Source organism: Actinoplanes siamensis (assembly GCF_016862395.1).
Lineage (GTDB): Bacteria > Actinomycetota > Actinomycetes > Mycobacteriales > Micromonosporaceae > Actinoplanes > Actinoplanes siamensis.
In genome coordinates, this window is record NZ_BOMW01000015.1 from 57672 (window position 1) to 114485 (window position 56814).

General features: G+C 73.4%; 47 protein-coding genes (2 of these 47 running past the window's edge). 32 read left to right on the plus strand and 15 right to left on the minus strand.

Going from position 1 to position 56814, the window contains the following annotated elements:
- The 4 genes from Asi03nite_RS07625 to Asi03nite_RS07640 all read left to right on the plus strand — a co-directional run.
- Window positions 1-2340 carry the 3' portion of a DUF3320 domain-containing protein gene (locus Asi03nite_RS07625; protein ID WP_203677714.1) on the plus strand. The gene continues 2904 nt to the left of window position 1, outside the view, so 2340 of the gene's 5244 nt are visible here — the last part of the coding sequence; the start codon falls outside the window, past its left edge; the stop codon is at window positions 2338-2340.
- 328 nt (window positions 2341-2668) lie between these two features.
- Window positions 2669-3886 (plus strand): acyl-CoA dehydrogenase family protein, encoded by a 1218-nt coding sequence (locus Asi03nite_RS07630; protein WP_203677715.1) that lies wholly within the window; start codon window positions 2669-2671, stop codon window positions 3884-3886.
- Between the two features lie 5 nt (window positions 3887-3891).
- Entirely contained in the window at window positions 3892-5430 is a 1539-nt protein-coding gene (locus tag Asi03nite_RS07635) for an AMP-binding protein (RefSeq protein WP_203677716.1), read from the plus strand.
- A 29-nt stretch (window positions 5431-5459) separates the two neighbouring features.
- On the plus strand, window positions 5460-6269 hold the full coding sequence (locus tag Asi03nite_RS07640; RefSeq protein WP_203677717.1) for an SDR family oxidoreductase: 810 nt from the start codon (window positions 5460-5462) through the stop codon (window positions 6267-6269).
- A 38-nt stretch (window positions 6270-6307) separates the two neighbouring features.
- Here the strand turns inward: Asi03nite_RS07640 and Asi03nite_RS07645 are convergent, their stop codons facing one another.
- A complete protein-coding gene (locus Asi03nite_RS07645; protein ID WP_203677718.1) occupies window positions 6308-7585 on the minus strand; it encodes an acetyl-CoA C-acetyltransferase in 1278 nt (425 codons plus the stop codon).
- A gap of 55 nt (window positions 7586-7640) precedes the next feature.
- On the opposite strand from Asi03nite_RS07645, the gene Asi03nite_RS07650 reads away from it, so the two are divergent.
- Complete coding sequence (locus tag Asi03nite_RS07650) at window positions 7641-8981, plus strand: 3-oxoacyl-ACP reductase (RefSeq protein WP_203677719.1); 1341 nt, start codon at window positions 7641-7643, stop codon at window positions 8979-8981.
- A gap of 1 nt (window position 8982) precedes the next feature.
- The gene (locus Asi03nite_RS07655) at window positions 8983-9819 is read left to right on the plus strand and encodes a MaoC/PaaZ C-terminal domain-containing protein (protein WP_203677720.1); all 837 of its coding nucleotides are present in this window, start codon (window positions 8983-8985) and stop codon (window positions 9817-9819) included.
- A 173-nt stretch (window positions 9820-9992) separates the two neighbouring features.
- Here Asi03nite_RS07655 and Asi03nite_RS07660 read toward each other — a convergent pair whose 3' ends face one another.
- Window positions 9993-10964, minus strand: coding sequence for an acetylxylan esterase (locus Asi03nite_RS07660; protein ID WP_203677721.1), 972 nt, complete (start codon window positions 10962-10964; stop codon window positions 9993-9995).
- Window positions 10965-11048: 84 nt separating this feature from the next.
- Between Asi03nite_RS07660 and recD2 the strand changes: the two genes are divergently transcribed.
- On the plus strand, window positions 11049-13238 hold the full coding sequence (gene recD2, locus Asi03nite_RS07665) for an SF1B family DNA helicase RecD2 (protein ID WP_203677722.1): 2190 nt from the start codon (window positions 11049-11051) through the stop codon (window positions 13236-13238).
- A gap of 212 nt (window positions 13239-13450) precedes the next feature.
- A complete protein-coding gene (locus Asi03nite_RS07670) occupies window positions 13451-14086 on the plus strand; it encodes a DUF4360 domain-containing protein (protein ID WP_203677723.1) in 636 nt (211 codons plus the stop codon).
- Window positions 14087-14092: 6 nt separating this feature from the next.
- Here the strand turns inward: Asi03nite_RS07670 and Asi03nite_RS07675 are convergent, their stop codons facing one another.
- From Asi03nite_RS07675 to dhaK, 5 genes are all read right to left on the minus strand, one after another.
- Entirely contained in the window at window positions 14093-15415 is a 1323-nt protein-coding gene (locus Asi03nite_RS07675) for a YibE/F family protein (RefSeq protein WP_203677724.1), read from the minus strand.
- A 140-nt stretch (window positions 15416-15555) separates the two neighbouring features.
- On the minus strand, window positions 15556-16236 hold the full coding sequence (locus tag Asi03nite_RS07680; RefSeq protein ID WP_203677725.1) for an acetoacetate decarboxylase family protein: 681 nt from the start codon (window positions 16234-16236) through the stop codon (window positions 15556-15558).
- A gap of 23 nt (window positions 16237-16259) precedes the next feature.
- Complete coding sequence (locus tag Asi03nite_RS07685) at window positions 16260-17828, minus strand: methyl-accepting chemotaxis protein (RefSeq protein WP_203677726.1); 1569 nt, start codon at window positions 17826-17828, stop codon at window positions 16260-16262.
- A gap of 34 nt (window positions 17829-17862) precedes the next feature.
- The gene (gene dhaL, locus Asi03nite_RS07690) at window positions 17863-18507 is read right to left on the minus strand and encodes a dihydroxyacetone kinase subunit DhaL (protein ID WP_203677727.1); all 645 of its coding nucleotides are present in this window, start codon (window positions 18505-18507) and stop codon (window positions 17863-17865) included.
- 3 nt (window positions 18508-18510) lie between these two features.
- Window positions 18511-19503, minus strand: coding sequence for a dihydroxyacetone kinase subunit DhaK (gene dhaK / locus Asi03nite_RS07695; protein WP_203677728.1), 993 nt, complete (start codon window positions 19501-19503; stop codon window positions 18511-18513).
- Between the two features lie 70 nt (window positions 19504-19573).
- On the opposite strand from dhaK, the gene dhaM reads away from it, so the two are divergent.
- Genes dhaM through Asi03nite_RS07720 form a run of 5 tightly spaced genes read left to right on the plus strand, consistent with a single transcriptional unit; the run spans window position 19574 to window position 23152 of the window.
- Window positions 19574-19957, plus strand: coding sequence for a dihydroxyacetone kinase phosphoryl donor subunit DhaM (gene dhaM, locus Asi03nite_RS07700; protein ID WP_203677729.1), 384 nt, complete (start codon window positions 19574-19576; stop codon window positions 19955-19957).
- Entirely contained in the window at window positions 19941-20201 is a 261-nt protein-coding gene (locus tag Asi03nite_RS07705; protein WP_203677730.1) for an HPr family phosphocarrier protein, read from the plus strand. Before dhaM ends, Asi03nite_RS07705 begins: the two co-directional genes overlap by 17 nt.
- A gap of 43 nt (window positions 20202-20244) precedes the next feature.
- Window positions 20245-20574: a PadR family transcriptional regulator gene (locus Asi03nite_RS07710; RefSeq protein WP_203677731.1), complete on the plus strand. Its 330-nt coding sequence runs from the start codon at window positions 20245-20247 to the stop codon at window positions 20572-20574.
- Complete coding sequence (locus Asi03nite_RS07715) at window positions 20571-22541, plus strand: hypothetical protein (protein WP_203677732.1); 1971 nt, start codon at window positions 20571-20573, stop codon at window positions 22539-22541. Before Asi03nite_RS07710 ends, Asi03nite_RS07715 begins: the two co-directional genes overlap by 4 nt.
- Complete coding sequence (locus tag Asi03nite_RS07720) at window positions 22508-23152, plus strand: hypothetical protein (RefSeq protein ID WP_203677733.1); 645 nt, start codon at window positions 22508-22510, stop codon at window positions 23150-23152. The genes Asi03nite_RS07715 and Asi03nite_RS07720 overlap by 34 nt, the downstream gene beginning before the upstream one ends.
- 61 nt (window positions 23153-23213) lie before the next feature.
- Here the strand turns inward: Asi03nite_RS07720 and Asi03nite_RS07725 are convergent, their stop codons facing one another.
- Together Asi03nite_RS07725 and Asi03nite_RS07730 are read right to left on the minus strand one after the other, a co-directional pair.
- Window positions 23214-23486, minus strand: a complete 273-nt coding sequence (locus tag Asi03nite_RS07725; protein WP_203677734.1) for a YggT family protein — start codon at window positions 23484-23486, stop codon at window positions 23214-23216.
- Between the two features lie 84 nt (window positions 23487-23570).
- Complete coding sequence (locus Asi03nite_RS07730) at window positions 23571-24395, minus strand: aldo/keto reductase (RefSeq protein WP_203677735.1); 825 nt, start codon at window positions 24393-24395, stop codon at window positions 23571-23573.
- A gap of 924 nt (window positions 24396-25319) precedes the next feature.
- Here Asi03nite_RS07730 and Asi03nite_RS07735 point away from each other — a divergent pair.
- Entirely contained in the window at window positions 25320-26300 is a 981-nt protein-coding gene (locus tag Asi03nite_RS07735) for a DUF2804 domain-containing protein (protein WP_203677736.1), read from the plus strand.
- A 68-nt stretch (window positions 26301-26368) separates the two neighbouring features.
- Here the strand turns inward: Asi03nite_RS07735 and Asi03nite_RS07740 are convergent, their stop codons facing one another.
- Window positions 26369-26959 (minus strand): HAD family hydrolase, encoded by a 591-nt coding sequence (locus tag Asi03nite_RS07740; protein WP_203677737.1) that lies wholly within the window; start codon window positions 26957-26959, stop codon window positions 26369-26371.
- 45 nt (window positions 26960-27004) lie between these two features.
- Between Asi03nite_RS07740 and Asi03nite_RS07745 the strand changes: the two genes are divergently transcribed.
- Window positions 27005-27463: a WapI family immunity protein gene (locus Asi03nite_RS07745; RefSeq protein WP_203677738.1), complete on the plus strand. Its 459-nt coding sequence runs from the start codon at window positions 27005-27007 to the stop codon at window positions 27461-27463.
- Between the two features lies 1 nt (window position 27464).
- Window positions 27465-28088, plus strand: coding sequence for a maleylpyruvate isomerase N-terminal domain-containing protein (locus Asi03nite_RS07750; RefSeq protein ID WP_203677739.1), 624 nt, complete (start codon window positions 27465-27467; stop codon window positions 28086-28088).
- A 4-nt stretch (window positions 28089-28092) separates the two neighbouring features.
- Here the strand turns inward: Asi03nite_RS07750 and Asi03nite_RS07755 are convergent, their stop codons facing one another.
- Window positions 28093-31443 (minus strand): bifunctional proline dehydrogenase/L-glutamate gamma-semialdehyde dehydrogenase, encoded by a 3351-nt coding sequence (locus Asi03nite_RS07755; protein ID WP_203677740.1) that lies wholly within the window; start codon window positions 31441-31443, stop codon window positions 28093-28095.
- A gap of 103 nt (window positions 31444-31546) precedes the next feature.
- On the opposite strand from Asi03nite_RS07755, the gene Asi03nite_RS07760 reads away from it, so the two are divergent.
- Complete coding sequence (locus tag Asi03nite_RS07760; RefSeq protein ID WP_203677741.1) at window positions 31547-32443, plus strand: LysR family transcriptional regulator; 897 nt, start codon at window positions 31547-31549, stop codon at window positions 32441-32443.
- A gap of 82 nt (window positions 32444-32525) precedes the next feature.
- Here Asi03nite_RS07760 and Asi03nite_RS07765 read toward each other — a convergent pair whose 3' ends face one another.
- Complete coding sequence (locus tag Asi03nite_RS07765) at window positions 32526-33965, minus strand: alpha/beta hydrolase family protein (protein WP_203677742.1); 1440 nt, start codon at window positions 33963-33965, stop codon at window positions 32526-32528.
- On the opposite strand from Asi03nite_RS07765, the gene Asi03nite_RS07770 reads away from it, so the two are divergent.
- From Asi03nite_RS07770 to Asi03nite_RS07800, 7 genes are all read left to right on the plus strand, one after another.
- A complete protein-coding gene (locus Asi03nite_RS07770; RefSeq protein WP_203677743.1) occupies window positions 33958-34143 on the plus strand; it encodes a hypothetical protein in 186 nt (61 codons plus the stop codon). The genes Asi03nite_RS07765 and Asi03nite_RS07770 overlap by 8 nt on opposite strands.
- Window positions 34144-34209: 66 nt before the next feature.
- Window positions 34210-35292 carry a putative PEP-binding protein gene (locus Asi03nite_RS07775; protein ID WP_203677744.1) on the plus strand — a complete coding sequence of 361 codons (1083 nt, stop codon included), beginning with the start codon at window positions 34210-34212 and terminating at the stop codon, window positions 35290-35292.
- Window positions 35293-35565: 273 nt separating this feature from the next.
- Window positions 35566-36261, plus strand: coding sequence for a dienelactone hydrolase family protein (locus Asi03nite_RS07780; RefSeq protein ID WP_203677745.1), 696 nt, complete (start codon window positions 35566-35568; stop codon window positions 36259-36261).
- 6 nt (window positions 36262-36267) lie between these two features.
- Entirely contained in the window at window positions 36268-36906 is a 639-nt protein-coding gene (locus tag Asi03nite_RS07785) for a phosphoribosyltransferase (RefSeq protein ID WP_203677746.1), read from the plus strand.
- A gap of 68 nt (window positions 36907-36974) precedes the next feature.
- A complete protein-coding gene (locus Asi03nite_RS07790) occupies window positions 36975-37697 on the plus strand; it encodes an ABC transporter ATP-binding protein (protein ID WP_203677747.1) in 723 nt (240 codons plus the stop codon).
- Window positions 37694-38422 (plus strand): ABC transporter permease, encoded by a 729-nt coding sequence (locus tag Asi03nite_RS07795; RefSeq protein ID WP_203677748.1) that lies wholly within the window; start codon window positions 37694-37696, stop codon window positions 38420-38422. Before Asi03nite_RS07790 ends, Asi03nite_RS07795 begins: the two co-directional genes overlap by 4 nt.
- A gap of 43 nt (window positions 38423-38465) precedes the next feature.
- A complete protein-coding gene (locus Asi03nite_RS07800) occupies window positions 38466-39095 on the plus strand; it encodes a TetR/AcrR family transcriptional regulator (RefSeq protein ID WP_203677749.1) in 630 nt (209 codons plus the stop codon).
- Here the strand turns inward: Asi03nite_RS07800 and Asi03nite_RS07805 are convergent.
- Complete coding sequence (locus tag Asi03nite_RS07805) at window positions 39068-40249, minus strand: methyl-accepting chemotaxis protein (protein WP_373872095.1); 1182 nt, start codon at window positions 40247-40249, stop codon at window positions 39068-39070. The genes Asi03nite_RS07800 and Asi03nite_RS07805 overlap by 28 nt on opposite strands.
- A 499-nt stretch (window positions 40250-40748) precedes the next feature.
- Between Asi03nite_RS07805 and Asi03nite_RS07810 the strand changes: the two genes are divergently transcribed.
- On the plus strand, window positions 40749-40937 hold the full coding sequence (locus Asi03nite_RS07810; protein WP_203677751.1) for a hypothetical protein: 189 nt from the start codon (window positions 40749-40751) through the stop codon (window positions 40935-40937).
- Window positions 40938-40976: 39 nt separating this feature from the next.
- On the opposite strand, the gene Asi03nite_RS07815 is transcribed toward Asi03nite_RS07810, so the two are convergent.
- Both Asi03nite_RS07815 and Asi03nite_RS07820 read right to left on the minus strand, forming a co-directional pair.
- Window positions 40977-41732, minus strand: coding sequence for an NADPH-dependent F420 reductase (locus Asi03nite_RS07815; protein WP_203677752.1), 756 nt, complete (start codon window positions 41730-41732; stop codon window positions 40977-40979).
- Between the two features lie 4 nt (window positions 41733-41736).
- Window positions 41737-42375 (minus strand): TetR/AcrR family transcriptional regulator, encoded by a 639-nt coding sequence (locus Asi03nite_RS07820; protein WP_203677753.1) that lies wholly within the window; start codon window positions 42373-42375, stop codon window positions 41737-41739.
- A gap of 90 nt (window positions 42376-42465) precedes the next feature.
- On the opposite strand from Asi03nite_RS07820, the gene Asi03nite_RS07825 reads away from it, so the two are divergent.
- From Asi03nite_RS07825 to Asi03nite_RS07855, 7 genes are all read left to right on the plus strand, one after another.
- Window positions 42466-43467 (plus strand): NADP-dependent oxidoreductase, encoded by a 1002-nt coding sequence (locus Asi03nite_RS07825; protein ID WP_203677754.1) that lies wholly within the window; start codon window positions 42466-42468, stop codon window positions 43465-43467.
- A gap of 159 nt (window positions 43468-43626) precedes the next feature.
- Complete coding sequence (locus Asi03nite_RS07830; RefSeq protein WP_203677755.1) at window positions 43627-45309, plus strand: hypothetical protein; 1683 nt, start codon at window positions 43627-43629, stop codon at window positions 45307-45309.
- Window positions 45310-45781: 472 nt separating this feature from the next.
- Window positions 45782-52753, plus strand: a complete 6972-nt coding sequence (locus tag Asi03nite_RS07835) for a DUF3320 domain-containing protein (protein WP_239102521.1) — start codon at window positions 45782-45784, stop codon at window positions 52751-52753.
- Between the two features lie 389 nt (window positions 52754-53142).
- Window positions 53143-54480 carry a GlnX family signal transduction membrane protein gene (locus Asi03nite_RS07840; RefSeq protein WP_239102522.1) on the plus strand — a complete coding sequence of 446 codons (1338 nt, stop codon included), beginning with the start codon at window positions 53143-53145 and terminating at the stop codon, window positions 54478-54480.
- Between the two features lie 10 nt (window positions 54481-54490).
- The gene (gene pstS / locus Asi03nite_RS07845; RefSeq protein WP_203677757.1) at window positions 54491-55537 is read left to right on the plus strand and encodes a phosphate ABC transporter substrate-binding protein PstS; all 1047 of its coding nucleotides are present in this window, start codon (window positions 54491-54493) and stop codon (window positions 55535-55537) included.
- 229 nt (window positions 55538-55766) lie between these two features.
- Window positions 55767-56483, plus strand: a complete 717-nt coding sequence (araD, locus tag Asi03nite_RS07850; RefSeq protein ID WP_203677758.1) for an L-ribulose-5-phosphate 4-epimerase AraD — start codon at window positions 55767-55769, stop codon at window positions 56481-56483.
- Between the two features lie 60 nt (window positions 56484-56543).
- Window positions 56544-56814, plus strand: partial view of a hypothetical protein gene (locus tag Asi03nite_RS07855; RefSeq protein WP_203677759.1) — the 5' portion only. 71 nt of this gene lie beyond the right edge of the window; only the first 271 of its 342 coding nucleotides appear in the window; the start codon lies at window positions 56544-56546; its stop codon lies off the right edge, out of view.

A 56814-nucleotide genomic window follows, 5' to 3' on the forward strand; every position in this document is an offset into this window, starting at 1 on the left:
GCGTTCGGGCCGGCCCGGCAGGTGCGGCTCGGCACCACGCTGGACCGTACCGAGACCGCCCGGGACCTGCTGCGCGACCTGCGCGACGACGACACCGGGCAGCGTGAGTGGTTCGACAACCTGGCCGCCCGCGAGGTGCTCGCCGAACACGGCGTGGACAACGCCGTCGACTACTGCGCCGACCACGGCATCGAGGTGGGCAAACTCGGCCAGGTGATCGAGCGGACCGTCTACCGGGCCTGGGCCGGGGCGGTCATCGCCGGCGACGACCGGCTGGAGCCGCTGGCCGCGGTCGAGCGCAACGAGCTGGTCGAGGAGTTCCGCCGGCTCGACGCCGACCTGGCCCAGGACGCCGCCAGGACGATCATCGAGGCGCTCAACGCGCGGCGGCCCGCGGTCACCGACGACGGGGCGCCGGCGCTGATCCGCGCCGAAGGGGTCAAGCAGGACGGCCACCTGGCGGTCCGGGAGCTGTTGGCCCGCACCTGGGACGCGGCCGTCGCGCTGAAGCCCTGCGTCGTCGCGCCGCCCGCCGCGGTCAGCCGGTACCTGCCGGCCGGCCGGCACTTCGACGTGGTGATCATCGACGAGGCGTCGCGGATGACGGCGGCCGCCGCGGTCGCCTGCGCCTACCGCGGCGAGTCCCTGATCGTGATCGGCGACGACGCGCAGCTGCCCCCGGCCGGCGGCCACCCATCGGTGCTCGTGGTCGCAAACGACTGCGCCGCGTTCACCCGGCTGGCGCTCACCCGGCACTACCGCAGCCGCCACGAGTCGCTGATCGGCTTCGCCAACCACACCTTCTACCAGGACCGGCTGGTCACGTTCCCGAGCGCGCAGCGGGCCGGCGCGGACCTCGGGCTGGAGTTGCTGCCGCCGGTCGACGCGCCGGTCGAGGCCGCGCTGGTCGCCGAGCGGGTCGCCCATCACTTCACCACCCGGCCGACCCTGTCCCTGGGCGTGGTCACGCTGACCGCGGGGCAGGCCGACGCGGTCGCGGACGCGGTGGAGACGGCGCTCGGCGCCCGCCCGGACCTGGAGCGGTTCCTCGGCGACGACCCGCTGACCGGCTTCTTCGTCAAACCGGCGGACGCGGTGCAGGGCGACGAGCGGGACGTGATCATCCTGTCCACCGGGGCGGACCTCGCCGCGGCGGGCGGTCCGGCGGGCGCGCGCCGGCTGGACGTGGCGATCACCCGGGCGCGCCAGCGCATGGAGGTGGTCACGGCGATCCCCGAGGCCGCCCGCGAGGAGCCGGCCGACGAGGGGGAGCGGCGGCTCGTGGCGTACCTCGAATCCGCCTGGGAGCCGATCCCGGCGCCCGCACTCACCCCGCTGTCCGCATCGGTCGCGGCGGTCATCGAGAACTGGGGGTACGCGGTCACCCGCCAGGTGGGCGCGGGGCAGGGCCGGATCGAGATCGGGGTACGGCACTCCGAGCCGGCCACCGGCGAGTACGCCCTGGGCGTGCAGTGCGACGGCCCCGGGTACGCCGCGCGGCCGCTGGCCCGGGATCGGGACCGGCTGCACGAGCAGGTGCTGCACGGCCTCGGCTGGCACCTGCACCGGATCTGGAGCGTGTCCTGGTTCCACGATCGCGCCGAGGAGGAGGGCCGGCTGCGCGCCGCGATCGAGAACGCCCTCGCCGTCCCGGACGTCTTCGCCGAACCCGACCTGGAACTGGTCACCCGCCCGGCGCAGCCGCCCGAGTGGGCGCTGCCCTACCAGCACGCGACGCTGGAGCCGCTGCCGCCGGCCGCCCGGGTCAACGACCAGGTGGTGCGGGCGCTGCTGATCCGTACCGTGGAGAGGATCGCCGAGGTGGAGGGCCCGGTGCACATCGCCGTGCTGATCCGGCGGATCCGCGAGGCGTGGGGCATCAGCCGGGTCACCCAGCCGATCCGGCAGGCCATCGAGGACGCGATCGCGGCGTCGGCCGCCGGCTTCGACGGCACGTTCGTCACCGCGGCCGAGGCGCCGATCCCGGCGGTCCGCGTTCCCGGCGACGGGGTGAGCCGCAAGCCGGAGCAGGTGGCCGAGTCCGAGCTGCAGCTGGCGCTGGAGTACCTGGTGCTGGACGCCGGGCTGGTGGAGAGCGACGACCTGCTGGCGGCGGCGGCCCGGTTGTTCGGGTGGAGCTCGAGCAAGGCGGGGGCGGCGCGGCTGGCGGCGATGCTGGACGATCTGGTGGCCGGCGGGCGGTTGATCGCCCACCGGAACGGGTTGATCGCCGCGCCGGAGACGGACCTGCTGGACCTGCCGGACCCGGCGACGCTGCCACGGCGTGCGGGCACGGCGACCGTCGGCCTGGAAACCTCCGAGCGCGCCGCCCGCCACTGACCCACCACCGCGCGTGCGGCAGCGCGTGATCCGTCAACGGGCGTCCAGCAGCGCGTCGTTCACCACGGCGCCTCGCGCCCAGGCGCCGCCGACGGCGCGCCGCCGGGCATGGGGCCGTCCCGGCTCGCTGCGCCCTGCTGGCGGGCGGTCCGGTTGGTTCTCATGGATGTCTCGCGGCCCGTACGGCAACCAGGAGGACCAGTCGGACCCCGACCCGGGCCGGGGCGGGGCGGGCGCTGGATCCCCGCGCGAGTGGGAAACCTCCGGGGGTTGTGAGCCGGTTCACGCGGCCGTAGGGTTACTGGCGAGTTAAGTACACGCCGGAAGAATGGGCACCGCTGTGGAGTTCTGGCTCGATCTCAACGAGGAACAATCGGACCTGCGCGAGTGGGTGCACGGCTTCGCCGAGCAGGTGATCCGGCCGGCCGCCGCCGAGTGGGACGAGCGCGAGGAAACCCCCTGGCCGGTGCTCCAGGAAGCCGCCAAGATCGGGCTGTACGGCTTCGAGTTCCTGATCAACACGTGGTCCGACAACACCGGCCTGTCGCTGCCGATCGCCAACGAGGAACTGTTCTGGGGCGACGGCGGCATCGGCATGGCGATCTCCGGCACCTCGCTCGCGGTCGCCGCGATCTACGGTTCCGGCACGCCCGAGCAACTGGTCGAGTGGGTGCCGCAGTGCTTCGGCGACGCCGGCGACCCCAAGGTCGCGGCGTTCTGCTCGACCGAGCCGGAGGCCGGGTCGGACGTCGGCTCGATGCGGACCCGTGCGGTCTACCACGAGGCCACCGACGAGTGGGTGATCAGTGGCCAGAAGGCGTACGCGACGAACGGCGGCATCGCGAACGTCCACGTGGTCACCGCGAGCGTGGACCCGTCGCTGGGTTCGCGCGGGCAGGCCGCGTTCGTCGTCCCGCCCGGCACGAAGGGGCTGGCCGGGGCGAGGAAGCTGAAGAAGCTGGGGCTGCGCGCCTCGCACACCGCAGACGTCTTCCTGGACGACGTCCGGGTGCCGGGGAGTTGCCTGCTCGGCGGCAAGGAGGCCCTCGACGAGCGCCTCGCGCGGGCCAAGGCCGGCGGGCGCAGGAACGCCGCGATGCGTACGTTCGAGCTGTCCCGCCCCGCCGTCGGCGCCCAAGCGATCGGCATCGCCCGCGCCGCGTACGAGTACGCGCTGGAGTACGCCGGGCACCGCGTCCAGTTCGGCCGCCCGATCATCGAGAACCAGGCTGTCGCGTTCGCGCTCGCCGACATGCGGATGGAGATCGACGCCGCGCGCCTGCTGGTCTGGCGGGCCGCGTGGATGGGCCGCAACGACAAGCCGTTCACGGCCGGCGAGGGCTCGATGTCCAAACTCAAGGCCGGCGAGGTGGCAGTCGCGGTCACCGAGAAGGCTGTGCAGATCCTCGGCGGCGCGGGTTACCTGCGCGAGCATCCGGTGGAGCGGATGTTCCGGGACGCGAAGATCTACACGATCTTCGAGGGCACCTCGGAGATCCAGCGGCTGGTCATCTCCCGCGCCATTTCCGGCATGCAGATCCGCTGACCGCGATGGACGCGCTTTTCGTCGGCGGTACGATGCTGCGGCGCGGGCTGCTCGATCCCGGGAATCCGGTCCGGATCGTGCGGCAGTTCGCGGCGCTGGGCCGGTGGGGCTTCGGGCTCGCCGGCGAACTGCGGCAGGCCGCCGCCCGCAGCCCGCGGCGGATCGCTGTCGTCGACGACGAGCGGCAGACGACGTACGCCCAATTGCTCGATCGAGCGGAGAAACTGGCCAGCGGCCTTCCGGCGGCGCCCGGGGAACGGGTCGGCGTCCTGTGCCGCAATTCGGCGCGGATGATCGAGGCATTGGTCGGCATCACCACGCTCGGCGCCGATCCGGTGCTGATGAACACCGGTCTCTCGCCGGGTCAGCTAGCTGCCGTGGCCGAGGCTCAGGGCCTGCGGGCGCTGATCCTCGACGACGAGTTCGCCGCGAAGGTGGCCCTGGTCGACGGCCTGGAGAAGATCGGTGAGGAGCGCTTCGAGGAGCTGATCGCGACCGCGCCGCCGCGTTCGGCATCGGTCCCGCCGGAGCGCCCCGGCCGCACCATAGTGCTCACCTCCGGGACCACCGGCGTGCCGAAAGGGGCCCGCCGGCCGACCCCGGGCGGATTCCGTCCGCTCTGTTCGGTGATCGACCGGATTCCCCTGCGCGCGCAGGATCGCGTGCTGATCGCCGCTCCGCTCTTTCACACCTGGGGATTCGCCGGCCTGCAGATCGCGCTGGCCCTGCGGGCGACCGTGGTGTTGCGCCGCAAATTCGATCCGGCGGCGATTCTCGACGATCTGAGAAAGCATTCCTGCACCGGGATGATCGCGGTTCCGGTGATGGTGCAGCAGTTGATGGAACTGCCGGAGCCGGCGGAGAAACCGGCGCTGCGGGTGGTCGCGGTGAGCGGTTCGGCGCTGCCTGGCGGGCTGGCCACCAGATTCATGGACCGGTACGGGGACGTCCTGTACAACCTGTACGGCTCGACCGAGGCGTCCTGGGTGTCGATAGCCACGCCCGCCGATCTGCGCTTCGCGCCGGACACCGCCGGGAGACCCCCGCACGGCACGCGGGTGGCGGTCCTCGGCGAGCACGGCGAACCGTTGCCGCCGGGCCGGGTCGGGCGGCTCTTCGTCGGCAACGAGATGCTGTTCGAGGGCTACACGAACGGCGCGTCGAGAGCCATGCACGAGGGTCTGCTGGCCACCGGCGACCTGGGGCACCTGGATCCCGCCGGCCGGGTCTACGTGGACGGCCGGGAGGACGACATGATCGTCTCCGGTGGGGAGAACGTGTATCCGGCCGAGGTGGAGGGCCTGCTCGCCGACCTGCCGCAGGTGCGCGAGGTCGCGGTGATCGGCGTGCCGGACGACGAGTACGGCCAGCGGCTCGCGGCGTACCTGGTGCTCCGGGACGGTGCGACCCTGGACGCGGAGGCGGTCCGCGAGCACGTGCGGCACCACCGGGCGCGGTTCAGCGTGCCCCGCGACGTGATCTTCCTGGACGCGCTGCCCCGCAACGCCACCGGCAAGGTCGTCGGCCGCGAACTTCCGCGTTAACCGCCCGTGTGCCGGGGTATCCGGCCGGCATGCCCTCACGCTTTCACGACTACGACCGGGTCGCCGTCGTCACCGGTTCGGACTCCGGTATCGGCGAGGCCACCGCTGTCGCCCTGGCCAGGGCGGGTTTCGACGTCGGGGTGACGTACCGCTCCGACGAGGCCGGCGCGAACCGGACCGCCGGCCAGGTGCGGGACGCCGGCCGCCGGTCCGAGGTCCGCCACCTGGATCTGACCCGGCTTCCCTCGGCCGCCGAGGTGATCGACGACCTGGCGGACTCGCTGGGCGGCCTGGGCGTGCTGGTCAACTGCGCCGGCACCGGCATCGCGACGCCGGTGGCCGAGACGTCCTGGGAGGACTGGCGCGAGGTGCTCGCGGTGGACCTGGACGGGCCGTTCCTCTGCGCGCAGCGGGCCGCGCGCCGGATGCTCGCCGCCGGCCGCGGTGGGCGGATCATCAACGTGACGAGCGTCCACGAGCACGCCCCGCGGGTCGGCGCCGGCGCGTACTGCGCGGCGAAGGGCGGCCTGGGTCTGCTCACCAAGGTGATGGCGCAGGAACTGGCGGCGGCGGGGATCACGGTGAACGCGGTGGCGCCGGGGGAGATCGCCACCGAGATGACCGGGAACGAGGACGTGGATCCGCACACGATCCGGCGTCCGGGCATCCCGGCGGGGCGTCCGGGCGACGCCAACGAGGTGGCCGCGGTGATCGCCATGCTGGCGTCGCCGGAGGCGGCCTATGTGAACGGCGCCTCGTGGGTGGTCGACGGAGGGATGCTGCTGATGGGCCCGCAGGCCGGCTCGCACCTGGAGTCGGACCGCTGGCGCGAGGGCTGAGCACGGGCCAGGAGGCTCCGGAGCCGGCGTCCGGCTGGTCAGCGCTCCAGGATGGCTACGACGCCCTGGCCGCCGGCGGCGCAGATGGAGATCAGGCCACGGCCCGAGCCCTTCGTGGCGAGCAGCTTGGCCAGCGTCGCGACGATCCGGCCGCCGGTCGCGGCGAACGGGTGCCCGGCCGCCAGCGACGAGCCGTTCACGTTCAGCCTGGCCCGGTCGATCGACCCGAGCGGCGCGTCCAGCCCCAGCTTCTCCTTGCAGAACTCCGGCGACTCCCACGCCGCCAGCGTCGCCAGCACCTGCGACGCGAACGCCTCGTGGATCTCGTAGTAGTCGAAGTCGTCGAGCGTGAGCCCGTTGCGCGCGAGCATCCGCGGCACCGCGTACGCCGGGGCCATCAGCAGCCCCTCGGCACCGTGCACGTAGTCGACCGCCGCGGTCTCCGAGTCGGCGAAGTACGCCAGCACGGGCAGCGAGTGCGCCGCCGCCCACTCCTCGGAGGCCAGCAGGACCGTCGACGCGCCGTCGGTCAGCGGCGTCGAGTTGCCCGCCGTCATGGTCGCCTGCTCCGTGCCGTAGACCGGCTTGAGCTTCGCCAGCTTCTCCAGACTGGTGTCGGCACGCAGGTTCTGGTCCCGGGTGAGGCCCAGGTAGGGAGTCATCAGATCATCGAAGAACCGGTTGTCGTACGCGGCGGCCAGGCGCTGATGCGAGGTCAGGGCCAGCTCGTCCTGGGCCTGCCGTGCCACGTTCCACTTCAGCGCGGTGATCGCCGCGTGCTCGCCCATCGACAGCCCGGTGCGCGGCTCCGCGTTGCGCGGGATCTCCGGCCGCAGCGCGTGCTGCGGCCGCAGCTTGGCGGCGGCCTTGAGCCGCGCGCCCAGCGTCCGCGCCCGGTTCAGCTCCAGCAGCGCCTGCCGCATGTCCTCGTTGACCTGCAGCGGCGCGTCCGACGTGGTGTCCACCCCGCCGGCCACGCCCACCTCGATCCGGCCCAGCGCGATCTTGTCGGCCACCAGGATCGCCGCCTCCAGGCCGGTGCCGCAGGCCTGCTGGATGTCGTACGCCGGGGTGCGCGGATCCAGGCGCGAGCCGAGCACCACCTCACGGGTCAGATTGAAGTCCCGCGAGTGCTTGAGCACGGCGCCGGCGACCACCTCGCCCAGCCGCTCGCCGGCCAGCCCGAACCGGGCGATCAGCCCGTCCAGCGCGGCGGTGAGCATGTCCTGGTTGGAAGCGGCCGCATACCTGCTGTTCGAGCGGGCGAACGGGATACGGTTACCGCCCAGGACGGCGACGCGGCGCACGGTCGGCACGGCGATCCTCCACGACATCGAAGACGACGAAGCTACTGACCGGTAGGGTACTCGCATGGCTGACAGGTACGCGAACTTCGCCAACTCCGGTCTGGGCCGGACCGTGGTCAAGCGTCTCGGGCTGCCCGACCCGCCCCGGTTGCGACGGTATCGTCCGGGCGACCCGGTGGCCGCCGGACCCGTGCTGCTCGGCGCGGCGCCCGGCGGACGGCTGGCCGAGCCGGTCGCCAAACTGCTGGAGAACGCCGGGGTGCGGGTCGCCGGGACGGGCGCGGCCGGCACGAAGCACGCGGCGCTGATCTTCGACGCGACCGGGATCGCCGACTCGCCGGGGCTGCGCGCGCTGTTCGACTTCTTCCATCCGTACGCCCGCGATCTGCTCCCGTCCGGCCGGGTGATCGTGCTCGGCACCCCGCCGGGGGCCACGGCGGGCCCGAAGGAGGCGACCGCGCAGCGGAGCCTCGAGGGTCTGACCCGGAGCATCGGCAAGGAGTTCGGCCGCGGTGTGACCAGCCAGCTCGTCTACGTCGAGCCGGGCGGCGAGGAGTCCGTCGAGTCGACGCTGCGGTTCCTGCTCAGCGGCCGCTCGGCCTACGTCTCCGGCCAGGTGATCCGGATCGGCGCCGGGGCCGCGCCCGCGCCGGCCGACTGGGAGAAACCGCTGGCCGGCAAGCTCGCCCTGGTCACCGGCGCGGCCCGGGGCATCGGCGCGTCGATCGCGGCGGTCCTGGCCCGGGACGGCGCCGAGGTGATCGCCCTGGACGTGCCCGGCGCCGGCGACGCCCTGGCCGACGTGGCGAACCGGGCGAAGGGCCGCGCGCTGCAACTCGATCTGACCGCCGGGGACGCGCCGTCCCGGCTCGCCGGATATCTGGCGGCCGGCCCGCACGGCGGCGTCGACATCGTGGTGCACAACGCCGGGATCACCCGGGACAGGACCATCTTCAAGATGGACGAGAGCCGCTGGGACTCGGTGATCGGGGTCAACCTGACCGCGCCCGAGCGGGTCAACGACGTGCTGCTCGATCAGGGCCTGATCAAGCCGGGCGGGCGGATCGTCGGGGTGGCCTCGATCGCCGGGATCGCCGGCAACCGCGGCCAGACCAACTACGCGACCAGCAAGGCCGGCGTGATCGGGCTGGTCCAGTCGACCGCACCGCTGCTGACCGGCCGGAACATCACGATCAACGCGGTGGCGCCCGGGTTCATCGAGACGGCGATGACCGCGAAGATGCCGATCGGCCTCCGTGAGGCCGGGCGCCGGCTGAACAGCATGTCGCAGGGCGGCCTGCCGGTCGACGTGGCCGAGACGATCGCCTGGTTGGCCTCGCCGGGTTCCGCGACGATCAGCGGGAACGTGGTGCGGGTGTGCGGCCAGAGTCTGCTGGGGGCCTGACATGGTGGCGGTCGTCGAGCTGACCGAGGGGCCGGGCACCGGCGGGGCGTACGCGAAGGCGGCGCTCGGCCTGCTGCCGGGGCGGCGCCGGGATGACGCGCTGCCCGACGTCGAGCTGGTGCGTCGCGGGGTGACTGTGGACCGGGACCACCTGGCCCGCTACGACCGGGTGTGCGGCCTGCGGCTGACCGACGCGCTGCCCGCGACGTATCCGCACGTGCTGGCGTTCCCGCTGGCCATGCGGTTGATGTCGGCGCCCGGGTTCCCGCTGCCGATGATCGGCCTGGTGCACGTGTCGAACCGGATCACGGTGCTGCGCCCGATCGACGCCGGCGTCCGTCTCGATCTCACGGTCCGCGCCGCCGGCCTGCGTGACCATCCACGTGGCAGGCAGTTCGACATGCTCGCGACCGCCTCGGCGGACGGGGTGCAGGTGTGGCGCGGGGTTTCGACGTACCTGCGGAAGACGTCGTCCGGGCCGGGCCCGGACGCACCGGATCCGCTGCCGGCCGCCGGGTCCGTCTGGCGATTGGGGCCCCGCGTGGGTACGGAGTACGCCGCCGTCTCCGGGGACCGGAATCCGATCCACACGTCGCGTCTGGGCGCCCGGCTCTTCGGGTTCCCGCGGCCGATCGCGCACGGGATGTGGACGAAGGCCCGGTGCCTGGCCGCGCTGGAGGGCCGGCTGCCGTCGGCGTACACCGTCGAGGTGGCGTTCAAGCAGCCGATCCTGCTGCCGTCAACGGTCCGTTTCACGTCGTCGCCCGCGAACGCCGGCTGCGAGTTCACGGTCCACGGCAAGCGCCCCCACCTGACCGGCACGATCACGCCCGGGTAAGCGCCCGTGTCCCCGGCGGGCGCCTGCGCCTGCCACGGCGCGATCACCCGCCGGATGAAGGCGGGCGGCGCGGGTCGCGGTTCCGGGTCAGCGATGAGGGGTGTCCCGAAGGCCCCGAGGCACCCCTCATCGCTGGCCCGGTGGGTGTGCGGCGGCTCGCGGGTCGCCGGGGTTCAGAGGTGGGCGGCGGCGAACTCGAGGGCCTTGACGTCGAAGTGCGACTTGCCGCCGTCGTGGCCGTCCCACTCGTAGACCTCGATCTGCTTCGGCCCGTTCAGCTCGTTGTAGGCCGCGAACACCCCGGACGGCGGGCACACTTCGTCCATCAGCGCGGTGGAGAGCAACGCCGGCGCGGTGACGCGGCGGGCCAGGTGCACCACGTCGAAGTGATCGAGCGTGGCGAAGGTCCGCGCGGCGCGGTCCGGGTTCGCGCGGAGGAACTCGACGATCTCCTGGAACGGGAAGCTGTCGCTGATGGTGACCGCGCGGCGGATGTCGCAGAGGAACGGGACACCGGCGATCACCGCGCGGACCCGGTCCGGGACCAGCCCGGCGGCCGCGATGGAGAGCGCGCCGCCCTGGCTCTTGCCCGTGGTGACCAGCCGGGTGGCGTCGACGCCGGGCAGCTCGGCAGCGGTCTCGACGGCGCGGGCCGCGTCGGTGAACAGGCGGCGGTAGTAGGCGGTCTCCGGGGAGCGCACGCCACGGGTGAGGTACCCGGGCGCGGCCGGGCCGGCGCCGTCCGCGTCCCGGTCGGGTGTGTCGCCGCCGCGCCAGCCGCCACCCTGGCCGCGGGTGTCCATGACCAGGTGGGCGTACCCGGCCGCGTTCCAGGCGAGCCAGTCGATCGGCAGGCCGCGGCCACCGCCGTACCCGATGAACTCCACCGCGACCGGAAGCGGACCGGGCGCGCCGGCCGGGACGTTGAGCCACGCCTTGATCGGCTGGCCGGCGAAGCCGGTGAAGGTCACGTCGTAGGTGGTGATCGCGCGCAGCGGCGTGGCGACCTCGGTGAGCCGGACGGGTTCGGCGGCGGCCCGCGCCTCGTCGAGGGTGCGTGTCCAGAAGTCGCCGAAACCGTCGGGCTCCCCGGTGGCGGAGCGGTATTCGCGCAGCTGCGGGAGGGGAAGATCAAAATGCGCCATGCCGGAGACGCTAGGCGACCGGAAGGCCCGTTCCAAGGGGGTCTGCCGACGGCCGGAGTTTCCGCGAAGCGCAAGATGGTCGCCATGTCCGGCGTGGCGCAGACCTCCCGCCCGGCGCCGCACGTCCTGGAAGCGGTGCTGGAGCGACTGACCTATGTGAACGAGGAGACCGGCTACACGGTCGCCCGGGTGGCCACCTCACGAAGTGGCGACGACCTGCTCACCGTGGTCGGCGCGCTGCTCGGCGCGCAGCCGGGGGAGAGCCTGCGGCTGTCCGGCTGGTGGACCTCGCACCCGCAGTACGGGCGCCAGTTCGAGGTGGTCTCGTACACCACGGTGCTGCCGGCGACCGTGCAGGGCATCCGCCGCTACCTGGGATCCGGCCTGGTCAAGGGCATCGGGCCGGTCTTCGCCGAGCGGATCGTGGACCACTTCGGGCTGGACACCCTGCAGATCATCGAGGAGTCGCCGGAGCGGCTGATCGAGGTGACCGGGCTGGGCCCGAAGCGGACCGCGAAGATCACCGCGGCGTGGGCCGAGCAGAAGGCGATCAAGGAGGTGATGCTGTTCCTGCAGGGGGTCGGAGTCTCCACGTCGATCGCGGTGCGGATCTACAAGAAGTACGGCGACGCGTCCATCTCGGTGGTGAAGAACAGCCCGTACCAGCTGGCCTCCGACGTCTGGGGGATCGGGTTCAAGACCGCGGACACCATCGCGCAGGCCGTCGGGATCCCGCACGACAGCCCCGAACGGGTGAAAGCGGGGCTGCAGTACACGCTTTCGCAGGCGACCGAGAACGGACACTGCTTCCTGCCGGCGCCGGAGCTGACCGCCGAAGCCTCCAAGATCCTGGAGGTGCCCGCCGGGCTCGTTCCGTCCTGCCTGGACGAGCTGGTCACCGAGGAGGGCGTGGTCCGGGAGGAGGACAACGTCTACCTGGTCCCGTTCCATCGCGCCGAGGTGTCCCTCGCCTCGTCGCTCGTCCGCCTGTTGCGTGAGAAGACCGACCGGATGCCGCACTTCGCCGGCGTCGACTGGGCCAAGGCGCTCGGCTGGCTGCACAAACGTACCGGCTCCACGCTCGCCCCGGAGCAGGAGGCGGCCGTCCGGCTCGCGCTCACCGAGAAGGTCGCGGTGCTGACCGGTGGCCCCGGCTGCGGGAAGAGCTTCACGGTCCGCTCGATCGTGGAGCTGGCCGCCGCCAAACAAGCCAAGATCCAGCTGGTCGCCCCGACCGGGCGGGCCGCCAAACGCCTCGCCGAGCTCACCGGCCACCCCGCCGCCACGGTCCACCGCCTGCTCAAACTCCAGCCCGGCGGCGACGCCAGCTACGACCGGGACAACCCGCTGGACGCGGACCTGGTGGTCGTCGACGAGTCCTCCATGCTCGACCTGATCCTGGCGAACAAGCTGGTCAAGGCGATCCCGCCGGGCGCGCACCTGCTGCTGGTCGGCGATGTCGACCAGCTCCCCTCGGTGGGCGCCGGCGAGGTGCTGCGCGACCTGCTGGCCGCCGACGTCATCCCGCGCGTACGCCTCACCCAGATCTTCCGGCAGGCGGCGGAGAGCGGCGTGGTCACCAACGCGCACCGGGTCAACCAGGGCCGCCCGCCGCTGCTGGACGGCATGCGCGACTTCTTCCTGTTCCCGTGCGACGACACGGAGGCGACCGCGGGGCTCACCGTCGACGTCGCGTGCACCCGGATCCCCCGGAAATTCGGCCTCGACCCGCGCCGCGACGTGCAGATCCTCACGCCGATGCACCGCGGCCCGGCCGGCGCCGGCGCGCTCAACACGCTGCTGCAGCAGCAGCTCACGCCGGGCCGGGAGGGGCTGCCGGAGCGCCGGGTCGGAGGGCGGGTGTTCCGGGTGGGCGACAAGGTCACCCAGATCAGGAACAACTACGACAAGGGGGCGGCGGGCGTCTTCAACGGCACGGTCGGCGTCGTGACCGGGCTGTCGCCCGAGGAGCAGACCCTGACGGTACGCACGGACGAGGACGAACTGATCGAGTACGACTTCGACGAGTTGGACGAGCTGGCACACGCCTACGCGATCACCATCCACCGCTCCCAGGGCTCGGAGTACCCGGCCGTGGTGATCCCGCTGACCACCAGCGCGTGGATGATGCTGCAGCGGAACCTGCTCTACACCGCGATCACCCGTGCGAAGAGGCTGGTCGTGCTGGTCGGCTCGCGCCGGGCGCTGGCCGCAGCGGTCCGCACGGTCAGCGCCGGCCGTCGCCACACCGCCCTCGCCGACCGGCTCCGTTGAGGCCTGCCTCGCGGATCAGGCGAGGCGGGCCCTAGCATTCCGCGGGCGACGGCGACGGCAGAATCGAATTATTCGGTACGGACGTCAGCGGCCACAGGACTCCCGGTCAGACAATTACGGTGAACACGGTGAGCCCGGGTGGAAAGCGGTGCCGCCGCCGGAAAATAGTCTTTCCCCGTTCCGTCTCCATGCGACTCAACGGGGGTTCCACAATGTCTCGCCGAACGACCGCGGCCCTGGCCGCACTCGCCGCACTGGGCGTCCCCACGCCGGCCCGGGCCGCCCCGGCGCCCGCACCGGCCGAGATGATGACGATCGACGTGGTCAACGCGATCGGCTCCGGCTGCCCGGACAGGAGTTCCCGGATCGCGGTCTCGCCGGACAACACCGCGTTCACCGTCACCTACGCGAATTACACCGCGCGGGTCGGCCCGGAATCCGATCCACTCGATTTCCGGAAGAACTGCCAGATCGCGCTGGACGTCAAGGTGCCCTCCGGTTTCACGTTCGCTGTCGCCGGGGCCGACTATCGCGGATATGCGAGCCTGGCCCGTGGCGCGTGGGCCCAGGAATCCGCGAACTACTATTTCCAGGGCCACGCCCAGACCACCCGGATCGAGCACGACTTCCGCGGACCCTACGACGACGTCTGGCAGCGCGGCGACCGGGTCGGGATCGGCTCGCTGAGCTACCTGCCCTGCGGCGAGCGCCGCTTCCTCAACATCAACACCGATCTGCGGGTGAACCGCGGCACGTCCGACGCGCGCAAGCTCACCAGCTTCATCTCGATGGACTCCACCGACGCGGCCATCAACACGGTGTACCGGGTCGCCTGGAAGAGATGCTGACCGCGTTCAGTTGTCGAACGCCGCCCACCGGCTCTCGGTGGGCGGCCGCGGCCCGGCCGCGTCCGGGGCCGTGGCGGGGAGCCCGGACGGGCCCGGGGCCGGCGAGCCCGGCGCGGCGGGGTCCGGGGCCGCCGTGGAAAGCCCGGCCGGGGCCGGCACGGCCGGTGGCTGCTGCCCGGCGCGGTGGGCGAAGAACGAGGCCAGCGCCGTGGTGATCGGGACCGCGGCGATCAGGCCGATCGTGCCGACCGCGCTGCGCACCAGCTCCTGGGCGATCAGCTGGCCGGTGAGCAGCTCGCCGACCGGGGTGCCGCCGGTGGCGAAGAGCAGCATCAGCGGTAGCGACGCGCCGGCGTACGCCAGGACGATCGTGTTGATCACCGAGGCGATGTGGGCGCGGCCGATCCTGGTGGCGGCGCCGTAGAGGCGGCGGAAGCCGTAGGCCGGGTTCGCCGCGGCCAGCTCGGTCACCGTGGCGGACTGGGTGACCGTCACGTCGTCCAGCACGCCGAGCGAGCCGATCACGATGCTGGCCAGCAGCAGGCCCTGCATGTTGACCTCGCCCTGAGTGATCGACAGGAAGTTCGAGGTGTCGTCGGCCACGCCGGTCAGGTGCGCCGCGGCGACGCTGATCTCGGCCAGCACGGTGGTGATGATCAGGCTGGCCAGGGTGCCGGCCACCGCGATCGTGGTGGTGAGGTTCAGGCCGTGCGTCAGGTACAGCACGGTCAGCATGATCGCGGCCGCGCCGACCACCGCGACGAGCATCGGGGACCGGCCGTCCAGGATCGACGGGACGATGAAGAACAGCAGCACGCCGAACGTGACAGCGAGCCCGGCCAGCGCGGTCAGCCCCCGCCAGCGGCCGAACGCGATCACGGCGAGGGCGAACGCGACGCCGAGCAGCCACAGCTCGCGGGAGCGCTGGTGGTCGGAGATCGACCAGGAGAGCCCGCCGGTCAGGTTCTCCAGGCCCATCACGATCACCCGGTCGCCGGGCTTGATCTCCGGGGCGCCCGGGCCGTACGGCAGCTCGGTCTCGACCACCTCGCCGCCGGCCAGCTCGACGGTGGCGGTGCCGCAGCCGGTGGGCTGTTCCTCACCGGCCGGGACCGGCGCGCACTCGCCGTGGGTGACCGCCTGCACCACGGCCTTGGCCTGCTTCGGGCCGTCCGCGGGGTCGGCCTCGGGGGCGTCGCGCGGCCAGAGCAGGAGCATGCCGAGCGCGGTCAGCAGCACGGCCGGGATCAGCAGCAGCAGCGTGAGACGCCGGGCCTTCGGAAGCGGGGAGCCGCCGTGCGAGTGGCTGTGGTGATGCGGTGCGGGCATTGCCGAACGGTACCCGCTGGGCACCAGAGGCCTCTCCGGGTGCGTGAGGGATCTCCAGCCGGGTGCCGGCGGCTGGCGGCCGGGGGTCTCGGCGTGGGTGAGGCACCCCTGGCTGCCGGCCGAGTGCCGGGGGCTGGGCGTCAGGGGTCTGTCGGGGTGTGCGAGGCGTCCCGGGAAGCCGGCCGGCGATCGGCGGCGGTACGGCCGAAGACCAGCCAGAAGTCGGTGACGGCCAGGTTCAGGACGGGGCGGCGGCCGGCCAGATGGGCGAGCGGCCCGGCCGGATCCGGACGCCACACGGCATGTGTCGTACGCAGACCGCCGCGACCTCGCACCGGGGTCCGCTTGACCTGCCCACCCAGCTCCTGCGCGACCTGCAAGCCCAGCGGGAAGCGGCCCGGCAGCCGCCGCCTCAGCCGGATCAGCGTGGACCCGATCGGCGCTCCGTCCGGGGTCGCCGCCGTCGCGTCCACCAGGTCGTCGTCCCCGTCGAGGGTGAACTCGGCCAGCTCCTTGGGAATGCCCCAGAGCCGCCGCCCGCCCTCCCGGGAGGCCACGCTGTCCACCCAGATGCCGGTGATGCTGACCCGCGGCCGCGCGCGTTCGCGCACCAGCACCGCGGTGAGCAGTTCCCGGTAGTGCAGGACGCCGCCCGGCTGGTAGTCGACCCAGGCCGCGCCGACCGCGGCCCGGCCCCCGAACGACAACGGCCGTGCCGCCGCGCCCAGGACCTCGGGCAGTGGCGGCACGGCGCGCATCGGGACCAGGAAGACCGAGAGGTACATCTGTCCGCGCAGGTGCCAGGGCTCAGGCGGGTACATCCCCCAAGGTTGGCATCGATGGCTCAGTAACGGAAGCGCGACACCACGCTCTGCAACTGGGCCGAGGTCGCGGTGAGCTCTTCGGCCGCCCGCCGGGTGTCGCCCACCGTGTCGGTGGTGCGCCGGGTCGCCTCGGACACCCCGGTGATGGTCGCGGCGATGTCGCCGGCGCCGCCGGCCGCCTCGGTGAGCGTCCGGTTCATCTCCTGGGTGGTGGCGGTCTGCTCCTCGACGGCCGAGGCGATGGTCAGCTGCAGGCCGTTGATCCGCTCGATGATCTCGCTGATCTCCTCGATCGCGCTGACCGCGCCGCTGGTGTCGGCCTGGATCGACTGCACCCGCTGGGAGATGTCCTCGGTCGCCTTGGCGGTCTCCTGCGCCAGGTCCTTGACCTCGCCGGCGACGACCGCGAAGCCCTTGCCGAGCTCACCGGCGCGGGCCGCCTCGATGGTGGCGTTGAGAGCGAGCAGGTTGGTCTGCTCGGCGATGCTGGTGATCACCTTGACCACGGTGGCGATCTCCGCGGACGACTCGCCGAGCCGGGCCACGATCTGGTTGGTGGCCGCGGCCGCCTGCACCGCCTGCTCCACCACCTGGGTGGCCTCCGAGGTGGAGACGCTGATGTCGCGGATCGCCGAACCCATCTCCTGGGCGCCGGCCGACACGAACTGCAGGTTGTGCGAGACCGAGTCGGCGGCCGCGGAGACCGTGCCGGCCTGCGCGGAGGCCTCGGTGGCGGCCGCGTCGACGGCGGTGGAGACCGAGGTCAGCTGACCGGCCGCGTGCTGCAGGGTGGTGGCGCTGCCGGCCAGCTGGACCACGTCCTCACGGAGCCGGGCGATACCGGAGTCCAGCGCGGCGGCCATCCGGCCGACCTCGTCCCGGGTGGTGACGCCGGAGGTGCGGGTCAGGTCGCCCTCGGCGAGGCCCTCGGCCAGCCGGGAGACGCCCCGGACGGCGTTGCGCACGCTGTTCGCCACCCGCAACCCGATCAGCAGGCTGAGCAGCACCCCGGCGGCGAGCACCGCGGCGATCGTCCAGGTCGCCCGGGTGGCGGTGGCGCTCGCGGCGGAGATCTGCTCCTCGGCCAGCTTCTCGGCCTGGGCCTGCAGCGCGGCCGCGTCGTCGATGAGCGCGCCGTGCAGCTCGTTGTAGTCGATCAAGGCCTGGTCCAGCTCGGCCTCGCTGGCCTTGCTCAGGTCCTCGCCGGAGAAGCGGAGGTAGGCGGTCCAGTCCTTCTGCGCCTTGGCCACCGTGTCGTCGCCGGGCAGCGTCCGGGCCAGGTCCTGGAGGGCGTCGTCGACGGCCTTCTTGCTGACCGTCATGCCGGCCGCGATCTCCTTGGCCAGGGTGGGGTAGAGCTGCAGCGCTGCGCCGCTGCCGGCGTACGATTCGATGTTCTTGCCGAGCGACGCGACCGAGGTCTCGATCGCGATCGAGTGCCGCTGGGCGTCGGCCGCTTTCTGGTTCAGGTCGTGCACCTGGTAGATCGCCAAGCCGCCCACCACCAGGCCGCCGATCGTCGCGGCCAGCGCCGCCGCACTGATCTTCGTCCGCAGAGAGCGGTCGTCGAACGCCCCACTCAAGCCCATCGCCGAACCTCTCGTCGCCCTGTCTGACGCCGGGTCAATCGGCATGCCGGGGGTGGGCTTGAGAAACCTCCGCCAGCGCTGCGAAGAACAAACCTGTCGAGGCGGCGCCCGGGTCCTGGTGGCCGATGCTGCGCTCACCGAGGTAGGAGGCCCGGCCCTTGCGCGCCCGCATCGGCACGGTGGCCTCGGCGCCGGCCCGCGCCGCCCCGGCCGCCGCCTGGGCCGCCGCCCCCAGGCCCGCGCCCCCGGCCACGGCTGTCTCGAAGGCGTCGAGGGCCGGGGCGTACGCGTCGACCATGGTCTTGTCCCCCGGCGCCGCGCCGCCCAGCCGGCGCACCGCCGCCAGGCCCGCGTGCAGTGCCGCGGCCAGCTCGGCCGGCTCGACCGTGGGCGTCGCCGGCAGCGCCTTGCCGGCGGCGCGCAGCGCGGTGCCGTAGAGCGGGCCGGACGCGCCGCCCACCCGGGACATCAGCGTGGTGCCGGCCTTGACCAGCACCTCGGACACGGTCTGTGGTGGTGACTCGGTCAGGGCGGCGACCACGGCGGTGAACCCGCGGTGCAGGTTCGCACCGTGGTCGCCGTCGCCGATCGCGGTGTCGAGCTCGGTGAGCCGGCCGGCCCCGGCGGCCACCGCCGCGGCGGCGGCGCGCATCCAGTCACCGGCGAGCGCGGCGTCCACGGGTCAGGCCCCCCAGCGCAGTCCGGGGGTACGCACCGGCGCGTCCCACAGGCGGATCATCTCGTCGCCGGCCTGGCACAGCGTCAGCGACATGCCGGCCATGTCCAGGCTGGTCACGTAGTTGCCGACGAGCTGGCGGGCGATCCGGACACCGCGCTGCGCCAAGTACGCCGCGACCTCGCCGAAGACCAGGTACAGCTCGATCAGCGGAGTCCCGCCCAGCCCGTTGACCAGCACGATCACCGGGCCGGGGAACGGCTTGGCGGCCAGGATCGCGTCCAGGCCGGAGCGGACCAGGTCCTTCGCCGGGCGCATCGGCTCGCGGCGGCGGCCCGGCTCGCCGTGGATCCCGACGCCGGCCTCGATCTCGTCCTCCGGCAGCTCGAACCCGGGCCGGCCGGCCGCCGGGGTGGTGCCGGCGCGCAACGCGTACGCGAAGGATCCGGAACTGGTGTTGACCTCCTGTCCGATCGCGGCGACCTCGGCCAGCCCGCCGCCCTCCTCGGCGCGTGCTCCGGCGATCTTCTCGACCAGCAGGGTGGCGCCGGTGCCGCGGCGCCCGGCCGTCCACGTCGAGTCCTCCACCGCGACGTCGTCGTCGACGAGCACGGTCCGCACGCTGATCCCCTCGTCGGCGGCCAGCTCCGCGGCGAGCTGGAAGTTCATCACGTCGCCCGTGTAGTTCTTGACGACGTGCACCACGCCGGCGCCGCCGTCGGCGGCTCTGGTGGCGGCCAGGATCTGGTCCGGCACCGGAGAGGTGAAGATCTCGCCGGGGCAGGCGGCGTCGAGCATGCCGGGGCCGACGAAACCGCCGTGCAGCGGCTCGTGCCCGGACCCGCCGCCGGAGACCAGGCCCACCTTGCCGGGGCGGGGTCCGGCGGCGCGGGTGATGAACCGCTCCGCGACGTCCACCCGCAGCTCCGGGTGCGCGGCGGCGACCCCGGCGAGGGCCTGGGCCACCACGTCGGCGGGATCGTTCATGAACTTCTTCACGGCCGGCTCCTTCCGTGCGGTGCTCGAGGTGTCACCCAGTGCATCCTCGCGCGGTCTACAGTCGAGATCCATGGGGCTCGTGGGAATAGTGCTGGTTTCGCATTCCGAGCGGTTGGCGTCCGGCCTGCGGGACCTGTTGCGGCAGGTGGCGACCGACGACGTGCCGATCGCTGCGGCCGGCGGCACCGACGGGGGTGAGCTGGGCACCAGTTTCGCCAGGATCGCGGCCGCGATCCGGAGCGCCGACGCCGGCGCCGGGGTGGTGGTCCTGGCCGATCTGGGCAGCGCGGTGCTGACCGCCCGCGCGGTCCTGGCGGAGGCGCCGGGCCCGCTGCTGGTGGACGCGCCGTTCGTGGAGGGCGCGGTCGCGGCCGCGGTGGCCGCGTCGACCGGCGCCGATCTGGCAGCGGTGGCCGGGGCCGCCGGGGAGGCCCGTGATGTCGCCAAGTTCTGAGGTCGAGGTGGTGCTGCCGGCGGCGTTGCACGCGCGCCCGGCCGGCGCGGTGGTCCGGGCCGCCGCCGGTTTCCGGGCGACGGTGGAGGTACGCCACGGGCAGCGCGCCGCCACGGCCGCGAGCGCCCTGAGACTGATGTCGCTGGGCGCGGGCGCCGGCGCCACTGTTGTCGTGCGGGCCACCGGCGACGACGCGACGGCCGCCGCGGAAGCCGTCGCCCGCGCCCTCGGCGAGGCCACGTAGGTTCGGACGGCACCCTATGTAGAGATTCTGCTAGGGTGGCCGCATGATCAAGCCGATCCGGGCCACCACCGCGGTAGCCAAGGTGCTGGCCGCGTTCCTGGAAGACCCGGCCGCCGAGCGGTACGGGCTCGACCTCATGCGCGACAGCGGCTATCCGAGCGGCACCCTCTACCCGATCCTCACCCGCCTGGAGAAGGCCCGCTGGATCGAGGCGCAGTGGGAGGACCTCGACCCCGCGGTGGCCGGCCGCCCGCCCCGCAAGTACTACCGGCTCACCGCGGACGGCGCGACCGCCGCGCGCGCCGAGCTGGCCGAGCTGAACCGGCAGCTCACCCGCGGCCTGGGCGGGCTTCGAGAGACGAGGACGACATGAGGCGGTGGACCGGCTGGGCGCTGCGGGCCGCGGCCCGTCGCTGGCCCTCTGGCGTACGCGCGGAGATGCTCCGCGAGTGGCAGGCCGAGATCGCCTACCTGGAGACCGAGCCGGGCACCGCGTGGCTGCGGCTGCGGTTCGTGCTCAGCCTGCTCGCGTCCCCGCCGGTGCGGGACCCGGACGGGGTGCCGCGCGGCTGGCGCGAGGCGGCCCCGGGGCTGGGCGCGGCCGGGGCGTTGATGCTGTCCGGCGTCGCCGGGATGGCGGTGCAGCGGCTCGCCACGCTGTTCGAGCCGGCTCTTCGCCCGCTGCTCGGTCTCGGCCCCGAGGCCGTCCTCGACGGCTGGCGCGGCTACCTGGTGCCGACCGGGGCGCTGGCGCTCTGGGGGCTGCTCACCGGATGGCTCACCGGGCGGCGCCTGCCGTTCGGCCGGGACGGGCGCCTCGGGACGTGGGGGCCGGCGGTGCTCGCCCCGGTCGCGCTGATCCCGGCGTTCCTGCTGCTGGCGGCGCCGGCGCTGGCGCCCGGACTGGATCTGGGGGCGGCGCCGTGGCTGTCCCCGGCGACGATCGGGGTGGCGGCGCTGACCGTGCCGGTGTGGACCGCCGTGATCGCCGTCCTGGGCAGGTGGGGATGGGCCGGGGTGGCGCTGGGTGTCGCCGGGGCGCCGGCCGGCGCGCTGCTCGCGGTGATGACCGGTGCGCTGACCCTGGGGGTGTGGCCGGCGCGGGTGTGGTCCGCGGCGCTCGGGAACGACCAGTGGAGCGACGTGTCGTTCCTCGGGCACTGGGTGTGGGTTCTCACCGCGTACGGCTGGATGGCTCTGATCCACACCGCGAGCGGCCGGACGGCCCGGCCGCGGCCGGAAGCGCGGCGGACCTCGGGGACGGCGGCGGTGCTGCCCCGGGCGGCGCTCGCCGCGGGCGCCGCCTGCCTGGTGCTGGCCGTGGTGGCGTGGGCCTACGTGGTCACCGTGCTGAGCCCGGCGATGGACGACATGTCAGCGGTCGCGCCGATGCCCGGCGGGGACGGCGAGATTTACCTGTGGGTGGCCGAGCTGCGCTGGGGCGCGGTGCTGCTCGCGGCCCTGGGTCTGCTGGTGGCGCGGGCCGACCGGCGCGGCGGTGGGCTGTCCGCGCTGCTCCTGGCGGCCGGGCTGCTGGCCGGGGAGGCGGTGCTGCTGCGGGCCGGGCTCACCGGGGTGGCCTGGTCGCGGGTGGCGCTGCTGGTGGCGGCCGCGCTGATCGCCGGGAGCTGGCTGATCGGCCGCGGCCCGGTGACGGCGGCCACGGCGCGGCGGCGGGTGACCACGGCGGCGGTGGGCGGGGCGATCTGCGGGCCGCTGCTGTTCCTGCAGGGCACGCCGGCGGAGAACCATCCGTTCATGCCGGCCGGGCTGCCGGTGACCACGGCCGGCCTGGCGGTCGGCGGGGCCCTGCTGGCCGCGGTGCTCGCGGTGGCGTACCGGCGGCCGCACCCGGTGGCGGGCGCGGTGCTCGTCGCGGCGCCGGTGGCGGTGCTGCTGTGGTACGGGCGGTACCTGAGCAACGGGGTGGACGCGTCGTTGTCCCAGCCCGGGGTGCTGGCCGGAGGGCCACTGGCGGTCGTGGCGGGACTGCTGATCGTGCGGCCGGCGTGGTCGCGGGGCGGGAAGGGGGCGGCGCTCGGGACCGGGGCGGCGCTGGCCGGCGTGCCGGTCACGGTGCTGCTGGCGTTGGCCGGGATGGGCTCGTCGTTGCTGTCGTCGGCGCTGTTCGTGCTGGACGGTACGTCGTACCCGGCGGACGGGCTGTCGTTCCTGCCCGGGGTGGCGACGTTGGTGCTGCCGGCGGCGGCGCTGCTCGCCCAGCACGGCGATCCGGGCCGGCCGATTCCTCAACCCGGCGGTCCGGATACCGACGGAAGTGGGACCGTCGTACCGGAGGAACCCCCATGCAGCCGACCCCCCGTCGTGCCCTACGGCTGACCGCAGCCCTCGCCTCGGCCGGTGTCCTGGCCGGGTGCGGGGCGCTCACCACGGGCACCGCCGCGGTGGCCCCCGACCCGACCGCGACGCCCGGCCCCACGAGCACGTTCGTACAGACCCCGGCGGCGCCGAGCAGCGCCGCCCCGGGCCTGGCGAACACCGGCTCGAACCTGCCAGTGGTCGTCGCCTCGCTGATCAGGTACGGCCAGTGGCTGATCGCCAACCCGGACCCGGACAAGGTCGCCAACGTCGCCGCCCCCGGGTGCGCGGCCGCCAACGACCTGCTCCGGCAGACCCGGTCGCTGGTGGCCCAGGGGGCCTACGTGACCACCCGGGCCCCGGTGGTGACCGGGGTGCGGTGGCCGTCCCCGTCGGCCGGCACGACGCCGCTCGGCGACCAGGCGGTGATCAGCATCCAGGTGAGCCGGCCGGCCGAGGCGCTGAGCCTGCGTAGCACCGGGAAGCAGACGCAGGTGATCTCCTACCTGCCGGCGTTGCCGGCGACCACGGCGCAGATCTCGCTGCTCCGCGGGACCGACAAGAAGTGGCGGTTCTGCGAGGTCGACATGGCCGACAGCGGCGTCGCGGACTCGATCTCGGCGCTGCTCTGAGGCGGTCGCACGACAACCGGGCCACGCACCGCGAGGTGCGTGGCCCGGTGCCGCCGGACTGTCAGATCAGCTCGCGCAGGATCGTCACGGCGAAGAACACCACGATGAACGACAGGTCGATGGACAGGCCGCCGGCCCGCAGCGGCGGGAGCACCCGGCGGACCGGCGCCAGGATCGGCTCGGTGACCGCGAAGACGCCGCCGGCCAGCCGGGAGCGGAACGAGCCGGGCACCGCCGGGCCGGCCAGCACCGCGCTCCAGTCCAGCACTGCCCGCGCGATCAGCAGGAACTGAACGAGCAGCAGAGCCAGGCCGACGATGCCGAGAAGACCCATCTCTTACCTCCGGGTGCGCTGACGGGTGCGATGGTGTGCACCCACTGTGACGCTCCTGGTTGTGAACCAGCTGAAGGCCGGCTGTCAGTTGAAGAAGTCCGGGTGCGGGCCGGTCCGGCCGTCGCTCTCCAGCGCGTCGATCGCGCTCACCTGCTCCGCGGAGAGCTCGAAGTCGAACAGGTCCAGGTTCTCCCGGATCCGCGACGGGGTCGCCGACTTCGGGATGATCACCCGGCCCTGCTGCAGGTGCCAGCGCAGCACCACCTGCGCCGGGGTGCGGCCGAGCTCCTGGGCGATCCCGGTCACCGCCGGGTCGTCCAGCACGCCGGCCTGGGCCAGCGGGCTCCACGCCTCGGTCACCACGCCCAGCTCGCGGTTCGCCTCCTGGGCGTCGCGCTGCTGCAGCGCCGGGTGCACCTCGATCTGGTTCACCGCGGGGATCGTCCCGCCCAGCCCGGCCACCGCGCGCAGGTGCTCGGGCAGGAAGTTGGAGACGCCGATCGCCCGGACCCGGCCCTCGGCGTAGATCTTCTCCAGCGCCCGCCAGGTGTCCAGGTACTTCTCGTGCTTCGGGGTCGGCCAGTGGATCAGGTAGAGGTCGAGCTGCTCCAGCCCGAGCCGGCCCAGGCTGGCGTCGAACGCGCGCAGCGTGCTGTCGTATCCCTGGTCGCTGTTCCACAGCTTGGTGGTGATGAACAGCTCGTCGCGCGGGATTCCGGAGGCCTTCAGCGCGGCCCCGACGCCTGTCTCGTTGCCGTACGCCGACGCGGTGTCGATGCTGCGATAGCCGGCCTGCAGGGCGGCGCTGACCGCCTCGGTGGTCTCGGCCTCCGGAATCTGGAACACGCCGTAACCGACCTGCGGCATGGCGATGCCGTTGTTGAGCTCGATCGTGGGTATGACGGGCATGGAGTCCCCCTGAAGTCGGTGTCTGTCCCAGCCTCTACCCGCCGGAGCCGGTTCGCCAACCAAAGTCGATCTTGCTCACAGTGTCCTCGCGCCGGGAATGGGCCCGGGTGGTGGGCGGGCCGGGCGGTTCGCCGTGGTGGCCGGGGGCGCGGCGGCGCGGCCCGGGCGGTGGGTCCGGGCGGCGCGGCGCGGCGCGGTGTTCGCGCTCCGGCGACTGCTTTCCCCGGTACGGGCGTGGCCGGCGCCCGGGCGTTCCGGCGGGAGCGCGCACATCGTGGTGGCGACGGGGCTCTCCAGGGCCGGTTCGTCCGCAGGGGTCTCCTGGGGACGGGCCTCAAGGGTTCTCACGGTGCGGGGCCGTCGCCGGGATTTTCCGGTCGGTGGCCGATTCTGATCGGTGCGGTTGGCGGGCCGGGGCGGGGGGTGCCGGCGCCTGGTCGGTCTCGATCCTGGGTGTGGGTCGTCGGGTGGGCGGGGCTGTGCGGCGGGATGGGAATCCGTGCCGCAGGCCCCGCTCTCGGCTCCTCTCATGGCGTCATTATTGATGAGCGTGCATGAAAGGCAAGGTTTCCGGACGGATGGTAACGAGCCCGAAATCACCTTCTCGGTCCCGTGACGTGCGTCCGCACCCCGCCCCGGCGCGGTCCCGCGGGGCGCGCGCCGCCCGGTCCCGACGGGCCCGCAGGGGTCGGGGTCCAGCCCGGTGAGTCTCGGTCCGGATCGAGGCGCCGAGCTCCTGGCACCGCCCGCGGCGCTGGGCCGGTCTCTCCGGGCCGGTGACCCGAGCCTGGAGGCCGGGACCGGGGCGCGGTACGGCGTCCAGCCGCGGCGGGCAATCGTCGTTAAATGGATGTATCGACCGTTCGCTTGTCGGATGACCATCCATCGCGCGACTCCTGGTTGACGCGGCGGTAACCTGCGGCCGTGACCCACGAGATCCAGATCATCGAGCCGGTCGATCTCTGCCTCCCGGACGGCCGCCTGAACCCGGCCGCCGTCGGCTGGAGCCGCCGGCCGCTGCATCGGGCCAACCTGCGGGGCTGGGGGCGCAACAAGCGCTGGGAGTACTGGGGTGTGGTCACCCCGGCGCACATCCTGGGCATCGTGGTGTCCAGCCTGGACTACGCCGGCGTGCACGGTCTCTACCTGCTGGACCGGGTCAGCGGGAAGGAGCTCGCGGTCGACGCGACGGTTCCGCTGGCCCGGGGGACGATCCTGCCGGACCGGAGCGGATCCGGGCCGGTGCGGGCCTCCGGCGGCGGCCTGCGCATCGAGATCGAGCAGGATGCTCAGGGCACGACGCTGCGCGCCCGGTCCCGCCGCGTGGAGGTGGACCTGACGATGCCGGCCGTGGCGGACCGGGACTCGCTCGGCGTCGTGGTCGCGTGGAGCCGGAAGCGGTTCCAGTACACCGTCAAGGACGTCGGCCGGCCGGTGCACGGGCGCCTGGTCGTGGACGGTGTCGAGCACCTGGTGCCGGAGCGCGGGTCGTACGCGACGCTGGACCACGGGCGGGGCCGGTGGCCGTACTCGGCGAGCTGGACCTGGGCGGCCGGCGCGGACCGGGACCGGGCCATCCAGCTCGGCGGGAAGTGGACCGACGGGACCGGGAACACCGAGAACGCGGTGTTCGAGGCCGGCCGCCTGCACAAGATCGGTGCCGATCTGCGCTGGGAGTACGACCCCTCGGACCGGCTCCGGCCGTGGCGGATCACCGGCCCGGGGGTGGACGTCACGTTCCAGCCGTTCCACGAGCGGGTGGCCCGGACCAGCCTCGGCGTGCTGGCCGGCGAGACGCACCAGTGCTTCGGGCGGTTCTCCGGGTGGGCCGCCGGCGCCGACGGTGACAAGGTGGACCTCGACGGCCTGGTCGGCTGGGCCGAGGAGACGCGCAGCCGCTGGTGACGCCGGTCAGGAAGCCGGCCGGGCCCGGCCGTGGCCGGTGCCGCCGGGCAGCGCGGGCCGCGCCGATCTCACCGGTCCCACGGGGGCGGCACCCGCACGAACGCCATGCCGGCCGCCTCGGCGGCCCGCACACCCAGCTCGGTGTCCTCGAAGACCAGGCACCGCGCCGGGTCGACGCCGAGTTGCCGGGCCGCGCTCAGGTAACCCTCCGGATCCGGTTTCGGCCGGGCGTAGTCCTCGGCGCAGACCAGCACCGGAAACCGGTCGAGCAGGCCGAGCGCGGTCAGCGAGGCGGTCACCGATTCCCGGGTGCTGCCGGACACCACCGCGAACGGCACCCGCCCGAACGCCTCCTCGATGTGCTCCAGCACACCCGGCACCGCCTCGACCGTGGCCAGCCCGGACTGGAACAGCGACTCGCGGTGCTCGTTCACGGTGGCCACCGGCATGGCCAGCCCGTGCCGCTCGTTCAGGTCGACGATGATGTCCGCGGCGGGCCGCCCGCCCCACGCGTAGAACAGGTCCTCCGGGAAGTCGCACGCCCACCCCGCCAGCGCTTGCTGCCAGGCCTGGTAATGCACCGGCATGGAGTCGGTGATGGTGCCGTCGCAGTCGAAGAGGTAGGCCTGGAAGTCGCCGGGCGGCAGGGGTAGCAGCACGCCCGAACGTTACCTGCCGAGCCCCTGACCCGCGACAATGCTGTTATGCAGATCGCTTCGGAGACCGGCGAGTGGCTGTGGATGCGGCCGCTGCGTTACGAGCTCGACGCGGAGCCCGGCGATCCGGCCGAGGACTGGCTGGTGGTGTCGGTCGCGGCGGCCGATCGGCACGGGCACACCTGGCAGGTCGAGGTGCCCTGCCTGACCGTCGCCGAGACGATCGAGCTGGCCGCCTGGCTGGACGGCCGGGGCGACTCCGACGAACTGGGGTTCATGGAGCCGGACGTGGCGTTCCGGCACCTGCCGCCCCCGGAGCCCGGCCAGCTCCTGCTGGAGGTGGCGTTCTCGCGCGAGACGCTGCCGCCCTGGCTGCCCGGCACCGACCGGGGGCGCGTGCACCGGATCCGCCTGGAGGTCACCGAGGAGATGCTGAGCCGCGCCGCAATGGACTGGGCCACCGAGATCGCCGCGTTCCCGCCGCGTGCCGATCTGGCAGATTGGTGAGATGGATTTCCGCCGCACCTTCCGTTCCGCCGCGATCGCGTACGCCGGTCTGGTCGCCGCGATCCCGCCGGAGCGCCTGGACGGTCCCGGCCTCGGCGAGTGGACGCTGCGCGAGCTGCTCGGGCACACGGTGAGCTCGGCGCTGCGCCAGGTGCCGGAGGTGCTCGCGACCCGCGCGCCGCAGGTCGAGGTGGCCACACCGGAGGGCTACTTCGCGTACGCCCGCTCGGCCCCGCCGGAGCTGGTCGCGGCCGCGGCCGCCGCCTCCGCCGCCGACGCCCGGGCCGCCGCCGAGGCGCTCGGGGACCAGCCGGTCGAGGCGGTCAGCGCGGTGATCGGCCGGGCCACCGAGGCGCTGTCCCAGGTCGGCGACGACGACGTGGTGGCCACCCCGGTCGGCGGCATGCGGGTCCGGGCCTGGCTCCCGACGCGCACGTTCGAACTGGTCGTGCACGGTCTGGACGCGGCCGGGGCGGCCGGGTGCGAGTTCGCCGCGCCGGTCGAGACGATCGCCGAGGCGGTCACCCTCGCCACCCGCACCGCGCTGGGGCTGGGCAACGGGGCGCCGCTGCTCCGCGCCCTGACCGGGCGGGAGCCGCTCCCGCCCGGTTTCTCGATGGTCTGAGCGCTCAGAGCACCTCGGCGGCCATCGGCAGCGGATTGCCGAACCGGTGGGCCGTGATGCTCACCGCCTGCTCGCGCAGGAACGGCAGCAGCTCCACCCGGCCCGCCTCGACCACCGGGCCGGACCAGACCGCCAGGTCCGGGCGGCCGCCGGTGGCCGTCGCCAGGCCGGTCGCCGCACCGCCGATCAGGCGGACCCGGCTGACGCCGTCCAGGCCGGCCGCGAACTCCTCGTCGGATTCGACGACCGCGTCCGGGCAGAGCGCCGCGGGCACCTCCCGCGCCGTGGAGACCCGGACCGGGGCGCCGCTGAGGCGGGCCGCGGCGAGGACCCGGACCAGGTCGGCGAGCGGGGCGCCGGCGGACAGCCGGACGGTGACCGGGGTGGGCAGGTACCGCAGCACGTTGCGCTCGACGCCGAGCGCGGAGACGTCCTCCGCCCGGCCGAACGACGCCGCCCACGCGGCCGCGTCACTGCCCGCCGCCCGGGTGACCGAGGCCAGCTGCTCCGCGGTGAGGTGGGCCGCGGCCTCGGCGAGCAGCGACCGTACCGCCGGATTGTCGATGCCGGCCTGGACCGTCGCCTCAGCCGGCGCCCAACCGCTCAGCCCTACCAGGTAGTTCGGGCCGCCGGCCTTGGCGCCGGCGCCGACCGCGGAGCGCTTCCAGCCGCCGAACGGCTGCCGGCGCACGATCGCGCCGGTGATGCCGCGGTTGACGTAGAGGTTGCCGGCCTGGACCCGGTCCAGCCAGGTGCGCACCTCGCCGGCGTCCAGCGAGTGCAGGCCCGAGGTGAGGCCGAAGTCCACCTCGTTGACCAGGTCGATCGCCTCGTCCAGGGTCGAGGCGGTCATGATCCCGAGGATCGGGCCGAAGAACTCGATCCGGTGGTACGCCGATCCACGCCGCACCCCGTCCCGGATCCCCGGGCTCCACAGCTGCCCCGCCGCGTCCAGCCGCTCCGGCTTGAGCAGCCAGCTCTCGCCGGGGCCGAGCGTGGTCAGGCCGTCCAGGAGCTTCCCGGACGCCGGCTCGACCAGCGGGCCGACCTGCGTGCGCATCGCCGAGGGCAGGCCCACCTCCAGCGACGACACCGCGTCCATCAGCTGGGTGCGGAAACGCTGCGACTTCGCGACCGAGCCGACCAGCACGACCAGCGACGCGGCCGAGCACTTCTGGCCGGCGTGGCCGAAAGCGGACGCGACGACGTCCTTGACGGCCAGGTCGAGGTCGGCGCTGGGGGTGACGATGATCGCGTTCTTGCCGCTGGTCTCGGCGAGCAGCGGCAGGTCCGGGCGGAACGACCGGAACAGCTCCGCGGTCTCGTAGGCGCCGGTGAGGATGACCCGGTCGACGAGCGGGTGGGCGATCAGCCGCTCGCCCAGCGTGCCCTCGTCCACCTGCAGCAGCGTGACCAGGCCGGGGTCGGCGCCGGCCGCGGCCAGCGCGTCGCGGACGATGCCGGCCAGCACGGTTCCGCAGCGCTCGGCCGGGGCGGCCGGCTTGATCACCACGGCCGAGCCGGCGGCCAGGGCGGCCAGCATCGAGCCGGCCGGGATCGCCACCGGGAAGTTCCACGGCGGGGTGACCAGGGTGAGCCGGGCCGGGACCGGGGTGGCGCCGTCCGGGATGTCCGCCGCGAGCTCCGCGTAGTAGTGCGCGAAGTCGATCGCCTCGGAGACCTCCGGGTCGGCCTGGTCGACGGTCTTGCCGGCCTCGGCCGCCATCACCTCCAGCAGCACGTCCCGGTTCTTCTCCAGCGCCTCGCCGACCTGGTGCAGGACCGCGCGGCGGTCGGCCGCGCCCCAGCTCGCCGCGGCGGCCTTCTCCAGTGCCGTGTCGAGGACCGCCGCATCGGTGATCTTCTCGAGCCCCAGGCCGAGCCGGGAGGTCTCCACCCGGGCCAGGATCGCCCGGATCCGGTCGCGGTTCGCGGCGACGGCCGGGTCGGTGTCCGCGGTGTTCGCGAAGTATCCGATCTCCGGGGCGCGCACCGCGGCGAATCGGTCGGCCACCCGGTTCGGCTGCGGAACCTCGTCGTCCAGGTCGCGCAGGGAGGCGAGGAAGCGCTGCTGCTCCCGCTCGAACAGCTCGGAGTTCGCGTGCAGCTCGAACACCGCGGACATGAAGTTGTCCGAGCTGGCGCCCTCCTCGAGCCGGCGGATCAGGTACGCGATGGCCACGTCGAACTGCTCCGGCCGCACCACCGGCGTGTACAGCAGCAGCCCGCCGACCTCGCGCCGGACCGCCTCGGCCTGGCCCTCGGCCATTCCGAGCAGCATCTCGAACTCGATGCCGTCGCGTACCCCCCGCCGCCCGGCCAGCGTCCACGCGTACGCCACGTCGAACAGGTTGTGGCCGGCCACGCCGAGCCGCACGTTGTGGATCCGGTCCGGGTGCAACGCGTAGTTCAGCACCCGCTTGTAGTTGGTGTCGGTGGCCTGTTTGCTGTCGCAGGTGGCCAGTGGCCAGCCGTGCAGCGCCGACTCGACCCGCTCCATCGGCAGGTTGGCGCCCTTGACCAGGCGCACCTTGATCCCGGCGCCGCCGCGCTCACGCCGCGACCCGGACCAGACCTGCAGCCGCGTCATCGCGCTCAGCGCGTCCGGCAGGTACGCCTGCAGCACGATGCCGGCTTCCAGGCCGAGCAGCTCGGGCCGGTCCAGCAGCCGGGTGAAGACCGCTATCGTCAGGTCGAGGTCCTTGTACTCCTCCATGTCCAGGTTCACGAACTTGCCGGTGCGGGCGGCCAGCGTGAACAGCGGGAGCAGCTTCTCGGCGATGTCGTCGACCGCCTCGTCGAACGCCCAGGGGTTGTGCGGGGCCACCGTCGACGACACCTTGATCGACACGTAGTCGACGTCCGGGCGGGCCAGCAGGCGCTCGGTGTCCGCCAGTCGCCGGGACGCCTCGCCGCGGCCGAGGACCGCCTCGCCGAGGAGGTTGACGTTGAGGCGTACGCCGCGCTTCTTTATTTTGCGGATGGCGCGACCGAGCCGGGCGTCCGTCGCGTCCACGATGAGGTGGCCGACCATCTGGCGCAGCGCGCGCCGGGCCACCGGGACCACCACCTGAGGCATGATCGGGGCGAGCGCGCCGCCCACCTTGACCGCCGCCCGCAGATGCGCCGGAAGGAAGCCGGGCACGTCCCCGGCCAGGGCTTTCAGTGCGCGGGCGCTGACCCGGTGGTCCTCGGGACGGACCACGCCGTCCACGAAGCCGACAGCGAACGCGAGGCCCTTCGGGTCGCGCAGCAGACCCGCCAGCTGAGCCGCCGAACCGCCGACCTTCACGGCCGAGGCCTCGCGCAGCCAGCGACGAACGAGAGTGATCGTCTCGTCGGCGATCTCAGACATCGGGATGCTCCTTCCGGTATGAGCGCCAGTGTGAATCGGATGATCCGGTAAGGAAAAGCGAAGCTTTATGACGAATATTCTTCAGTTCGGCTAACGTGTCGGGATGCTGGAGATCCGCCGCCTGATCCTGCTCCGCGAGCTGGCCGTCCGCGGCACCCTCGCCGCGGTCGCCGAGGCGCTCAACTTCACCCCGTCCGCGGTCAGCCAGCAGCTCAGCCAGTTGGAGAAGGAGACCGGCACGGTGCTGCTGCGCAAGGCCGGCCGCCGGGTCCGGCTCACCCCGCAGGCCGAGGTCCTGGTCGCCTCGGTCGGCGAGGTGCTGGACACGCTGGAGCGCGCCGAGGCGCGGCTGCAGGCCGCCGCGACAAGGGTGACCGGGACGGTGCGGGTCGCGGTGTTCCAGTCCGCGGCGCTGGCCTTCATGCCGGCGGCGCTGCGGGCCACCGCCGAGAGATTTCCCGACGTACGGGTCGTGATGGTCCAGCGCGAGCCGGAGGAGGCCCTGCGGGAGACCTGGGCCCGTGACTTCGACATGGTCATCGCAGAGCAGTACCCGGCGCACGCCGCTCCGCACCATCCCGGCCTGGATCGGCGCGATCTGACCACCGACGCGATCCGGCTTGCGCTTCCGGCCGAGCCGGAGTCGCTGCGGCCGGTGGACTCGCTGGCGTCGGCCCGGCAGATGCCGTGGGTGATGGAGCCCCGCGGGGCGGCGTCGCGGCACTTCGCCGAGCAGCTGTGCCGGCGGGCCGGGTTCGAGCCGGACGTCCGCTACGAGACGGCGGATCTGCAGGCCCACATCCGGCTGGTGGAGACCGGGAACGCGGTGGCCCTGATCCCGGACCTGGTGTGGGCGGGGCGGTCGACGTCCTGCCGCCTGCTCGATCTGGCCGAGGCCCCGCGCCGGACGATCTTCACCGCGCAGCGGCTCTCCGGGGCGGAGTCACCTGCCGCGCGGGCGTTCCGCCAGATCCTCGGCGAGGTGGCCGCCACGGCCTGACAGCGGTCCCGAGGCGCCGCCGGGTGTCGGCTCGCCGTGGCCGGCCGGCACCGAGCAAGTGCCGGCCGGTGTGTCGCCGGGACTACAGACGGGGCGGGTTCGGGGGCGGGGTGGCCTTGGCCGGGCAGGGCGCCGCCACGTAGTTCGCGTGCGTGCCGTTGGTGAACCGGCACCCGAAGGACTCCGAGGCCACCGCCCGGCGATCCAGCACGGCGTCCCCGGCCGCCCGCTGCCCGGTGCGCACCCACCGGGTCAGGTCGTCGAAGGCCTGCGTCAGCTCCGCCTCGGTGAAGTCGCAGTGCCCCACCCCGCGGATCGCCCGCGACACGAACAGGCCGGCGCGGCCGTTGCGGGCGGCCCGCTGGGCGTACTCCTGCTCCATCGACAATGGCACGAACAGGTCCCCGATGTCGTGCAGGGAGAGCACCGGGACGGAGGGCCGCCCCTCGACGCGCGGGATGCCGGCCAGGCCCGGGTCCGCGGTGGCGGTGTGCCGGACCCGCAGCACCTCGGCGTTGAGGCGCAGCTCGGCGAAGGTGGGCAGGGCGTGGTCGGTGGTCCGGTAGTACGTGTACCGGTTGTCTGTCACGTTCCCGGGCGCGATGCCGCCGGTTCCGCCGGACAGGCCGGGGTAGAGGCCGAACAGGAACGGCAGGTCGTTCAGCGGGGCCAGCGAGGGCGCCGCGTTCCAGTAGGCGAACGCCGAGTCGAAGCCCGGCCGGTCGCCGCCGCTGCGCCGCTCGACCATCGCGGACCAGGTCCGGCCGGCCGGGGTGAGCGCGGGCGCGCTGCCGGCCTCGACGCCGAGCGCGGCGCTGATCCGGCCGGCCTGCGCGCGCCAGCCGGCCTGGTAGTCGCCGGGCGGCGTGAGCGGGAAGTCGATCTTCTCGTCGGCGAGGGCGGCCGCGGTGACGTTCGCGTCCAGGAAGTAGTCGTACAGCTCGGTGTCGCCGAGCACCCCGCAGTACGGCATCGCCGCGTCGAACGCCCGCGGGAACCGCTCGATGGCCGCGGCGGTGACATGCCCGCCCATCGACGCGCCGGTCATGATCACCGAGCTGGCGCGGCGGCCGGTCAGCTGCCGGAAGATGTCGATCAGCGCGTACGAGTCGCGGACCCCCTGCCCGACGTCGTAGCCGTTGGTCGCGTAGCTGGAGGCGGCCCACGCGTACCCGGTCCGGATGTAGTGCGCGCGCAGCGCGGGATTGTCGGCGTAGACGACGTTGCCGGTGCCCCGGTAGCCGTGCGCGTAGACGACCAGCTTGCCGTTCCACTTCTGCGGCACCTCGACCCGGAAGGCGGCGCCGTCCCGGATTCCGGTGTGGACGCGCGCGCCGGCCAGCGGGGTGAACGCCGCGCCGGAGACGTCGCAGGCCGGGTCGAGGACCAGATAGCCGGGGCGGGTGGTGCTGGGCGCGGGCGCGCCGCACGTGACCGGGGCCGCGGAGGCCGGCGCGCCGGGAGCGGTGACCAGGGCCAGGGCTGTGGCGAGCACGGCGAGGCACTTCCGGCGCATGGTCATGTATTACCTCCCGGACACATCCAATGGCTGCGCATCGACGTTTGTCAAGGACAACGCGGCTTTCCGGACAGTGCCGGCGCGCGTGATCTCGCTGGTCGCGCTGCTCTGGCTGCGCGCGGTTCGCCGCCGGGCCGACCTCGGACAGCGCGCGCTGTGGCGGATTCCGATCGTGCACTGAAAATGGGCGGGCTGCGCGAACGGCCGGGCCGGGCTACTGTCCGTAGCGGACTTGCGAGGTGGGCGCATGAACGAGCAAACCGAGAAGGACCCGGAGCCGGGCATCACGTACGGCTTCGGCCGCCACCGCGGCCTGCTGGTGGACCGCAACGGCATCGAGGAGATCGTGTACGGTCGGGTCCTGCTCTACCTGGAGAAACCCGACACCGACCTGATCCGGGTGCTGGCCCCGCGACTGTCCGGGGTGATCGTCGAGGAGCCGGTCACGCCGTACGCGCCGGAGGCCCGCTCGCTCTGGTCGCTGCCGGTGCCGGTGCTGACCGGCGTCCGGGTGGACGACAGCTGGCTGGGCCACGAGGTGGTCGTCGACTTCGACGCGGCGACCACCGCGCCACCGCCGCCGGCCTCGGCCGGGATGCGGCTGCACGCGGAGGTCTCCACCCTGGCCGAGGCTCAGGAGGCCGGGCACCTGGCCGACGGCTGGGCGCCGCTGCGCGCCGAGGACCTGCGCGCGCTGTCCGCCGCCGAGCGGGCCGAGCTGTGGGACTACTTCGCCGAGTCGGGCCGGCCGCTGCCCGCGATCCGCTACTTCGACGAGCCGGCCGGCGGTCCGCCCGCGGCCGGCTTCGGCCGCCGCGGCGTCCGCGTCCTGCTTCCCGAGGCGATCGATTCCTTCCGTACGCTCATCGCCGAGTCCCCGGCCGACGACCCCGTGGTGGTCCTGCCGATGGTCTCGGTCCCCGAGGAGATCGCGGCGTTCACCGCCGCCGCGGGCTCGCACTGGCGGATCGGCCTGGACATCGCCACCCCGGCCGCCGCGCTGAGCGTCGCCGATCTGGCCGAACGCTGCCACCTGCTGCACGTCAGCACCGGGGATCTGGCCCAGCACATCCTGGTCTGGGACCGCACCGTGCGCAACGACGCGCTGCTGCCGCCGGACCGCCTGCCGTTCGTGGTCACCCAGCTGGTCGAGTGGTCCGCGTCGGTGGCGGCGGCCCGGTCGATCCCGTGCCAGGTGGCGCTGGATCTACGGCCCAGTCCGCAGTTGCAGGAGCAGTTGACGGGCATCGGCATCCGGGACGTCGCCTGCCCGGCCCCGCTGGTCCGGCACTGGCGACACCTGCTCGACGACGGCTCCACCTGGCGCTGAGCGCCCCGCCTCGGCGGCACACCTCCGGCGGCCAGCCCGCTGCCGCCGGGGTGTCCCCACCCGCTCGACACACCCCTCGTGCCCAGCCGGCCTGCGCGGTCCGGCCACCCCCGGCGGCGGTCGGCGGCGCCCCGCGCGGCTGAACGCTCACGTCCAGGTGGTTTCCGCCGCCGCGCCGCGATCGGCCGGTCTCGGAGGCAACCGAGGACGCGTACGGTGGAACTGTCTCCCCGGAATGCACGCCCCGCAACGGCCGAGCAGAAAGGGACGGACGTGACCACCTGGACCACAACGGAACGGATCGAACTGGGCGAGGTGCGCCTCGAGGGCGATCTCACTCTCGCCGAGCACGCGACGGGCGTGGTCCTCTTCGCGCACGGCAGCGGCAGCTCGCGGCACAGCCCACGCAATCAGGCCGTGGCCCGCGAGCTCAATCGTCGCGGGTTCGCCACGCTGCTGGCCGATCTGCTCGCGCCGGAGGAGGACACCCGGGACCGGCGGTTCGACATCGGACTGCTCGCCGACCGCCTGGTCGGACTGATCGACTGGCTGCGCGTCCACCCGGCCACCGCGGGGCTGCCGCTCGGGCTCTTCGGGGCCAGCACGGGCGGGGCCGCGGCGCTGGTCGCGGCGGCGGCCCGGCCCGGCGGCGTACGCACGGTGGTGTCCCGCGGCGGACGCCCGGACCTGGCCGGGCCGGCGCTGATCGACGTGCAGGTGCCGACGCTGCTGATCGTGGGCGAGCGGGACGAGGCGGTGCTCGAGCTCAACGAGGAGGCCCGCAACACCATGCGGGTGCACGCCGAGTTGCGGATCATCCCGGCCGCGGCGCACCTGTTCGAGGAGCCGGGGGCCCTGGAGGCGGTGGCCGAGCAGGCGGGGGAGTGGTTCGAGGCGTTCCTGACCCCGGTGCCGGACAAGCGCCACCCGGGTCTGGATCACGCCGCCGCCGCGCGACGCCGGGGATGACTGTCCATGATGTTCAGGGACAGGAGGGAGGCCGGGCGTCTGCTCGCCGAGCGGGTCGCCGCGACAGCGCCCGACGCGGTCCTGGTCCTGGCGCTGCCCCGGGGCGGCCTGCCGGTCGCGGCGCCGATCGCCGACCGGCTCGGCGCCGCCCTGGACATCGTGGTGGCCCGCAAACTCGGCGCCCCCGGCCATCCCGAGTTCGGCGTCGGCGCCATCGCCGAGGACGGCCCGCCCGTGTACGACCAGGACAATCTCCGCTACGCCAGAACCACCGAACGGAGCATGGCGGGCACTCTGGCAGCCGAGCGCGCCGAGCTGCGCCGGCGCATCCGCCGGTACCGGGGTGACCGCCCCGCCCCACCGGTCACCGGCCGGGTCGTCGTCCTCGTCGACGACGGCCTGGCCACCGGGGTGACCGCGCACGCCGCGCTGCGCTGGATCCGTGGCCGGGGTCCGGCCCGGCTGCTGCTGGCCGTGCCGGTCTGCTCGCCGCAGGCCCGCGACCTGCTGGCGCCGGAGACCGACGGGATCGTCTACCTGAGCGCGCCGGCCGATTTCCTGGCGGTCGGCCGTTGGTACGAGGACTTCGGGCAACTGACCGACGCCGACGTCGACGAGGTGATGCGCGGCTACACGCACGCCTGATCTTGTGATCTCGCCAGGAATTCATCTACCGTTGAGTTCAACACTTGATGAGTTCCTGGGGAGGAACCATGGACACCGCGATCGAGGTCTCCGGCCTCGTCGTCAGACGTGGGAAGAGGACCGTCCTCGACCACTTCGACTGCGCCGTCGCACGCGGCAGTGTCACCGGCCTGCTCGGCCCGAGCGGCAGCGGCAAGACCACCCTGATGCGCGCCGTCGTCGGCGTGCAGGTCGTCGCGGCCGGCACGGTCACCGTGCTCGGCAGCCCGGCCGGCTCGCCGGCGCTGCGCGGCAGGATCGGCTATCTCACCCAGGCCCCGAGCGTCTACGCCGACCTCACCGTCCGGGAGAACGCGCGGTACTTCGCCGCGCTGCACCGCCTGGGCGCAAGGGCCGCCGACGAGGCGGTGGAGACCGTCGGCCTGACCGGCGCGGCCGGCCAGCTCGTCGCCGGCCTCTCCGGCGGGCAGCGCAGCCGTGCCTCGCTGGCCTGCGCGATCGTCAGCCGGCCCGAGGTGCTGGTGCTCGACGAGCCGACCGTCGGGCAGGATCCGGTGCTGCGCGACGAGCTGTGGGCGCACTTCCGCCGGATGGCCGCCGACGGTGCCACCGTGCTGGTCTCCAGCCACGTGATGGACGAGGCGAACCGCTGCGACCGGCTGCTGCTGATCCGCGAGGGCGTGCTGATCGCCGACGACACCCCGGCCGCGGTCAAGCACGCCGCCGGCTCCGACGACCTCGATCAGGCGTTCCTCAACCTGATCCGCGCGCACGAGAAGGTGACGACGTGATCCTGGCCAGCACCGTCCGGCGGATCCTCACCCAGCTGCGGCACGACCCGCGCACGATCGCGCTGATCGTGGTGGTGCCGACGCTGCTGATCACGCTGATCTACTTCATGTACGACGGCCAGCCCCGGGTCTTCGACCGCGTCGCGCTGACCATGCTCGGGATCTTCCCGTTCATCGTGATGTTCCTGATCACCTCGATCGCGATGCTCCGCGAGCGCACCACCGGCACGCTGGAGCGGCTGTTCACCACCCCGATCGGCAAGCTGGACCTGCTGTTCGGGTACGGCATCGCCTTCGGCCTGGCCGCCACGGTGCAGGCCACGGTCGCGGCCGGTTTCGCCTACTGGGCGCTCGGCATGCACGCGGCCGGCGGGCTCGGCCTGGTCGTGCTGATCGCGGTGGCCAACGCCGTGCTCGGGGTCGCGCTCGGGCTGCTGTGCAGCGCGTTCGCCCGCACCGAGTTCCAGGCGGTGCAGTTCATGCCGCTGATCGTGGCGCCGCAGCTGCTGCTCTGCGGGCTGTTCGTGCCGCGCGAGCGGATGGTCGGGTGGCTGCACGGGATCAGTGACGTGCTGCCCATGTCGTACTCCGTGCGGGCCCTCACCGAGGTCGGCACGCACCCGGAACCGACCGGGACGATGTGGCGCGATCTGGGCGTCGTGCTGGCCGTGACGGTGCTGGCGCTCGGGGTGGGTGCCGCGACACTGCGGCGGAGGACGGCATGATTCGGTAGGCGGGCGACGGCCGTACCGCGAAATGGGGTTTCTGATGGCACGACGGACCGGGCGGCGGCCCGGCAACCCGGACACCCGCGAGTCGATCCTCGCGTCCGCCCGGGAGACGTTCGCCGAGAAGGGCTACGACGGGGCCTCGATCCGTGCCATCGCCACCGGCGCCGGGGTGGACCCGGCACTGGTGCACCACTATTTCGGCACCAAGGACAAGCTCTTCCTGGCCGCGATGCGGGCCCCGCTGGACCCGGCGGAGCTGATCGACGCGGCCGCCGACGGGGATCGGGCCGAGGTGGGCACCCGGTTCGTCCGGCTCTTCCTGCGGATCTGGGACGGGCCGGGCGGCGCGGCCGGGGTGGCGCTGCTGCGCTCCGCTGTCGGCGCGGAGTGGACCACCACGTTGTTCCGCGAGTTCGTGGTCACCCAGATCCTCCGGCGGGCGGTGCCCAAGCTCGGCCTCGGCGACGAGCAGGGACCGCTGCGGATCACCCTGGCGGCCAGCCAGATGGTCGGCATCGCGATGGCGCGGTACGTCATCAAGGTGGAGCCGCTGGCGTCGGCCCCGTCCGAGGTGATCGTCGCGGCGGTCGGCCCGTCGGTGCAGCGGTACCTGGTGGGCGATCTGCCGGGCGTCTTCGATCAGTCGGAGCCGAGCCGGGTCAGGTAGCCGTCGATCGCGTTGCGGGTGGTGGCCGGCAGGTTGTGGAACTGCACGCCGATCTCGGTCAGCCCGTCGCGCGGGGTCCGGCGCATCACCTTCGCCTCGGCCGACCCGTCCAGCCCGGCCAGCGCGAACTCGGCGCGGATCAGGTCACCGACCGCCACCGGCACGTCAGCGGGCAGCGTGCAGCCCAGCCCGTCCGAGCTGAGGTCGACCATCCGCGCGGTGACCGGTTGCGGCCGGGACGGCAGTCGCAGCTGGATGGTGCCCTCGATCGCGAGCCGGTCGCTGCGCCGCCGCTCCAGCCGCTCGGCCACGTCGGACAGGTCGCCGATCTGCGCCATCGTCGCGTCCACGCTGCGGTGCAGGCGCATCACGATGTCGTGCTGCTGGTCGGCGATCCCGCCGAGCTGGCGCATCGCGTCCTCGATGTCCCCCACGTCGTGGATGATCGCGCTGAGCGTCTGCCCCATCTGCGCCACGTCCGCCTCCAGCGCCGCGATCGTGCGGGTGATCTGCTCGGTGGAGTCGGCGGTGGTGTCGGCCAACCCCTTCACCTCGTCGGCGACCACCGCGAACCCGCTGCCCGCCGCGCCGGCCCGGACCGCCTCGATGGTCGCGTTCAGCGCCAGCAGCCGGGTCTGCGACGCGATCCCGGAGATCACGCTGGCGATCCCGGCGACCTGCCGCAGGCTGGCGTTCAGCGCGGTGGCCGCCTCGTCGGCGCTGTGCGCCCGCCGGACCAGCGCCTCGGCCGCGTCGTTGGTGTGCGTGACCCGCTCGTTGGTGGCCTCGGCGGCCTCGCGCGCCGCGCCGACCTGCACCACGACGTCCTCCAGCTTGCCGCCGATCACCGCGGCGGTGCTGTCGATCGCCTCCTTGGCGCGGCGGCGCAGGGTCTGCTGCTGCTGTTTCTGCTGCAGGGCGGCGGCCTGTGACTGCTCGGCCCGGTCGGTCAGCATCCGTTCCAGCTCGGCGTCGCGTTCCCGCAGCGCGTCGTTGAGTTCCGCGATGACGCGCCGGGCGCCGGCGAGGGTCTCCGGGTCGGCCGGGCGCGTGCCCGCGGCTTCGGCCGTGTCTCTTTCCGCGATCCGGCGGCGCGCCAGCAGGATCGCCCCGGCGGCCAGCACCAGCAGGACGCCGGTCAGGACGAGCCACACCGGCATCACCCCGCCGCGCCAGCGCTGGAACCGGCGTCCAGGACCACGGCCCCTCCCGCCCACGCTGGATGTTCGCAGATGATCTGAAGTTACCCGAGGCCTCCGCGCGTTGTACGGGCTTTGCCCGCGATGGCGGAGCGCGCCGGGCGGCAGCCGCGTATCGCAAGCGTGCGCCGCCGGCAGCCGCACGCCGCGTCCCGGCCCTCACCCGCGGCGACTCGTGGTGCCGCCGCCGGCCGGGGCGGGCGCGTCGGCCTTGCGGGCGGTCACGGCTCCCGGCCGGGTCGGCGCGCGTGGCTCCTGGCGGTCCGTGCCGTTGCGCGACGCGCGGTCCCGGCCGGTGCTCAGGGGTGCGTCACGATCCTCGATGCGCCCCTGAGCACCAGCCGCGCGCCTGCGGCGTGCCGCCCACGCCGGTGGAGCGAGATTCCGTGCGGGAACTCCTCAGATACCGGATCCGCGGCCGATGGTCGGGACCTCACCAAGATCAAGGAGTGACATGAGCATCAGCATCGGCACCTCGGCCCCGTCCTCCGCCCGGCAGACGCACGCCGCCTGGCTGCGGCTGCGCGGCGAGTGCCGGCAGCTCTGGGACCAGGTGCTGGACGCCGCACCCCGGGAGAACCCGGAGAGCCGCGACGTGATCGCCCGCCCGCAGCCCGGCAGCGGCGGCAACACCCTGCTGTGACAGCCGGCCACGCGGCCGGGCGCGCGGCCGGGCGCCGAGTCAGCGGAGGGTGGTCAGGGCCTCGGCCAGCACGTCCTTGGCGTACTGGACGTCCACCTCGAGCATCTGCAGCGGGCCGCCGGTCTCGGTCAGCCGCGCCGCCTCCGGGCCGCCGACGAAGAACGGGGCGAAGCCCAACTCGTGGATGATCCAGCAGGCCGCCTCCCGCGCGTCGCGCTGGTCGGTGCAGACCCACTCGGCGAGCAGCGGGTCGTGGCCGCGGCGGCGGTCCAGCACGTCGGCGGAGATCGTGTTGAAGGCCTTGACCCAGTGGGCGTCCGGGGCCCACTCGATCAGCTGCTCGAATCCGCTCCTCGTGGTGTCGCCGAGCAGCGGGGCCGTGCCGGGCGCTTCCGGCACGCGGACGAAGGCGGGAATATCCAGCGCGGACGGGAAGCCCGGGGAGAAGGAGCCGAGACCACCGGGGCCGGGCGCGCCCGGAACCATGCCCGGGGTCGCCGTGATGCCGGCGTGCAGCGGGTTGGTGGCGTCGATGACGACCTTGCCGGCCATTCCGTCGTGTGCCAGGTCGATCGCCTCGTGGGCGGAGTCGAAGTTGGGGGAGAAGAACAGCATCTCGCCGAATGCCGCGGCCTCCGGGACGGTCATCGCCCGGATGTGCCCGTCGCCGTGCTCGACCAGGTCGGTCAGCCGGTCCGGGTGCCGGGAGGTGACGGCGACGTCGTGACCGCCCTCGGCACACCACGTCGCCAGAGTGCCGCCGAGCTGACCTGCTCCAATGACACCGATACGCATGACCTCAGGGTGCCTGTCCGATCATCCGCCCGAGCGCTGTTTCCGGGAAATCGGCGTAGAGCATCCGCAGCTCCACCGTGACCAGGTCGTCGACCAGGGCCTCCGGGTCGGTGGCGGCGGCGAAGGCCGCGGTGCGCAGGTCGTCGATGAGCTCGGCGAGGACCCGTGGCGCCGGGCCGTCCGGGGCGAGTCCGGCGGCGCGGTCGCGGGCGATCCGGGCGGCCAGCCGGTCGACGTGCGCCTCGCGCAACCCGGCCCGCCATCGCGCGATCGGCGGGCAGCCCGGCGCGGCGGCGAGCGCGCCGGCGATCAGCCTGCCCTGGTCGCGCCAGATCGCGGCGAGGGCGCTGAGCGAGCGCCGCAGCGCCGGCGCGTCCGGTCCGGTGCCGTCCAGCCACGGCCCGGCGTCCCGGCCCAACTCGTCGGCCAGGCCGTGCAGCAGCGCGACCACGACGGCGAGCTTGGAGTCGAAGTAGAAGTAGAAGGTGCTCCGCGAGATCTCCGCGCCGGCGGCCAGTTCGTCGATGGTGATCTCGGCGAGCGGCTTGCGGGCGAGCAGCTCCCGGGCGGTGTCCAGGATCGCCTTCTCGCGCAGGTCTCCCTTGCTGGGTCCGCGGCGGCGGCCGGCGGGGGCAGGGGTCATGACCATCACGGTATCGCGCATAGTCGACACACTGTCGAGTTTCTCGACGTACTGTCGAGTAGCTGTCCTTTCGACCCTAGGAGTCAACCGATGCAGGAGATCCGTCTCGCCAGCCGGCCCAGCGGGTGGCCGACCGCCGACAACTTCGCGCTCGTCGAGCTGCCCACGCCGGCGCCCGGGCCGGGGCAGGTGCTGGTGCGCAATCAGTTCATGTCTGTCGATCCGTACATGCGTGGCCGGATGAACGACGCGGAGTCGTACGTGGCGCCGTTCGAGGTCGGCAAGGCGCTGGACGGCGCGGCGGTCGGCGAGGTGGTGGCGTCGAACGCGGAGAACGTTCCGGTCGGCGCGACCGTGACGCACGGGCTGGGCTGGCGCGACTTCGCGGTACTGGACGCCCGGCACGTGCGGGTGGTGGATCCGGTGGCGGCGCCCACCCTGTCCGCGTATCTGGGGGTGCTCGGCATGACCGGGCTCACCGCGTACGTCGGCCTGCTGGACATCGCGCAGTTCCGCGAGGGCGATGTGGTCTTCGTGTCCGGAGCGGCGGGCGCCGTGGGCAGCGTGGTGGGGCAGATCGCCAAGCTGCGCGGCGCGAAGCGGGTGATCGGCAGCGCCGGTTCGGCGGAGAAGGTCCGGCACCTCGTCGACGATCTGGGTTTCGACGCGGCTTTCAACTACAAGGACGCGGCGGTACGGCATCAGCTCCGTGACACGGCTCCGGACGGCATCGACGTGTACTTCGACAACGTCGGCGGCGATCACCTGGAGGCGGCGATCAAGTCGCTGAACAAGTACGGCCGGGTCGCCCTGTGCGGGGCGATCTCGCAGTACAACGAGACCTCCGCGCCCGCCGCGCCGCGGAATCTGGCGCTGGCCATCGGCAAGGAGCTGAACCTGCGCGGCTTCATCGTCGGGAACCACCGCGACCGGATGCCGGACTTCGTCGCCGAGGTGGGCGCGTGGCTGCGGGCGGGGAAGATCGTCGCGCCGGAGACCGTGGTGGAGGGGCTCGCCAACGCTCCGGAGGCGTTCCTCGGACTGATGCGCGGGGAGAACACCGGCAAGATGGTGATCAAGGTCGCGGGGTAGTTCTCCCCTCCTGCGGCGCACCGTTGCGGCCCCGGCGGCTTGCCGGGGCTTTCCCTGAACGATGCTCAGAGTTGACCTTTCGGATACGGACCGTCCGGCTACCGGTACTCATCCGTACGGACGACGTCACTCACGGAAAGCAGACACTAACGTTCCCGTGTGGCAAATCGGTTCCAACTTTGGGGACAAGCGGGCTGGGCAAGCGCCGAGGTTGTCGGCGAGACGCACTACGCCAAGTCGATACGTGCGCTCTTCGGCACCGACTTCAACCCCCAGGGAACCGACATAACCGTCCCGGTCCAGCTGATACCCGATCGCAGCAACCGCCACGACCGCAACGCCGTCGGCGTCTGGTCGGACAACGCCCTGCTCGGCCACCTGCCGCGCCCGGAAGCCGCGCGATATGTCGGGGTCCTCACCGCGCTCACCAAGCGCAACCTGATCCCCGAGGTCAACGCGCAGATCCACGGCCGCGAGTGGGGGGAGTACGACGGCCGCCCGCCCGCGTTCGTCGGCACCATCCGCCTCGACCTGGCCGAGCCGCACATGCTGGTGCCGGCCAACGAGCCGCCGCTGCACGAGCACCGGCTGCTGCCCACCGGTTCCGCGCTGCAGGTCAACGGCCAGGAGCAGCACCTCGACGCGCTGGCCCCGTTCCAGCGCCCGGAGGGCGAGTGCTGGGCGTACGTGACCCTGCACGAGATGGCCGACCACCTGGTGGAGGTGCGCCTCGGTGACGCCCGGGTCGGTGACCTGAGCCCGAAGATGAGCTTCGAGCTCACCCCGGTCCTGCGGTACCAGGCCGAGCGCGGCCTCGTGGTGGCCGCCCGCGCCGTGGTCAAGAGCAACGCGATCAAGACCGAGGTGCTGCTGTACGTGGCCCGGGTGCAGGACCTCCCGGAAGCCTGGACCGGTCCGGCGGTCCGCAGCGCCGCGAGCGGCCGGGCCGCCCCGGTGTCGCCGCCGCCCGCGACCACGCCGGTGGCGGCCACTCCGCTGTCGCCCGCTGTCACCGGCCCGGACCTGCCGGCCCCCGGGACGTCTGCGGTGCCCAGCTGGATGTCTTCCGGGGAAACCGTGCCCAGCTGGGCCTCCACGCCCAGCGACGCGCAGCCCACCTGGATGGACCGCAGCGAGCTGGTGCCGACCTGGGTGCAGCCGAGCGGGCCGGTGCCCAGCTGGGCCGCCTCGGTCAGCGGGCCGGTGCCGACCATCGCGGGGAAGCCGCAGGCGGAGGATCCGGTGGTGCCCGGAGTGCCGGCCAACCCGATCCCCGGAGTGCCCACCGCGCCGCTTCCCGGCAGCCGGCTTCCCGGCGGTTCGTTCTCCGACGGCCAGTTTCCCGGCGGCTCGTTCTCCGACGGCCAGTTTCCCGGCGGCTCGCTGTCCGAGGGCCAGTTCTCCGGCGGCTCGTTCTCCAGCGGCCCGACCGGGCCGGTCAGCGGGATGCCGAGCAGCCCGGCGCCCGCGGTGGGCACGGCGTCCGGCCAGTTCGGCGTCGTCGGCGGTGGCTCCGGCCTGGACGCTCCGCCCAGTGCCGGATCGCCGCCGGCGGGCCTGTTCGGTGGGACCGGCGAGATCGCCGAGACCACTGTCATCCCGGCGCTCTCCGCCGTGGTGCTGAACAAGCACGCCGCGACCGGGACCGCTCCGGTCTCGCCCGCCCCGGAGCAGAACCGGCACGCTCCGATCCCGCCGGCGCCGACCGGGATCAAGTTCGTGGTCCCGCCGGGTTGGCCGACCCCGCCAGACGGGTGGTATCCGCCGGAGGGCTGGCGCCCGGACGCGAGCTGGCCGCAGGCTCCCGCTGGTTGGCAGTGGTGGGTCCCGACCTGGGACTGACCGGCTCGGCGCAAGACGGCTCGGCGCAAGACGGCCCCGCGCCGGCTCGGCGCAAGACGGCCCCGCGCCGGCTCGGCGCAAGACGGCTCGGCGCAAGACGGCTCGGCGCCCGCTCGGCGCAAGACGGCTCGGCGCCCGCTCGGCGCAAGGCTGCCCGGCTCCGCGCAAGGCGGCCCGGCCGGTGAAGCCCCTCTCGAATCGCGGCCGCCTCCGCCCGGGGGACGGCCGCTTGGTGTTCCCGCGATCCGGAGCGGCGGCTTCGTCGGCTGCCCGGCGCGGAGGCGCCATCCGGAGCGGGCCGCGCTCGCGCCTCTCGTGTGACTGGTGTGGCTGGTGAGATTCCCGTTGGTCGGATCCGTGCGGAACGTCGGATTAACCCGAAAAAACGCCACCATGCGGCCCGTCCCCTTGCTGGAATGGGAAAATGCGGTGGGATCAATCGGATGGGTTGACCGGGCGGCCTGATGCCCGTGTGCGGGCGACGCTGGAAGAGTGGCGGGATGGGCTGCTCGACCTCACCGGCGCCAATCCGCTGATCGACGTGCGGACCACGGCGCCCGGGGTGGTGGAGATCCTCAGCCCGTCGCCGCGCAGCGTGGTGGAGGCGCTCCAACGCGGCCGCGAGTGCGGCTTCCTGGGCATCGAGGAGCAGGCGGAAGGCCCGCGTCCACGCGCCCCGCACGTGTTCCAGACCGCGATGACCGACGCGGAGATGGACGCGACGCTGCGGTCGCTGCGCCGGGCCGCCCGCCGTGACCTGCTGGAACAGGGCATCGCCACGCTCTACCTGGCGGTCGGCACGGTCCGCTGGCGCGACGGCGAGAACGAGCACGTCAGCCCGATCCTGCTGATCCCGGTCGACCTGGTCACCCCGGACCCGCAGGACTACCCGCGGCTGCGGGCCCGCGCCGAGGACCCGATCGTCAACCCCGCGCTCGACATCTGCCTGCGCCGGCACCACATCGAGCTGCCCGCCGTGGACAGCCTGGCCGCCCTGGACGTCACGGTCTTCTGGGCCCGCCTGGACGCCGCGCTCGGCGACCACCCGGACTGGCACTCCGACGAGTCGGTGCTGCTCACCCGGTTCGCCGTGCACCGCGAGGTGATGTACACCGACCTCCTCGACCACGAACGGCGGATCCTCGCCCACCCGGTGGTCCGCGCGCTGGCCACCCCGCCGCAGGCGCAGTCCGACGCGTTCAAGTTCGACGTGATCTCCGGCCGGCGCATCGACGAGGTGGCCAGCCCGGACGACGTGCCGCTGGTGCTGGACGCCGACGCGGCGCAGCGGGCCTGCATCACCGCGGCCCTGCACGGCCGGACGTTCGTGATGCGCGGTGCGCCGGGCACCGGCAAGTCGCAGACCATCGCCACCATGATCGGCTGCCTGCTGCACGCCGGCCGCCGGGTGCTGCTGGTCGCCGAGAAGGCCGCCGCCCTGGACACCGTCCGGGACCGGCTGGAGCCCACCGGTCTGCACGACTACCTGCTGGAACTGCACAGCGGCCGGACCGGCCGGGAGCAGGTGGCGGCCGCCCTGGCCGCCGCGCTCGACTTCATCCCACTGCCCCCGCCGGACCTGTCCACCGACGAACGCGAGGCGCTGCGCGAGCACCGGCAGCGGCTCAACGCGTACGCCGAGGCGATGAACGAGGTCCGCGAGCCGCTCGGTCACCGCCTGCACGACGTGCTGGGCATGTGCGCGCAGATGACCGACGTGCCGCAGGCACCGGCACCGACGGAGCTGCCGATCCCGCTCACCACCCAGTCGCTGCAGCGGGTCCGCGACGCCGCCGAGCGCCTGGGCCGCGCCTGGCGGCCGGTCCGCGAGGGCGACGACTTCCTGTGGCGCGACGTGATCGACCGCAACCGGCTGGACGCCCGGCTGCACCAGGCCCAGACCGCGCTGGATCACCTGTCCGAGGCGATCGAACGGGACCCGTTGGCCGAGGCGTTCCTGATCGGCTCGATCGGCGAGGCGATCACCCTGACCACGCTGGTCGGGCACGCCGCCCGCCGCCCGCCCGAGGCCGCCGACGAGTGGCTGACCATGCCCAGCCTGGAACCGGTGGCCCGCTCCGCCGAGGGCCTGGCGCGCCACCTCAAGGCGCTGCACCAGGCCGAGGACGCGGTCCGCGCCCGGGCCGGGGTCACGTGGAGCTCGCTGCCGTCCCCCGCCAAGCTGCCGGTCATCCCGAGCCTGATCCACCTGCAGCCGCCGGCGATCGACTTGCTGCCGCTCACCGCCGCGCAGGCCCGGGGCCTGGCCCGCCGCTTCGCCGACGAGGCCGACCGGCTCGAACAGCACCAGCACAGCCTGGACCGGGTCACCGCCCGGCTCGGCCTGCCGAACGTGGTCGCCTTCACCGACCTGCCCCGGCTGGTCGCCATCGTGGACCTGCTGTCCCGGCCGGACAAACCAGAGCCGGCCTGGTTCGACGACCAGGGCATGCGGGCCGCCCACGCCGCGATGCGCAACCTGCGGCGCGCCGTCAACGTGATGAAGGCGGCCGAGGCCCGGGCCCGCGAGCACTTCAGCGAGCAGGCTCTGGACGAGCCGGTGGACGAGCTCGCCGAGCGGTTCGCCCACGAGCACAAGGGGATCCGCAAGCTGCGGGCGCCGTACCGGCGGGACAAGAAGGCGGCCGCCGAGATCGCCCGGCCGGACGTCAAGCGGTCCCAGGCGGTCGCCAACCTGACCGCGGCCGCCGCCTGGAAACGTGCCCGGCAGGAGCTCGACGAGACCGAGCAGGAGCACGCCGCCATCCTCGGCAGGCACTGGCGGGGGCTGGACACCGACTTCGACGCGATCGAACGGGCGCTGCGCACCACCGACGAGGTCCTCCAGGTCACCCCGCCGGAAGCCCTGCCCACCCTGATCGAGCGGATCTGCGCACCCACTCCGAACAGCGCGATCATCCGGATCGTCGGTGAGGCCGGCAAGGAGTTCGAGCGGTGGACCGCCGCGCTGCGCCCGCCGCCCGAGCCCGCGCCCCGCCCCCAGCTGGCCACCGGACCGATCCACGACGCGGTCACCTGGCTGCGCGCCCACGTCGAGCCGTTCACCGCGGTCGCCGAGCTGGTGCAGGCGTACAGCGCGGCGGCCGGCCGGGACTTCACCCTGGCCGAGGCGGCCGCGATCGGTCTGCTCCGGGAGAGCGCGTCGGAGGCCGCCGCCGCGCTGACGGCCAACGCCAAGGAGTACGCCCGGGTCCTCGGCAGCGCCTACCGCGGCACCCAGACCGACGTGGAGGCGCTCGCCACGGCGATGGCCTGGACCTCGGAGGCCCGGCGGATCCGCCACGGCGCCGACGTCGCGTTCACCCCCGAGCAGGCCGAGCTGCTCGGCCGCACCCGGCCCACGGACGTCCTGCCGGCCCGGGTCGCCGAGTGGCAGTCGGCCCGGGACTGGATCCTGCGCGCCTTCGCGCCCAGCCGGCACCCGACGCTCGGCGCCGCCCTGGACGACCGGGAGACGGCCCGCGAGCTGCTCCGCGAGCTGCTCGACGACAGCCGCGGCCAACAGGAGTGGTTCGACCACCAGGCAGCCCGCGCGGTGCTGGCCGAGCACGGCCTGGACCCGGCGGTCGATTTCTGCGCCCGCGCGGACCTGCCGGTCGAGCAGATCCTGCCGGTGCTCGGGCGCGCGCTCTTCGAGTCCTGGGCCGACGCGATCATCCGGGAGGACGACCGGCTCGTCCCGCTCGACGCGGCGGCCCGGGACCGCCTGGTCGCCGAGTTCCGGGCGTGGGACGCCCAGCTGCAGCGCGCCGCCGCGGCGGAGGTGATGAACGCGGTCGACGCGCTGCAGCCCGCCGACGCGGCCGCCGGTGAGGCGGCGCTGCTCCGCGCCTCCGCCGCCCAGCAGGGGCGCCGGTTGCCGGTCCGGGACCTGTTGGCCCGTACCTCGCATGCGGCGATGGCGGTCAAGCCGTGCCTGGTGATGTCCCCGGCCGACGTGAGCCGGCTGCTCCCGCCGGACCTGCACTTCGACGTGGTGATCATCGACGAGGCGTCCCGGGTCCCGGTGCCGGACGCGATCACCTGCGCCTACCGCGGCAACGCCCTGGTGATCTCCGGCGACGACCGGCAGCTCCCGGCCACCCCGATCCCCGGCGGCGACCAGCGATCGATCCTCGAACTGGCTCTGAGCTGCGGCGCCTTCCGGGTCCTCGACCTGGCCACCCACTACCGCAGCCGGGACGAGTCGCTGATCGCCTTCGCCAACCACGCCTTCTACCAGGGGAGGCTGAACACCTTCCCGGCCTTCGCGCCGGCCGGGCCGGACCGGGGCGTGCAGCTCTACCCGGCCACCGGCGAGATGTCGCTTGCCGAACTGGTCGCCACCCGGGTGGCGCACCACTTCGTCACCCGGCCGGAGCTCACGCTCGGCGTGGTGGTGTGCACCGCGGCGGACGCCCGGGACATCGAGGACGCGGTCGCCGACATGGTCGTCCCGCGCGAGGACGACCGGCTGCGCGGCTTCTTCATCAAGACCCTGGACGCCGTCCAGGGCGACGAGCGCGACGTGGTGATCTTTGCGATCGGCACCGACCTGGGGGAGCTGGCGGGCCGGGACGGCTGGCGCCGGCTCAACGTGGCGACCACGCGTGCCCGCCGCCGCCTCGAGGTGATCTCCGCGGTCCGCGCCCGCGATCTCTCCGAGACCGACGACAGCCTGCGGCAACTGGCCGCCTTCCTGGACTACGCGGCGCGCGGGATCAGCGCGCTGGACCTGGGAGAGGAGCAGCCGGGCGAGTCGCAGACCCCGTTCGAGGACTCGGTGCGCGACGTGATCCGCGGCTGGGGGTACCAGGTGCAGACCCGGGTCGGCGCCGGCGCCTTCCGGATCGACCTCGGGGTGCGCCGCTCGGCCCGGCGCAACGCGCCGTTCGCCCTGGGCATCGAATGCGACGGTACGACCTACGACTCGGCGCCCACCGCCCGCGACCGGGACCGGATCCGCGAGCAGGTGCTCGACTCGCTGGGCTGGAGGCTGCACCGGATCTGGGGGACGGCGTGGTACCTGGACCGGGAACGGGAGGAGACCCGGCTGCGGGCCGCGATCGAGGCCGCGTTCGCGGAGCTTCCCGACGAGGAGGCGCCGCCGGAGCTGGCCGTCGCGACAAGGCCGGCGACAGCGGAAGCGGCACAGGGAGTCGCCGGGCAGCTGGCCGCGGAGGCCGTCGCCGGGCAGCCGATCGCGGAGGCGGCGGAGGGCTACACCGCCGGGTACGCCGCGACGTCCGCCGAGGCCGCGACCCCGGCGACGTACGACGTGAGCGTACCCGCCGCAGGGGGATTCACCCGGGTGCGGGGCACGGACGGCCCGGGGCGTGAACCGTCCGAGCCGGAGTCCGCGCCCGTCTCGGCGTTCACCCGGTCGGCGGTCGACGAACGGGTCCCCGGTGAGCCCTCGTCCGGCGACGCCGGCGTCCCGGCGAGCTTCGCCGATCCCGGCCTGGTCGAGCGGGAGCACCTGTTCGCCTGGACCGACGCCCACGACATCGGAATGGCCGAGGCGGAAGCCGCGGCCGAGGCCGACCTGGCCGCCGCGCACGACACCGACAGCCGCCGCCCGATCCGCGCCGAGGCCGCCGTGGCCCAGGAGGAACCCATCCTCGCCGAGCTCGTCGAGGACGAGGAAAGCATCGCCACGGTCGCCGAGCCTGCGGCCCTTGCCGAGCAGGCGGCTCGGGCCGCGCGTGCGGCCCAGGCGGTCCGGGCCGAGCATCTCGTCACGGCGGAGCAGAGCGGCCTGGCCGGCATCGCGGCCCAGTTCGCCTTCGCTCAGGCCGGCGCCGAGGAGCTCGCCGTCGCCGAGGCCTACCTCGGCGCCCACCTCGAGACCGCGATCGCCCAGCTCCGCACCAACCGGGGGGAATCCGCCGAGTGGTCGGCCGCGGCGGAACCCGAGCCCGCCGCCGAACCCGAGATGACGGCGACGCGCGCCGCCCAGGCCGCCCGGCCTGCTCCGGCCGAGGAGGGCTCGATCCGCGCCGAGTGGCCCTTCGCCAGCCGCGCCGACGTTCCCGAGCGGGTCGAGTGGCCCACCGCAGGCCGCGATGGGGCCGGCGAGCGGGCGGCCGCCACGCCGCGGAAGAAGGTCTCCGAGGTGAAATGGCCGTCCGCGCCGCGGGACGAGCAGTCCGAGCTCGCCAAGCGTCCGGTCACCCCGCCGGAGCGCCAGGAGAAGCCGGCCGAGCCCACGGGGCGCCGTGTCTCGTCGATCGAGTGGCCCTCGGCCACGCGCGAGGAGCCGGAGGAGCGCGTGGTCTCCTCGGTCGGGTGGCCCCCCGCCACGCGGGAGGAGCCGGAGCCTGCGGTTTCGTCCGTCGAGTGGCCTGCCGACACCCGCGCCCGGCACGCGCGGCAAGCCCGGGCCGGTGAGACGGTTGGTCCCGAGGACCTGGCCGAGGTCGCCGCCCGCTTCGGCGTCGGCACCGAGGAGCTGGCCGCGGCCGCCGCGCAGTTCCTGATCGGGCTGGACGAGACCACCGAACCGGTCGACCGTCTGGGCGCGATCTCGCAGATCCGCGCCGAGCTGTCCGAGTCGGCCAACCTCGAACCAGGCCTGGCCGACGCCGCGGCCGCGGTGGCCGAGCAGTCCGTGCAGCCGCCCCGGGGCGGGCGTCACCAGTGGTACGAGGAGATGGAGGGGCAGCCGGACATCGCCGCCGCGGTCGCCGAGTTCGAGGAGACGATGGCCGCGCCGCCCGGCTGGACACCCTCGGTCACGGCCCCTCCCGAGCCGCCCGAGGGGGCGGAGTCCCGGCGCGACCTGCTGGCCCGGGCCATCGAGGCGCGTGCGGAGGGGGTGGCGGCCACCGACGAGTGGACCCACCCGTACCGCAAAGCGGATCTTCCTCCGCTGCCGGCCGGCGCCGTCCTCACCGACCCGGCACTGCGCTCCGATCTGATCGCGGCCGTGCGGCGCCTGGCCGAGATCGAGGGCCCGGTGCACATCAACATCGCCCTGCAGCGGATGCGCGAGGAGTGGGGCCTGACCCGGATCACCCGGCCGGCCCGCGCCGCGATCGAGGCCGTCATCGAGGAGGCCGGGGTGGCCTGGGACGGCACCTTCATCGGCGACCCGGACCAGGAGATCCCGCTGGTCCGCTTCCGCGCCGACGGGGTGGCCCGCAAGGCCGATCAGGTCTCCGACGCCGAGCTGGTGATCGCCATGGAGAACCTGGTGATCGACGGCGGGGTGCTCCCGGTCGACGAGCTGCTCGCCGCCGTGACCAGGCTTTACGGCTGGTCCACGCGCCGCTCCACAGATCTCGACGCCCGCCTGACCGGCCTGCTGGCCGACCTGGTCGCCGCGGGACACCTGCTGCAGCAGCCCAACGGGCTGGCCGCCGCGCACGGCCTGCCGGAGGCTCTCCAACTTCCGCATCACGAGTCCGCTCGCCGCCACGCCCGCCACACCTCCCACCGCTGACGATCCGCTCCCCACCCGCCGGCCGCCCCGTTCGTCGCGGGGCGGCCGGTGTGCCGCCCAGGTTGGACCCTGCCGGAGGCGGATGCAACCGGCCTGTGGACAACCGGGCCGGGCGGCTCCGCCTGTGGACAACGCGGTTTTTGTCGGCGGCCCGGCGTAGGCTCGCTGCCACGGGCGGATCGCCACTTTCCGTACCTGGTGGCGATTTTTGTGCTGCGCCGGCGGCGCCGTGCGGGAAATGCCGAGGAGGCGATTCACGTGACCATACGAGAATGTCCTAAATACGCCATTCACCTGTGCGAATGACTATCAGGAAAACGCCTGGTGAACGATTGTCTAGACCTCCGTCCGGGAGAACCTGAATTGCAGGAATGGATTATCGTGACGACGTGCCAGCGGTCATGGAAGCGACCAGAATCACCGCCCGGAATGTGGTCCGGAACGAAACACCCGCCCGCCTCCGGCTGTGGTCGGCGCTGGTGGTCCTCGCCACCGTCGCACTGCTCGCCGCGACCAGCCTGGTGATGGCGCGGGTGCGGAACCAGATCCGGATCATCGGCCGGGAGGCGGCGCCCCAGGCGGCCACCGCGGCCGATCTCTACTTCGCTCTCAGCGACATGGACGCGCAGGTCACCCGCCTGTTGCTGACCGGCGGCTCGGACGCGCTCGCTGGCACCCGGGTCGACGCCCAGCAGTCCTACCAGGAGCGGTCCCGGCAGGTCGACGCGGATCTGCAGCGTTCGCTGACCACCGCGGCCGGCGACGCCGAGCGGGCCGTAGCGCTCGACCTCCTGGACGGCCTGGCCGTCTATCGCCAGCGGGTCGGCCAGACGGTCACGGCGGCCGACGCCTCCGGGCAGGCCGAAGCCGGGAGGCTCGCGCCGGACGCCCTCGGGTACTACACGCAGGCGACGAACGTGCTGCACCTGCGTCTGCTCCCGGCGGCCGAGCGGTTGCGGGACGCCGCCACCAGCCGGCTCGACCAGGCGTTCGCGGACAAGCGCGCCACCGAGGCCACCGGGTACACGCTCGCGGTGCTCCTCGGCGGCGGTCTCCTGGCCCTGCTGACCTTCCTTCAGATGTGGCTGGCCCGGCGGTTCCGCCGCACGTGGAACCCGGCGCTGGCCGCCGCGACGGCGCTGAGCCTGGTCCTCGTCGGGGCCTCGATGATCGTGCTGGCCGCGCAGGCCGGCCGGATGGCCGCGGCCCGTGACGACTACCTGAACCCCTACCTGTCGCTCTCCCGGCTGCGGGCGGTGGGCTACGACGCGGCCGCCGACACGAGCCGCTACCTGGTCAGCGGCAACCTGGCGTACTACCGGGACAACTTCACGTCCAAGGCGGACTGCCTGGCCGCTGCCGACCCGGTCGCCAGGTACCGATGCGGCCCCGGCCTCGGCGAGCTCGCCGGCTCCGAGGCGCTCCGGCGCTGGCAGGCCTATCGGCGCGACCACGAGAAGGCGGTAGCCCTGGCCGGCGACGGCCGCAGCGAGGACGCGGTGCGGGTGGTGACCGGTATCCGGCGCGGTGACGCGGCGTTCGACTTCGCGTACTTCGATGCCGCGGCGGGCGCTGTCACGGACGTACGGAAGCAAAGTTTCGACCGTGCGCTCAGCGGCGCGGAACGCACGCTGCGCGGCTGGACGGTCATCCCGGTCGTGGTCCTCGCCGTGGTCGTCCTGCTGGTTCCGCTCGGTGTACGCCGCCGGCTGGCCGAATACCGCTGAGGGGTACGAGATGACGAAGCTCGCGGTGGCCGCCCTCGTCGCCCTCCTGCTGCTCACCGCCTGTGACACCCCGGAGAAGGAGGCCGAGCCGGTACCGTGCGCCTCCGGGTCCGCCGCCGGGCAGGGCTCGTCCGCGCAGGCCAACGCGGTCAACGAGTGGATCAGGCAGTATCAGATCGCGTGCGCCCAGGCCGCCGTCGCCTATTCCAGTGTCGGCTCCGGCGCCGGGCTCCGTTCGTTCCTGGCCGGGACCGGTGACTTCGCCGGCGCCGACGCCGTGCTCTCCGGCGCCGACCAGTCCGCTGCGGCGACCCGCTGCGGCGGCGCCCCACCCGTGCACCTGCCGATGGTGATCGGCCCGATCGCGCTGGCCTACAACGTGGCGGGCGTCGGCGAGCTGCGGCTCGCGCCGGCCACCATTGCCAAGATCTTCACCGGCGGGATCACGGTCTGGAACGACAAGGCGATCGTCGCGGACAATCCGGGCGTGGTGCTGCCGGCTACGCCGATCCGGGCCGTGCGCCGTGCGGACGGCTCCGGGACGACGTTGAATTTCACCCGCTTCCTGGCCGGGACGGCGAAGGCGGACTGGCCCTACGAGCCAGCCGACGCCTGGCCTGCCAAGGGCGGCGCGGCCGTGCGGGGCAGCGACCGGCTGGCGGCGGCGATCACCCGGACGGACGGCGCCATCGGGTACGTGGAGGCGTCCTACGCCCGGGTCAACGAGCTGGCCACGGCGCTGGTCGGGGACTCGCGCGGAGGTTTCGTGCCGCCGACCGACGAGGCGGCGGCGGACGCGGTGGCCGCCGCGAGAACAGTCGGTGGGGACGGCCTGCGGCTCGAATTCGATTACGACGACTTGTACGGTGGTGCCTACCCGCTCGTGCAGGTCACCTACGAGGTGGTGTGCCGGTCAGGGGCTTCGGCGGTGGCGCGGGGCTTTCTGGCGTACGCGGCCAGTTCCGCGGGGCAGGCGGCCGCCGGCTCGGCGGGATATGCGCCGCTGCCCGGCGCGCTCCGTGAGCGGGTGTCCGCGGCAGTGGCGGGGCTGCGCTGACGGGGTGACAGACCCCCGGAGCGGGCGGGCGCGGCGGTGCGGGTGGGCCGCGGTGCGGGCGCGGGCGGTGCGGGTGGGCCGCGGTGCGGGCGGGCGCGGCGGTGGCTGATGGCGCTGACGAGGTCGTAGCCGGGGTGGTGCGTGCGCTCACATAGGGATGCCTAGCATTACCCGGACGCTCCGGCTTCGGTAGAGTGAGCGCTAACATTTCGGAGTGAGGGGTGGCGACGTGACGATCGGGTCGGAGGCCCTGCGCCAGGACGTCTGGCTGGCCAACCAGGTGATCCCGAAGGCCGGGCTCGCGCAGCTCACCTGGGGCAACGTCAGTGGCGTGGACCGCGACGGCGGGTACTTCCTGATCAAGCCGTCCGGTGTGTCGTATGACGATCTCACGCCCGACATACTGGTTCCCGTCGACCTGGAGAGCGGCAAGGTGCTCGGCGGCGAGCTGCGTCCCTCGGTCGACACCGAGTCGCACCGCGCGTTCTACCTGGCGTGGCCGTCGATCGGTGGGATCACGCACACCCACTCGACCAACGCGGTCGCGTTCGCCCAGGCCGACAGGGACATTCCGGTGCTCGGCACGACGCATGCGGACACCTTCAACGGACCGGTGCCGGTGACCCGGGGACTGACCCCGGACGAGTGCGCGCACGACTACGAGTTCAACACCGGCCAGGTGATCATCGAGCTGATCGGGGACGACGAGGCCGCCGCCGCGATGCCGGCCGCGCTGGTCGCGAACCACGGCCCGTTCACCTGGGGCGCCAGCCCGAAGAAGTCCGTCGAGCACGCGATCATCGTCGAGGCGGTGGCCGAGATGGCGATCAAGACGCTCGCGCTGAACCCGCAGGCGTTCACCCCGCGGCATCTGCAGGAGCGTCACTTCAAGCGGAAGCACGGTCCGGGCGCCTACTACGGCAATCCCGGCGCCGCCAAGTCCTGACCCGCTCCCGGGGCGCACCCGCAGCCGACCGTCGCGGCAGCGAACGGCAGGTGCCGAACAGTGCGAGATCGGATCGTCCGGCGCCGCGCCCGTCTGGAGTCCACGCCGATGCACGTCACCGAGCACGGGTGGGGCACCGGCCCGGATCGTCCCTTCAGGCGCCAGGTGGAGATCCTGGAACTGGTGGTGGGCCTGCTGGTGGAGCGGTCCGGGGTGCTCAACGTGGACACGTACGAGCACTTCGCGCTGCGGGACGCGGATTCCGGCAATCCGGATCCGGTCTTCCAGCTCGGGCTGCTCCGGTCGGACTACTCGCGCAAGCCGGCGTTCG

What these genes read in the sequence shown, in the direction of transcription:
- Asi03nite_RS07655 (WP_203677720.1), top strand. Translation starts at nt 8,983, where the DNA reads ATGGTGGCGGTCGTCGAGCTGACCGAGGGGCCGGGCACCGGCGGGGCG.
- Asi03nite_RS07785 (WP_203677746.1), top strand. Translation starts at nt 36,268, where the DNA reads ATGATGTTCAGGGACAGGAGGGAGGCCGGGCGTCTGCTCGCCGAGCGG.
- Asi03nite_RS07745 (WP_203677738.1), top strand. Translation starts at nt 27,005, where the DNA reads ATGCAGATCGCTTCGGAGACCGGCGAGTGGCTGTGGATGCGGCCGCTG.
- Asi03nite_RS07640 (WP_203677717.1), top strand. Translation starts at nt 5,460, where the DNA reads ATGCCCTCACGCTTTCACGACTACGACCGGGTCGCCGTCGTCACCGGT.
- Asi03nite_RS07705 (WP_203677730.1), top strand. Translation starts at nt 19,941, where the DNA reads ATGTCGCCAAGTTCTGAGGTCGAGGTGGTGCTGCCGGCGGCGTTGCAC.
- Asi03nite_RS07660 (WP_203677721.1), bottom strand. Translation starts at nt 10,964, where the DNA reads ATGGCGCATTTTGATCTTCCCCTCCCGCAGCTGCGCGAATACCGCTCC.
- dhaM (WP_203677729.1), top strand. Translation starts at nt 19,574, where the DNA reads ATGGGGCTCGTGGGAATAGTGCTGGTTTCGCATTCCGAGCGGTTGGCG.
- Asi03nite_RS07815 (WP_203677752.1), bottom strand. Translation starts at nt 41,732, where the DNA reads ATGCGTATCGGTGTCATTGGAGCAGGTCAGCTCGGCGGCACTCTGGCG.
- recD2 (WP_203677722.1), top strand. Translation starts at nt 11,049, where the DNA reads ATGTCCGGCGTGGCGCAGACCTCCCGCCCGGCGCCGCACGTCCTGGAA.
- Asi03nite_RS07650 (WP_203677719.1), top strand. Translation starts at nt 7,641, where the DNA reads ATGGCTGACAGGTACGCGAACTTCGCCAACTCCGGTCTGGGCCGGACC.
- Asi03nite_RS07760 (WP_203677741.1), top strand. Translation starts at nt 31,547, where the DNA reads ATGCTGGAGATCCGCCGCCTGATCCTGCTCCGCGAGCTGGCCGTCCGC.
- Asi03nite_RS07680 (WP_203677725.1), bottom strand. Translation starts at nt 16,236, where the DNA reads ATGTACCCGCCTGAGCCCTGGCACCTGCGCGGACAGATGTACCTCTCG.
- Asi03nite_RS07800 (WP_203677749.1), top strand. Translation starts at nt 38,466, where the DNA reads ATGGCACGACGGACCGGGCGGCGGCCCGGCAACCCGGACACCCGCGAG.
- Asi03nite_RS07715 (WP_203677732.1), top strand. Translation starts at nt 20,571, where the DNA reads ATGAGGCGGTGGACCGGCTGGGCGCTGCGGGCCGCGGCCCGTCGCTGG.
- Asi03nite_RS07630 (WP_203677715.1), top strand. Translation starts at nt 2,669, where the DNA reads ATGGGCACCGCTGTGGAGTTCTGGCTCGATCTCAACGAGGAACAATCG.
- Asi03nite_RS07765 (WP_203677742.1), bottom strand. Translation starts at nt 33,965, where the DNA reads ATGACCATGCGCCGGAAGTGCCTCGCCGTGCTCGCCACAGCCCTGGCC.
- Asi03nite_RS07810 (WP_203677751.1), top strand. Translation starts at nt 40,749, where the DNA reads ATGAGCATCAGCATCGGCACCTCGGCCCCGTCCTCCGCCCGGCAGACG.
- Asi03nite_RS07820 (WP_203677753.1), bottom strand. Translation starts at nt 42,375, where the DNA reads ATGACCCCTGCCCCCGCCGGCCGCCGCCGCGGACCCAGCAAGGGAGAC.
- Asi03nite_RS07670 (WP_203677723.1), top strand. Translation starts at nt 13,451, where the DNA reads ATGTCTCGCCGAACGACCGCGGCCCTGGCCGCACTCGCCGCACTGGGC.
- pstS (WP_203677757.1), top strand. Translation starts at nt 54,491, where the DNA reads ATGACGAAGCTCGCGGTGGCCGCCCTCGTCGCCCTCCTGCTGCTCACC.
- Asi03nite_RS07790 (WP_203677747.1), top strand. Translation starts at nt 36,975, where the DNA reads ATGGACACCGCGATCGAGGTCTCCGGCCTCGTCGTCAGACGTGGGAAG.
- Asi03nite_RS07755 (WP_203677740.1), bottom strand. Translation starts at nt 31,443, where the DNA reads ATGTCTGAGATCGCCGACGAGACGATCACTCTCGTTCGTCGCTGGCTG.
- Asi03nite_RS07825 (WP_203677754.1), top strand. Translation starts at nt 42,466, where the DNA reads ATGCAGGAGATCCGTCTCGCCAGCCGGCCCAGCGGGTGGCCGACCGCC.
- Asi03nite_RS07710 (WP_203677731.1), top strand. Translation starts at nt 20,245, where the DNA reads ATGATCAAGCCGATCCGGGCCACCACCGCGGTAGCCAAGGTGCTGGCC.
- Asi03nite_RS07720 (WP_203677733.1), top strand. Translation starts at nt 22,508, where the DNA reads ATGCAGCCGACCCCCCGTCGTGCCCTACGGCTGACCGCAGCCCTCGCC.
- Asi03nite_RS07685 (WP_203677726.1), bottom strand. Translation starts at nt 17,828, where the DNA reads ATGGGCTTGAGTGGGGCGTTCGACGACCGCTCTCTGCGGACGAAGATC.
- Asi03nite_RS07725 (WP_203677734.1), bottom strand. Translation starts at nt 23,486, where the DNA reads ATGGGTCTTCTCGGCATCGTCGGCCTGGCTCTGCTGCTCGTTCAGTTC.
- Asi03nite_RS07775 (WP_203677744.1), top strand. Translation starts at nt 34,210, where the DNA reads ATGAACGAGCAAACCGAGAAGGACCCGGAGCCGGGCATCACGTACGGC.
- Asi03nite_RS07750 (WP_203677739.1), top strand. Translation starts at nt 27,465, where the DNA reads ATGGATTTCCGCCGCACCTTCCGTTCCGCCGCGATCGCGTACGCCGGT.
- Asi03nite_RS07675 (WP_203677724.1), bottom strand. Translation starts at nt 15,415, where the DNA reads ATGCCCGCACCGCATCACCACAGCCACTCGCACGGCGGCTCCCCGCTT.
- Asi03nite_RS07770 (WP_203677743.1), top strand. Translation starts at nt 33,958, where the DNA reads ATGGTCATGTATTACCTCCCGGACACATCCAATGGCTGCGCATCGACG.
- Asi03nite_RS07635 (WP_203677716.1), top strand. Translation starts at nt 3,892, where the DNA reads ATGGACGCGCTTTTCGTCGGCGGTACGATGCTGCGGCGCGGGCTGCTC.
- Asi03nite_RS07730 (WP_203677735.1), bottom strand. Translation starts at nt 24,395, where the DNA reads ATGCCCGTCATACCCACGATCGAGCTCAACAACGGCATCGCCATGCCG.